The 57,671-nt window shown below is 70.5% G+C and carries 32 protein-coding genes and 1 pseudogene; 12 read left to right on the forward strand and 21 right to left on the reverse strand.

The features are described 5' to 3' along the window. A partial coding sequence (locus ACSC1Q_RS38380; protein WP_436763699.1) for a winged helix-turn-helix transcriptional regulator occupies positions 1–124 on the forward strand: 124 nt, incomplete at its 5' end. Between the two features lie 85 nt (positions 125–209). Here ACSC1Q_RS38380 and ACSC1Q_RS38385 read toward each other — a convergent pair. The 4 genes from ACSC1Q_RS38385 to ACSC1Q_RS38400 form a co-directional block, all read right to left on the reverse strand. After that, a complete protein-coding gene (locus tag ACSC1Q_RS38385) occupies positions 210–863 on the reverse strand; it encodes an NADPH-dependent F420 reductase (protein WP_436763648.1) in 654 nt (217 codons plus the stop codon). A gap of 321 nt (positions 864–1,184) precedes the next feature. Further along, positions 1,185–1,469, reverse strand: coding sequence for a hypothetical protein (locus ACSC1Q_RS38390; RefSeq protein ID WP_436763649.1), 285 nt, complete (start codon positions 1,467–1,469; stop codon positions 1,185–1,187). 3 nt (positions 1,470–1,472) lie between these two features. Beyond that, positions 1,473–2,069 (reverse strand): transposase family protein, encoded by a 597-nt coding sequence (locus ACSC1Q_RS38395; protein WP_436763650.1) that lies wholly within the window; start codon positions 2,067–2,069, stop codon positions 1,473–1,475. A gap of 206 nt (positions 2,070–2,275) precedes the next feature. Beyond that, positions 2,276–8,692 carry a PKD domain-containing protein gene (locus ACSC1Q_RS38400; RefSeq protein ID WP_436763651.1) on the reverse strand — a complete coding sequence of 2,139 codons (6,417 nt, stop codon included), beginning with the start codon at positions 8,690–8,692 and terminating at the stop codon, positions 2,276–2,278. A 678-nt stretch (positions 8,693–9,370) separates the two neighbouring features. On the opposite strand from ACSC1Q_RS38400, the gene ACSC1Q_RS38405 reads away from it, so the two are divergent. Next, the gene (locus tag ACSC1Q_RS38405) at positions 9,371–12,715 is read left to right on the forward strand and encodes an ATP-binding protein (protein WP_436763652.1); all 3,345 of its coding nucleotides are present in this window, start codon (positions 9,371–9,373) and stop codon (positions 12,713–12,715) included. Here ACSC1Q_RS38405 and ACSC1Q_RS38410 read toward each other — a convergent pair. Beyond that, positions 12,681–18,062: a type I polyketide synthase gene (locus tag ACSC1Q_RS38410; RefSeq protein WP_436763653.1), complete on the reverse strand. Its 5,382-nt coding sequence runs from the start codon at positions 18,060–18,062 to the stop codon at positions 12,681–12,683. The genes ACSC1Q_RS38405 and ACSC1Q_RS38410 overlap by 35 nt on opposite strands. 619 nt (positions 18,063–18,681) lie before the next feature. On the opposite strand from ACSC1Q_RS38410, the gene ACSC1Q_RS38415 reads away from it, so the two are divergent. Next, positions 18,682–22,011, forward strand: a complete 3,330-nt coding sequence (locus tag ACSC1Q_RS38415; protein WP_436763654.1) for an ATP-binding protein — start codon at positions 18,682–18,684, stop codon at positions 22,009–22,011. 206 nt (positions 22,012–22,217) lie between these two features. Here ACSC1Q_RS38415 and ACSC1Q_RS38420 read toward each other — a convergent pair whose 3' ends face one another. The 4 genes and pseudogenes from ACSC1Q_RS38420 to ACSC1Q_RS38435 form a co-directional block, all read right to left on the reverse strand. After that, positions 22,218–28,769, reverse strand: a complete 6,552-nt coding sequence (locus tag ACSC1Q_RS38420; RefSeq protein WP_436763655.1) for a PKD domain-containing protein — start codon at positions 28,767–28,769, stop codon at positions 22,218–22,220. Positions 28,770–29,384: 615 nt separating this feature from the next. Beyond that, positions 29,385–30,613: pseudogene (locus ACSC1Q_RS38425) on the reverse strand (IS256 family transposase); the annotation flags it as partial. Positions 30,614–31,222: 609 nt separating this feature from the next. Continuing rightward, positions 31,223–31,348, reverse strand: coding sequence for an MFS transporter small subunit (locus tag ACSC1Q_RS38430; RefSeq protein WP_436763656.1), 126 nt, complete (start codon positions 31,346–31,348; stop codon positions 31,223–31,225). Continuing rightward, entirely contained in the window at positions 31,348–32,769 is a 1,422-nt protein-coding gene (locus tag ACSC1Q_RS38435; RefSeq protein WP_436763657.1) for an L-lactate MFS transporter, read from the reverse strand. Before ACSC1Q_RS38435 ends, ACSC1Q_RS38430 begins: the two co-directional genes overlap by 1 nt. A 462-nt stretch (positions 32,770–33,231) precedes the next feature. Between ACSC1Q_RS38435 and ACSC1Q_RS38440 the strand changes: the two genes are divergently transcribed. After that, positions 33,232–33,627, forward strand: coding sequence for a VOC family protein (locus tag ACSC1Q_RS38440; protein WP_436763658.1), 396 nt, complete (start codon positions 33,232–33,234; stop codon positions 33,625–33,627). A gap of 143 nt (positions 33,628–33,770) precedes the next feature. On the opposite strand, the gene ACSC1Q_RS38445 is transcribed toward ACSC1Q_RS38440, so the two are convergent. Continuing rightward, positions 33,771–34,646 carry an alpha/beta fold hydrolase gene (locus ACSC1Q_RS38445; RefSeq protein ID WP_436763659.1) on the reverse strand — a complete coding sequence of 292 codons (876 nt, stop codon included), beginning with the start codon at positions 34,644–34,646 and terminating at the stop codon, positions 33,771–33,773. 117 nt (positions 34,647–34,763) lie between these two features. Here ACSC1Q_RS38445 and ACSC1Q_RS38450 point away from each other — a divergent pair, with 117 nt between their 5' ends. Together ACSC1Q_RS38450 and ACSC1Q_RS38455 are read left to right on the forward strand one after the other, a co-directional pair. Continuing rightward, complete coding sequence (locus ACSC1Q_RS38450) at positions 34,764–35,822, forward strand: sigma-70 family RNA polymerase sigma factor (RefSeq protein ID WP_436763660.1); 1,059 nt, start codon at positions 34,764–34,766, stop codon at positions 35,820–35,822. A 281-nt stretch (positions 35,823–36,103) separates the two neighbouring features. Beyond that, positions 36,104–36,850, forward strand: a complete 747-nt coding sequence (locus ACSC1Q_RS38455) for a hypothetical protein (RefSeq protein ID WP_436763661.1) — start codon at positions 36,104–36,106, stop codon at positions 36,848–36,850. A 172-nt stretch (positions 36,851–37,022) separates the two neighbouring features. Here the strand turns inward: ACSC1Q_RS38455 and ACSC1Q_RS38460 are convergent, their stop codons facing one another. Both ACSC1Q_RS38460 and ACSC1Q_RS38465 read right to left on the reverse strand, forming a co-directional pair. Further along, positions 37,023–38,831 carry an ABC transporter transmembrane domain-containing protein gene (locus tag ACSC1Q_RS38460; RefSeq protein WP_436763662.1) on the reverse strand — a complete coding sequence of 603 codons (1,809 nt, stop codon included), beginning with the start codon at positions 38,829–38,831 and terminating at the stop codon, positions 37,023–37,025. Further along, entirely contained in the window at positions 38,828–40,765 is a 1,938-nt protein-coding gene (locus tag ACSC1Q_RS38465; RefSeq protein WP_436763663.1) for an ABC transporter ATP-binding protein, read from the reverse strand. The genes ACSC1Q_RS38460 and ACSC1Q_RS38465 overlap by 4 nt, the downstream gene beginning before the upstream one ends. Positions 40,766–40,784: 19 nt before the next feature. On the opposite strand from ACSC1Q_RS38465, the gene ACSC1Q_RS38470 reads away from it, so the two are divergent. After that, on the forward strand, positions 40,785–41,132 hold the full coding sequence (locus ACSC1Q_RS38470) for a DUF4288 domain-containing protein (RefSeq protein ID WP_436763664.1): 348 nt from the start codon (positions 40,785–40,787) through the stop codon (positions 41,130–41,132). Positions 41,133–41,242: 110 nt separating this feature from the next. Here ACSC1Q_RS38470 and ACSC1Q_RS38475 read toward each other — a convergent pair whose 3' ends face one another. The 3 genes from ACSC1Q_RS38475 to ACSC1Q_RS38485 form a co-directional block, all read right to left on the reverse strand. Further along, positions 41,243–44,494 (reverse strand): S41 family peptidase, encoded by a 3,252-nt coding sequence (locus ACSC1Q_RS38475; protein WP_436763665.1) that lies wholly within the window; start codon positions 44,492–44,494, stop codon positions 41,243–41,245. A gap of 55 nt (positions 44,495–44,549) precedes the next feature. Further along, positions 44,550–44,744, reverse strand: a complete 195-nt coding sequence (locus ACSC1Q_RS38480) for a hypothetical protein (RefSeq protein WP_436763666.1) — start codon at positions 44,742–44,744, stop codon at positions 44,550–44,552. Between the two features lie 133 nt (positions 44,745–44,877). Then, positions 44,878–45,744, reverse strand: coding sequence for a helix-turn-helix transcriptional regulator (locus ACSC1Q_RS38485; protein ID WP_436763667.1), 867 nt, complete (start codon positions 45,742–45,744; stop codon positions 44,878–44,880). 185 nt (positions 45,745–45,929) lie between these two features. On the opposite strand from ACSC1Q_RS38485, the gene ACSC1Q_RS38490 reads away from it, so the two are divergent. After that, positions 45,930–46,931, forward strand: a complete 1,002-nt coding sequence (locus ACSC1Q_RS38490; protein WP_436763668.1) for an aldo/keto reductase — start codon at positions 45,930–45,932, stop codon at positions 46,929–46,931. A 240-nt stretch (positions 46,932–47,171) separates the two neighbouring features. Here ACSC1Q_RS38490 and ACSC1Q_RS38495 read toward each other — a convergent pair whose 3' ends face one another. Continuing rightward, positions 47,172–47,645, reverse strand: a complete 474-nt coding sequence (locus ACSC1Q_RS38495; protein WP_436763669.1) for a hypothetical protein — start codon at positions 47,643–47,645, stop codon at positions 47,172–47,174. Positions 47,646–47,961: 316 nt separating this feature from the next. On the opposite strand from ACSC1Q_RS38495, the gene ACSC1Q_RS38500 reads away from it, so the two are divergent. Beyond that, positions 47,962–48,252, forward strand: coding sequence for a DUF3040 domain-containing protein (locus ACSC1Q_RS38500; protein WP_436763670.1), 291 nt, complete (start codon positions 47,962–47,964; stop codon positions 48,250–48,252). 114 nt (positions 48,253–48,366) lie between these two features. On the opposite strand, the gene ACSC1Q_RS38505 is transcribed toward ACSC1Q_RS38500, so the two are convergent. The 3 genes from ACSC1Q_RS38505 to ACSC1Q_RS38515 all read right to left on the reverse strand — a co-directional run bounded on the left by ACSC1Q_RS38505 (position 48,367) and on the right by ACSC1Q_RS38515 (position 51,933). Next, the gene (locus tag ACSC1Q_RS38505; protein ID WP_436763671.1) at positions 48,367–49,152 is read right to left on the reverse strand and encodes a F0F1 ATP synthase subunit A; all 786 of its coding nucleotides are present in this window, start codon (positions 49,150–49,152) and stop codon (positions 48,367–48,369) included. 417 nt (positions 49,153–49,569) lie between these two features. After that, positions 49,570–51,210, reverse strand: a complete 1,641-nt coding sequence (locus tag ACSC1Q_RS38510; protein WP_436763672.1) for a penicillin-binding transpeptidase domain-containing protein — start codon at positions 51,208–51,210, stop codon at positions 49,570–49,572. 72 nt (positions 51,211–51,282) lie between these two features. After that, a complete protein-coding gene (locus ACSC1Q_RS38515) occupies positions 51,283–51,933 on the reverse strand; it encodes a lysophospholipid acyltransferase family protein (protein ID WP_436763673.1) in 651 nt (216 codons plus the stop codon). A gap of 979 nt (positions 51,934–52,912) precedes the next feature. On the opposite strand from ACSC1Q_RS38515, the gene ACSC1Q_RS38520 reads away from it, so the two are divergent. The 3 genes from ACSC1Q_RS38520 (at position 52,913) to ACSC1Q_RS38530 (ending at position 56,553) form a co-directional block, all read left to right on the forward strand. After that, positions 52,913–54,376, forward strand: a complete 1,464-nt coding sequence (locus tag ACSC1Q_RS38520; RefSeq protein WP_436763700.1) for a sugar ABC transporter ATP-binding protein — start codon at positions 52,913–52,915, stop codon at positions 54,374–54,376. A gap of 97 nt (positions 54,377–54,473) precedes the next feature. Further along, positions 54,474–55,496 carry an ABC transporter permease gene (locus tag ACSC1Q_RS38525; protein ID WP_436763674.1) on the forward strand — a complete coding sequence of 341 codons (1,023 nt, stop codon included), beginning with the start codon at positions 54,474–54,476 and terminating at the stop codon, positions 55,494–55,496. Next, on the forward strand, positions 55,486–56,553 hold the full coding sequence (locus ACSC1Q_RS38530) for an ABC transporter permease (protein WP_436763675.1): 1,068 nt from the start codon (positions 55,486–55,488) through the stop codon (positions 56,551–56,553). The genes ACSC1Q_RS38525 and ACSC1Q_RS38530 overlap by 11 nt, the downstream gene beginning before the upstream one ends. On the opposite strand, the gene ACSC1Q_RS38535 is transcribed toward ACSC1Q_RS38530, so the two are convergent. Continuing rightward, positions 56,527–57,228, reverse strand: coding sequence for a hypothetical protein (locus ACSC1Q_RS38535; protein ID WP_436763676.1), 702 nt, complete (start codon positions 57,226–57,228; stop codon positions 56,527–56,529). The two genes, ACSC1Q_RS38530 and ACSC1Q_RS38535, sit on opposite strands and share 27 nt — an antisense overlap. A 4-nt stretch (positions 57,229–57,232) precedes the next feature. Further along, a complete protein-coding gene (locus tag ACSC1Q_RS38540) occupies positions 57,233–57,613 on the reverse strand; it encodes a DUF302 domain-containing protein (protein ID WP_436763677.1) in 381 nt (126 codons plus the stop codon). Between the last annotated feature and the right edge of the window lie 58 nt (positions 57,614–57,671).

Genomic DNA, 57,671 nt, shown 5'->3' on the forward strand with positions numbered 1-57,671 from the left:
GCGAGTCGAGTACACCCTCACCGAGCCGGGCCAGGCCCTGCGCGCGACGGTCGATCTCATCTGCGGCTGGACCCACCACTACTTCGGCCACGTCGAGACCGCCCGCCGGCGCTTCGACGCCTGACAGCGCGGGCAGGTCGCCCCGCGCGAACGGCGGTGCGCCCGAGATCGCGGGCGGTCCAGGACGCATGATCGCCGGCCGCCGGACATCACCTCAAGGTGACCCGTCGTGCCCTGGCGAGGTTGGTGATCAGTTCGTCGCGGGTTTGATGCTGGAGTGCGTCCCAGGCGGGTTGGCCCGGAGCGCTGCGCCACGCTTCGCGCAGCGGGCTGTTGTCGACCGTGTCGAACCCGAACCGGTCATACAGTCGCGTCACGAGTTCCACGGCCTCGGGGAAGTCGCTGGAGACCGGCAGCGCCAGACGGCCGCGGGTGCCCGCCGCTGTGCCCGCGGTGGTGATGCGGGGAGCTTGGATGTGGGTGAAGGCCTGAACGACCTTGGATCGCCGGAGGTGTTCCTGGCGGAGCTCGTAGACCGTCTTCTCACCCGAGTCGATGACCGGGATGTGGCCGTCGCGCCAGATCATGTAGTTGTTCGTGTCGAGCACGATCTTGCCTGCCAGTTCCTCGGCGGGCATGTCGTTGACCACCTTGAGAGGGACGGCCACGACGGCGAACTCGCCGGCGGCCGCGGCGCCCGCGGCGGTCGCGGCACGCGCGGACGGGCCGAGTTCGCCGATGAGGTCTTTCAGGGTCTCGGGTCCTCGTGAGTTGGCGATGACGACGTGGTGGCCGTGCGCGATCGCCACGCGTGCGATCTGGCTGCCGACCTCACCCGCGCCGATGATGCCGATCACTGTCATGGGTTCGCTGCCTCAATCCGTGTTGGGTGGAAGCCGGGTGGGGGTACCGCGGGTCAGAGCCGGTTCAGGCCGCCGTCGGCGTAGAGACTTCTTCGGTGACGAAGCCGCTCTGCTCAGAGGCGAGGCTCGGAGGCGAGGAAAGGCGCGCGGGCGGCGTTCTCCTCCGGACGTCCGAGCCTGCCCGGCGGTACACGCGCGGCCGGCTGCCGAGTGAAGGGCGTCTTCGTTGAGATGAACACGTACGTGTCCTCGGCCGGCCGCCGTACGGCACCGGCCGGGCCGATGCCGGCGTCACCTCCGGTGGCCAGAGCGGTCCTGCCCTCAAGCGGTCCCACGTGAAGCACCCCCCTCTATTTCTGCAGCGATCGATACAGAAATAGAGGGTACCATGTTCTGCATCGATCGCTGCAGAAGGGTTGGGCTGCGGGGGTGGAGACCAGACGGCGCCGCCCGACCGGCCGACTGCGGGGAGCTGTGGGCGACCACGCTCTTCTCCACCGCGGCGGCCAGGCCATGCCACAGATGCCACCGGTCGCTGACCTGCACCGCATCCGGTGCGCCCTGGCGGATGGCTTCGGCATAGGCGGCCGAGCCGTCACGGCACACGACCTAGGCGCCGGGATGCTCACGCAACCATGCGATCAATGTGGCGGCCTTGCGATCGGGCAGCACATCGATGCGGCGGTGAGTGACCGCGTCGATGAGCAAGGTCGCGTAACGGTTGCCGCGCCGCAACGCGAAGTCGTCCACGCTCAGCACCGCGGGCACCGGCCCGGCTGGGGCGGGAACGCTCATCAACAAGCGCAGCACGGTGGTCCGCGAGACCTTCACCGCCAGCCGGGACAGCACAGCCGCCCCGGCGCGACCGGCCAGCACTACCGCCAGGTCCACAATCAGCGCGGCCAGCCCCACGGTGCGGCGAGCATAACGGGCTGCCACCTGCGGGACCTGCTCGCGGAACGTCTGCCGCACGCAGCCGCGGGCCTCGCACACCAGTCGGCGTACGCGCAGGTCGACGACCACCGTGCGGCTACCGACCGGCACATCCGCCAGACGCCGGGTGTGGTAGGCGTGCACTCGACGGGTCAAGATCCCACACGCAGGGCACGGTGTCACCACTGATCGTGTCCGGGCTTGCACCCGCACAACCTGCTGTTCCGCGGTGACCTGATCGAGGACCACATCGGCTAACTGCGGGAACAGCACTCTCAAGATCTTCGAAGCACACCAAGATCACCCTGCCAGCCCACACGCTCTGTCACCACCGCATTCGTGCCAGAGCCGACAGCGGATCCTGCTCTCCTAGCAACGCTCCGCCACCACCGCATTCGTGCCAGAGCCGAAAACCGTACAGTCCCGAGAGCCAGGGCGGACCTCACCCCGGGAAGGGGTGAGGTCCGGGTGGTCCGATGTCAGCCGCTGATGCGGACGACGCCGATCACGATCGATTCCAAGCCGGTGCGCTGGTTGTCATAGATCAGCTCGCCGTTTTCGCGCCACACCTTCAGCCGGAGCCGGTCGGCGCGGTCCAACGGCTTGCCGGAGTCGACGGCCGTGACCTCGAAGGTGACCTTCGTGACGGTGTTGACGCGTCCGGTTCCTCGCAGGATCGCTCCGCCGTCGGCGGCGGCGAGCACCGTGTAGGAGGTGTCGCGCAGCGAGAATCCGGGGGCGTCGTAGGTCAGTACCCCGGTGGGCGCACCGGTCCTGCGCAGGTAGCGGGCGACCAGGGTGAAGGCCGCCATGCCCGCCTTGGCGCAGCCGGTGTTCAGCTGGCAGGACCCGGCGGGTGAAGGCGTCAGCCCGGCGCCGACCACCGAGGTGGCCGGGTCGTAGACGATTATGGAGGCTTTCTGGTCGCCGATGGTGTCGGTGGTGGTGGCGGTGGTGTCGTCGTCGGTCACGGTGACTGAGATGGGGTAGCGGCCGGCTTTGGTGAATACGTGTGAGCGGGTGGCTGTGCCGTGGCCGTTGTGTTCGGTCAGTGTCGCGGGTAGTTGTTGTCCGTTGACGGTCCAGGTGGCGGTGTGGGTGTCGGCGGTTCCGGGGTCGGTGAAGGAGGCTTTCAGGGTGATCGGGGTGTCGATGGAGACGATCGTGTCGAGGGGGGGGTCGGTGAGTGAGACCTGGGGGGCGGCGTTGGTGATGGTCAGGGGCAGTGTGGTGGTGGCGGTGGCGCCCTTGTCGTCGGTGACCGTCACGGTGATGGTGCGCTCACCGTTGTCGGTGGCCGTGTGTTTGAGGTCTAGTTTCTTGCCGTCGAGGGGGAGCGGCACGGGTCCGGAGCCGTCGCCGTAGTCGGCGCTGGCGTTCCAGGTGGTGGAGTCGGGGTCGGTGAAGGAGGCGGTGGCCTGCCAGGTGGTTCCCTCGGTGATGTGGTCGGGTCCGGTGAGTTTCACCGTGGGCGCTTGGTTCGGGGTTGGGGTGGTGGTGATGGTGGTGGTGAATGTGGCGGAGGTTTGCAGGCCGCCGTCGTCGCGGACGGTCACGATGACGGGGTAGGTTCCCGCGTTTGTCCAGCGGTGTTGCAGGGTGATCTGCCGGTTGGTCACGGTCACCGGTGCCGGTCCGGAGCCGTCGCCGTAGTCGGCGCTGGCGTTCCAGGTGGTGGAGTCGGGGTCGGTGAAGGAGATGGTGCGCTGGAGGTTTTCTCCGATGCTCAGCTCGATGTCGGCTCCCACGCTCAGCGTGGGTGCGGTGTTGGGGGTGGGCTCTTCGATGACGTAGTCGATGTATCGTTCTGCGGTGTCGCCTTTGCTGTCGGTCACCAGGACCGCGAGGACTCCTTCGCGGGCTTCGGTGAAGATCTTGCTGGCGGTGACGATGCCGCCGCCTTCGTGCTGGGTCACCTCGGCTGGGACCGGTGGTTCGCTCCATTCCACTTGCGCGGTGTGGGTGTCGGCGCGGTCGGCGTCGGTGAAGTGGATCCGTAAGGAGAGCGGTTGTCCCACTGTGGCGCGCAGGGGCGCTGTGGGTTCTTCCAGGACGGGTCGCGCGTTGGCCTGGGAGCCGTGGCCGGTCAGGGTCACGGTGTGGGCGGGCCCGGTGCCGTCGGTGGTGAAGGTTAGTTTCCCGTTCGCCTCACCCACCCGGGTGGGGACGAACCGTGCGGAAACGACGCACGTGGCGTTCGGAGCGAGTTTCACCGGGCAGTTGTTGGTCTGCTCGAATGGTCCTTCGGTCTGGATCACCGTGATGGGCATGTCCTTGTTTCCGCGGTTGGTCAGGGTCACCTTGCCCTCGTAGCTGCTCGCGCCGACTCGTACGGGGTCGGGCCAGTTGATTGCGGTGGTGCTCAGTGCGTGACGGACCGTCGCGGTGATCTCCGCCGTGTTGTCGGCGGGCTCGGGGTCGGCCACCTCGAAGCTGGAGACAACGGCCCGCGAGATGAGTTCGGTGCCCTCGGCGGTGGCCGCCGGGATGGTGGCGTTCACCTCGACGGTGGCCGTCGCCCCCGAGGGCAGCGAGCCGATCTTGACCTGGTCGCTGATTCCCAGCTCGACGCACATACCACGTGAGGTCTCACACGTCGTCGGCCCGGCGGCCTGGGGGACGTTCACGTCGATCAGGACGCCGATCGCGGTGTCCGGGCCGTGATTGGTGACGGTGCTCGTCCAGGTGACGGTCGAGCCCGGTCCGGGCTCGACCGCGGAGACCGTGTGGGTGAGTTCGAGATCGGCCCGTGCGGTGGAGGGAGTGAGGAGGAACGAGCGCTCCCGCTCCTCGTACCCTTCGTTACCGTGGTCACGGATGACACCCTTGGCCAGGATCTGGCCGGAGGAGTTGACGTCGAGCAGCGCGCTCAGGTCCATACACGGCCTGCCCGCGCCCGGCTTGGCCTTGCAGGACGGCAGGGGAAGCAGGTCCCGCAGGTCGTAGCGGTGGCCGTCCAGCCACAGCGTCGGCGTGGTGAGGCTGGGCGCGCCACTGAAGCCACCCACCAGGCCGTAGTTGTTGACGACGATCGCCTGGCCCTCACCCAGGTCGGTGCGACGGCCGTCCTTCCAGGTGTAGGCGTGGTGGGTGACCTCACTGCCGGTGTTGCACAGTCCCTCGCCGACCACCAGGCCGGTGGCATTCACGTCGTGGGCGAGGCCGCCGTCGAGCCGGCAGGCCGGGATCACCAGCGGCGTTGTCACCCCGTCGCGGTAGACGGCCGGGTGCCAGCCGGTGGGTGTACCCAAGGCGTCCCAGTTCGTCACGTGGGCACCGGCGACGATGCCCGCGTCGTTGATCTGACCGGTCGTGTCGGCCGTGCCCAGCGAGAACTGTGGCGTGTCGGGCAGCCGCCTGGCGCTTCCCTGGTCCCACATCACGTACTTGTCGTTCGTCACGCCGAACACCTGACCGCTGTCGTTCAGGTCCACGGCGCTGCCGGTGGATTCCGGCTGTAGTTGCGTGAGCGCCTCTCCGCGGTAGACCAGGGCGCGCGACGTGAGGTTGCCGTCCACCTTCCGGTACGCCCAGCCGGAGACGTCGCCGGCCTCGTTGATGCCCGTGGCCCCCGCCTCGCAGCGAGTGGTCTTGCCGCTCCCGTCGGTTTCGGTGCATTCCAGGCCGCCCAGGTCGGTGAACGCGCCGTCCTGCCAGCGTACGGCCCGGAGCTTCTGGTCCTTGTCCTTGGCGGTGGCGGCGACCTGACCGCGATCGTTGAGCGCGACCGCCTGTGTCGCCGACGCGAGACCGCCGGGCAGCCCGCCGATCTCGGTCACCGTGTAAGAGCCGAAACGCGCCACCACCGTGTGAGCGCGGTTCATGATGAGCCTCAGCGCACCGGCGGGCCGTTCCTCACCGTCAAGGGTCCATCCGAGCGGGATACGACCTGCGTCGGCGTCGGCGGTCACCGTCACCTCGGCCCCGGCCCGATAGGTGTCCTGCGCGGGTGACGCGCTCACCGAGCCGCCCGGCCGGGCCGAGAGGGTCAGCGCGTACTCGCGGGTGTCGATCTGCTTGATCTGGACGGTTTCACGGGCGGTCCGTGTTCCCTTGGGGGTGTCGGCCCTGACCGCGATGCCGTAGGCGCCGTCGGCCAGCGGGTCGCTCACGGCGCCGTACACGCCGTCACCGTCACCGCCGTCACCGCTGTTCCCGTCGTCTCGGAGGGTCAGTTCGTGGTGGGTGGCGTCCTGCGCGGTCAGCACGGCCCGCACGGCCGCCCCGGTGACCGGCTGCCCGGCGTCGGTGACGACGGCCTTCACCTGGGTGCGGCCGTCCTGCGACGACTGGCCGGCCGTGGCCGTCACCGTCACCGGGTTACCGGCCACCCAGGCGGCCAGGGCGGCCTCGACCGTCTCCGTGCCGGAGTTGGTGATCTCCAGTTTCCACCGGCCCGTCAGGGGCTTGGAAACGCTCAGCCCCTGGATGGGCTGCTTGGCACCGTCGCTGCCGGCGGCGTACTGCGCCGCCACCCGCCCGGCCGGGTCGCGCAGCGCCAGTCCCACCGTCGGCGGGAGTACCCCGGTGACGCCGAACCCCGTACCCGGGGGAACGTCCAGCGGTACTGTCGCCGTCTTGCCCGCCTCCACCGAGGCTGAGGGCGCGGCGAATGCCGAGACCGCGCCGGCGGCACCGGCGGCGCTGTCGTCCGCTGCGGCCTTGGCATCGGAGCTCTCGCCGGACCGCGCCGTCGCGGCCTTTCCGCCGGGCTCCGCCGCCGCGCCTTTGGCCAGCGGCTCCACACCGCCCGGGTTGCCGGTATTGACCAGCACTGACGCCAGCCGTGGATAGGCATAGGAAAGGAAGTCGCCCTGCGATTCGGTCATGTCCGTGTGAAGGGTGCGGGTGTAAGGGATGTCGGTGTAGGTGAACTGCGCGCTCGACTCGGGAACGATCGAGTCGCCGTCCTCCTCGACGATGCCGTCCTCGAACGTGAAGCAGGGCACGCCATTGCCCACGCCCACGAGGTTGGAGACCGTCACGCCCTTGAGGTCGGTGACCGCCGGGTTGAAGACCTCACGCATGTACGGGACGCTCAGCTGCAGCGTGGCCGGCCACAGGGGAACGGGAAGGCCTTGCAGTGCCGACAGGTCCATGAGCATGTCCGCGCAGGGAGATCCCCTGTTGGGGGTGCCCATCTGCATCATCCGGCTCACTACCGGTTTGCCGTCCGGTGAGTCCGGCATCTCCGAATGGACGTACTGCCGGGTGATCAGCCCACCCATGGAGTGGGCGATGACGTCGACGTGGAACGCGCCCGTCTTCCTGCGCACACCCTCGATGTAGAGGGCCTCCTGCTCGGCGTTCTCCTTGATGCTCAGGGTGGCGGCGAGCGGGTTCGACAGGCTGCCGGTGCTGAGTGTGCCCGGTACCTGGCCGTCGCCGACCGCGTACCCCTTCAAGGTGCCGGTCCTCGTGCTGAGAAAGGATTTGTACTCGTCCCATGCCTGCTGGTCGCTCTTGTAGCCGTGCACCAGCACCACGGGTTTCGGCCGCATGCTCAAGCGGTGCCCGGCGCTGTGCCGGGTGACGCCGCCGACGACGATCTCCGCCTTCACGGTGCGGACGTCCGCCGGAAGACCGGCCTTTTCCCAGAAGGCACCCGTGGTGTCCCAGACGACCTGCTCCTTGACCGTCTCGTGCGGAGGGAGAGTCACATCGATCTTCCCGCCGGGTATCGGGGTGCGCTTACCGGAAGAGGCCTCATAGCTCAGCCGAAGCTCAGCGGCGATGGGACGGTCGGCAGGATTGGACATCGAGACGGAGGCGCGGACCGGGTTGCCGTCGGTCACGCCCTCGGATGGCGGGGCGTCCCAGTCATCGGAGGGGTAGGTCTTCGTCTCGACGGTCATCGAAGAGATGGCGGGGTTGAGGGATCCCAGATCGAGCACGTAGGCACGCCATTGATTTCCCTGCTCCTGACCACTCACATATGCTATACCGGCGATCTGGCCGGACTCGTTGACGTCCCAGGCCATTTGAAGATCCCAGTTTGTGTATTCCGCAGGCTTCAAATCGTTCAGATAGGTTCCGACGCCGTCCAGGTAAACGGCGGCCTTGTCCCAATAGCTTTTACGGACCGGATCACGCCAGCTCATCACTCCAATGGCGACGCCCGCGTTGTTGATCGCTCGCACCTGGCCGCCGTAAGGGGTCGTCATCGGCCGGGGCGTGCCACCCGGCTCCCAGACAAGGGGGGTGTAACCGCCGCCCTCGTCCACCCCGTAGCCGGCCGCCTGTCCCTTGTCGTTGACGTCGTAGGCATAGGTCCTGTCACCTTTGTACTGCAGGCGGTCCCGGTTGACATCGAGGATCTCGCCGGGGCGCGTGCGAAAGGCGCGAAGGACCCTGTCATCCGGATCAGGGCTCATATCGGCGGTCCCCGCGGCCGAACCGGATTCGTTCAGCGAGTTGATCGCTATTTCCTGGTCTTTGAACGCCGAAATCCTCAGCAGGGAACCGTCGGGGTCGCGTACCCAGTCTCCGCCCGCCGTCTGCCCCTTGTTGTTGATAGTCCTGCCCGTGGGCAGGGGAAACACGTTCGTCGGGCGGCCGCCTTCGCTTTCCTTCCAGAGAAAGGACCACTCGTCGCCCAGGTCTTGCTTCTCGAAGTGGCCGACGACCTCGCCATTGTCATTGACCGCGTCCGCCCAGCTGAAGTTGGCGTCGGAGGGGTGAAGGCTGACGGTCGATCCGCCGGAGAACAGGGCGGCGCCGTGGCTGCTTCCGGCGACCTGACCTTTCTCGTTGATGCCCACCTTGGAGAGGGTGTCCGCGCGTCCGAGATCGGTGAGCGTGACCTGGCCCGTTTCGTCTTTCGGGGGCGGTGCCGGCGTGGGGGCGGCGATCGCGGACGAGGGGAGGACCAGGGAGGTGACCACCGCGACGAGCACGGGAAGTGCTGTCCGCCGTGCAAGGGCGCGGCTGAGTGACCAGGTCAAGGAGATTCTCCGAAGTTGAGGCCGTGCACCGGACACGGCGCCGGAATACCGGACGGCACTTGGTCCCGAGGCCGGACGGACCGCGACTGTCGCCGTGGGGGCGACCTCGCCCCGACCTTGCTGAAACTTGTCCCGGAACGAAGCAACTGCCGTCGTATAGTGGCTAATGTCGCTTGTGGGTCACTTGGGATTACTTGTCACATTTTGCGGGAGATGACGCCGGGGTCGCAGGGGTGCCACGGATGAGCGAACGCCCGGCGTGCCGCCACGGAACCGGCGGAACTCGCCGCCCTTGCGGCCTTCGCGCCCGCCTGAGGCCGGGGACGAAGGCGGCCCTCCCCGGCACCCCATGCCGGACTCACCCGCGGCCGACAGGCCGGAAGCCTGGATGATCTCCCGGGGAGGGAGGGGCGCGGGATCCCGAACGCGACGCCGCATTTTCCCTCATTGACAAGCCGACTTGGCCCGGCCTTGAATCAGCTTGGCAAGGATGCGTGCTGTAGGATATCGCGTGCCTATTGGCGGCTTTAGGAAAATTCATTCCGAAAGTATCACCAGTGGCATTCATCCTATGTGCGTTGAGTCTTCTGCCGCAGCGACGCGCACGTCGTGCGGACCATGGGTGGTGGAGTGGAGTTTCGGGTTCTCGGCTCCGTCGAGGGTTACGACGACGGAGTCCGGCTCGCGCTCGGTGGCCCGCGCCCGCGCAAGGTGCTGGCCCGGTTGCTGCTCGCGGGCGGGGCGGTCGTCTCGGCGGACACGCTGATCGACGATCTGTACGGCGGAGCGCCCCCGGCCAGCGCCCTGGCCAGCCTGCAGTCGTACGTGTCGAACCTGCGCCGGATCATCGAGCCCGGCCGCGGTCCCCGTACCTCTCCCCGGCTGCTCCTGGGACAGTCGTCCGGCTACCTGCTCGCCACCACCGACGTCGACGCGGTGCGGTTCACCGAGCTGGTCACCGGCGGGGAATTCCGCCCGCCCGCCGAGGCGCTCGCCTCCTTCGACCGGGCGCTACGGCTCTGGCGCGGCCTGCCCTACGGCGAGTTCGCGGACGAGCCGTGGGCGGTCACGGAGGTCAACCGCCTGCACGGGCTGCGGCTGATCGCGGTCGAGCGTCGCTCCCAGGCACTCCTGGACCTCGGCCGCCCGCAGACGGTGGTCTCCGACCTGGAGGGCGAGGCGCTCGCGCACCCCCTGCGCGAGCGCCTGTGGTATCTGCTCGCCCTGGCCCTGTACCGCACCGGGCGCCAGGCCGACGCGCTGGCCACATTGCGCCGGGCCAGGAGCCTGCTCACCGAGCAACTCGGCCTCGGTCCCGGCCTCGATCTGAGGGAGCTGGAGCAGGACATCCTCCGGCACGCCGAACCGCTCGCACCCCCCGCCGCGCTCACCGTCGCCGCACCGCCGCCCCCTGCCCCGCCAGGAGGTCTGCTCGGCAGGGAGCGGCAGCTCTCGGAGCTGGGAGCGCTGCCGGCACGCGGCGGCGTGACCGTCGCCGCGGTGAGCGGTGAGCCGGGCATCGGCAAGACCCGGCTGCTGGAGGCGTTCGGCGACCACTGCGCCGACCTCGGCCACCTCGTGCTCTGGGGCCGCTGCCACGACAGCGAGGGAGCGCCCGCCCTGTGGCCGTGGCCGCAGGTGTTCACCGCGCTGGAGCGGCACTGCCCTCCCCCCGACCGGCTCGCCCTGACCGGGCTTCTCGACGACGAGACGCCCGGCGGTTCCGGCGGTGCGACACCGCTGCGCCGCCACCAGGCCATCGCCCGGTGGCTGGCCACGGCCGCGCTCGCCCAGCCCCTCGTCATCATCCTCGACGACCTGCACCGGGCGGACCCGGCGTCGCTCGAACTGCTGCGCGACCTGATCGCGCTCATCGGCGGCCTGCCGGAGACCGTCACGCTCACGCTGGTCACCGCCTTCCGCGACACGGCGAGCACTAGGGGGACGTTCGGCGGCAACGCGTCCGGCCTCTCCGTCGAGGACCTGCTGGGCAAGCTCACCGGCTACGACCCGCTCCGGCTCCGGCTCGCCGGTCTGGACGACGACGCCGTGCGCGCCATCGCGGCGGACATGGGCGCCGAGCTGGACAGGCGCGCGGCCCGCCGGCTGACCGAACGCACCGGCGGCAACCCCTTCTTCGTCCGCGAGACCGTCCGCCTGCTCGCCGAAGGCCGGACGCTCGACGACCTGCCCGACGCCGTCGCCGACCTGATCGGCCGGCGCATCACCGCCCTGGCGGCGCGAGCGGGCGAGGTCCTCGGGGTCGCCGCGGTGATCGGCGGGGACTTCGACCCCGCCGTCGTCGCCGAGGTCTGCCGGGCGGAGGTGTACGAGGTGTACGACCTGCTGGACCAGGCCGCGCGGGCCGGGCTCGTCGCCGCCCGCGCCGGGCGGATGGTCTTCGTCCACGACCTCGTCCGCGAGACCCTGATCCAGAACATCCCCCCTATGCGCAGGGCCGTCATCCACCGCGACGTCATGACCACCCTGTCCACCCGCCCGAACGTCAACGTCGCCCTCATCGCCCACCACGCCGTCGAGGCGGGCCCCACCGCCTACGCGGAGGCGGTCCGCTGGGCCCGCGCCGCGGCCGAACAGGCCGCTTCCCGCCAGGCCTACCGGGAAGCTGCCATGTGGTGGGGCCGGGCGATCGACGCGCACGGCGACTCGGTGGGCGATCTCGCCGGCCACGTCGAACTCCTGCTGCTGCACGCCCACGCCCTGACCGAGACCGGAGACCCGATCGGCGCGCGGCGGGTCAGGGCGAAGGCCGTGCGCGCCGCGGACCGCGCCGGGGCGGGCCCCGAGCTGACGGCCCGGGCGCTCACGGCACTCGACGCCCCCGCGATCTGGCCTTTCCGCGATCCGTACGAGGTGGTGGAACGTCAGCTCGTCCACCGCTTCGACGCCACGCTGCGCGCGCTTCCCGCAACGGACGGCCCCGAGCGGGCCCGCCTGCTGGGCGGCCTGGCTCAGGAGCTCTGCGAGGGCACCGACGACCCGCGCCGCCGTTCCCTTTCCGCCGAGGCCGTCGAGATGGCCCGCCGCCTGCGCGATCCCCACCTGCTGATGCGGACGCTCAACGCCCGGCATCTGGCGCTGCCCCAGCCCCTGTGCGTCCCCGAGCTCCTCGAGATCACCGACGAGCTGGACGAGCTGGCGACACGCATGCGGGAACCGGGGTTCATGCTGCTCGCCCAGATGATGTACACGCATCTCAGGCTGGAGACGTTCGACCTCGCGGGCGCGGAACGGGCCGCCGCGCGGTGCGACGTCCTGCTGGAACGGCTGCCGCTGCCCTTGCCCCGGTTCCAGCACACCCTCTGGCGGGCCTGCCGCCTCGTCCTGAAACACCGGTTCGACGAGGCCGAGGCGTTGTACGAGGAGGCCGGGGGTCAGGCCGAGCGGATCGGCGTGTGGCACGCGAGCGGCATCGTGGCCATGGGCCGCCTCTCCCTGAACTACCAGCGCGGCACGATGGCGGAGACCGGGCCCCTCATCGACGCCATCGCCGGCGTCCACCCCTGCATGGACCACGACGCCCGCGTGCTGCGGCTGTGCGCGCGGGGCGACGTCGAGGAGGCCGGGAGGCTGGCGGGGAAGGGGAGGCGGCCCCCTCCCCGCGACGGGTCGTGGCTGAGCGCGACCTGTCTGCGGGCGGCGGCCCAGGCGGCGGCCGGATGCGTGTCCGCCTGCCAGGTGAGCTACTCCGCCCTGCTTCCTTACGGCGGCCGCCTCCCCACCCTCTCCGGAGTGATCTCCATGGGGCCCGTTGACTGGTTCCTCTCCCTGCTCGCCTCCGCGACGGGAGATCACGAGGCCGCCTCCCGGCACCTCACGACGCTCGCCCGGCAGGCGGGACAGAGCGGGCTCACGGCATGGCGCGACCGTGCCATGGCCGCCGCCGCGGCGCTGCCGCCCCCGCTCAGGAGCGCCACGCTCAGGGATGCTCGGAAGCGGTGGGGAAATCCCTGATGTGCGCGAGGACCACGCCCGCGAGATCACCAATCGAGCGGCCCTGCAGGAAGACCGCGGCCGGCAGGGTGACGTCGAGGTCGAGCGTGAGACGGTTGCGCAACTGGACCGACATCAGGGAATCGACGCCCAGACGATGCAGGCGCTGTGACGGATCGACCTTCTGCCGGGGCAGCTGGACGATGGCGGCGATGTGGGCGCACAGGTAGGAGGCGATGAGCTGCCTCGCGCTGTCGGCGTCGTGCGCGGCGAGCATGCCCCGCGTCAGCCGGGACCCGTCGTCGTCCCGGGCGGTGTCCTCCTTGGCGAGTTCGCGGAAGAGGGAGGAGGAGCGCAGGGAGGGGAAGTAGCGCGTCCACATGACGGGGTCGAAGGACATGACGCCCACCTGGGCCGGTGGGTCGGCGAGCAGGCGTTCAAGAGCCCCCAGGGCGTCTTCGGCGGTGAACCCGGCGAGGCCGCGCCCGTCGAGGCGGAGGTCCTTGGCGGCCTTGACGACCAGTCCCGTGTCGGCCCACTGCCCCCAGTTGACGGTAAGCGCGGGCAGGCCGTTCGCCCGCCGGTGCTGGGCCAGGCCGTCGAGATAGGCGTTGGCGGTGGAGTAGTTGCCCTGGGCCGCCGAACCGATCAGCGAGGCCGCGGAGGAGTAGAGGAGGAAGAAGTCCAGGGGCAGGGTGAGGGTGAGCTCGTGCAGGTTCCAGGACCCCTCGACCTTGGGGGGCATCGGGGTGAAGAAGCGGGTGCGGTCGAGCTGGGCCAGCGTACCGTCGTCGATGACGACGGCCGAGTTGACGACCCCGCGCAGGGGCGGCATGCGCCGGGCGATCTCCTCCAGGAGGCCGGCCAGCTCCGCGCGGGAGGTGATGTCCGCCGCGGCGAGGTGGAGCTGCGCGCCGGAGGCCCTCATCGCGGCGATCCGGTCCGCGGCCTCGGGCGGCGCGCCGGTCCGGCCCACGAGGACGAGATGACGCGCGCCGCGCCGGACGAGCCACTCGGCGGTGAACAGCCCCACCCCGCCGAAGCCGCCCGCGATCAGATAGGTCGCGTCGGAGTGGACGGCGAGCGGACGGGCGGCGGGGAGAGGCTGGTGCCGGAGCCGGGCGGCGTACCTGTGGCCCGTTCTGAGGGCGATCTCGGTCTCGGTCCCGTCGGACATGATCTCGGCGCGGAGCGCGTCGAGGACGGCCTGGCCGGGATCGGAGGGAAGGTCGGCCAGCGAGCAGCGCAGCTCGGGATGCTCGTAGGGGATCACGCGGCCGATTCCCCACACGGCCGTCCGCTCGGGGACGACATCCTCGGTCCCGTCCGGGGCCTGGGCCGCGGTGGTGACCAGCCAGAGGCGGGGGACGGACTGTCCGCCGTGGGTGACGAGGGCCCTGACCAGGCCCAGGACGTCGAAGCAGCCCTCCAGGTCTCCGGTCTTCCCACCGGAGACCTTCCCGCCCGGCAGGTGCACGACCGCCTTCGGCGGCCACAGCCCGATCTCCGCCTGTTCCTTGACGAACCTGTCCCAGTCGTCCTCCGACGCGGGATCCAGCCGGTAGTGGCCAGGACCGAGTTCCCGGTAGCCCTCACCCGGCTGGACCAGGACCGGTCGCCCCCTGTCCCCGGCGAGGGTGTCGCACAGCCGGGAGCCGAGCGGTGAGCCGGAGACGACCAGCCAGTTCGCCCGCTCCGCCGACGGGCGGGCGAGCGGTTCCAGCTCCGTCCACTCCACACCGTGCAGCAGCCGCCGCGCCTTCTGCTCGGCGATCTCGGGAAGGTCCCCGGCCAGTTTCCTGAGCCGGAAACCCTCGACGGTCGCGAGGTGGCGCCCCGTCTCGTCGCCGATCAGGACGTCGAACTCGACCAGATCGCCGTCAAGCGGCGCGGATGTCCGTACGGCGCGGGCCTGCAGGCGACGGCCCGCCTCCGGCTCGGCGTGCACGCGGCAGCGCGCGGTACGCACCGGCAGGTAGGTGTCCTGTGCGGCGCCGGTGGCGCCGAGCATGGTCATCACCGGCTGCAGGGCCGAGTCCAGCAGCGCCGGGTGGAAGACGTGGCGCTCCAGAGCAGCGGTGATGCTTTCGTGTACGGCGATCTCGGCGGTCACGGCCTCGCCTGTCCGGTGCAGGGCGACCACGCCCGCGAAGGGCCCGCTCTGCTCGATGCCCCGGCCCCGCAGCGCCGCGTAGTGCTCCTCGACGTCCATCGGCTCGGAGGAGGGGGGAAGGCCGGGCAGGTACGCCACACCGTCCGGCGTACCTGAAAGAACCGGGCACACCCGCGCGGTCGCGACGCGCGTCCACTCGGCGGAAGCGCCGGAGACCTCGCCGTCGGCGGTGAAGCACGCCCAGCGGCGGCCTCCGTCTTCCGCGGGCGCCTCCAGCCGCACCTGCAGGCGCCGGGGGGCCTCGGAGGTGAGGAACAACGCCCGTTCGAGCAGGAGGCCCTCCACCTGGAAGGGAGCTCCGGCGAACGCCTCCCGGCCCGAGGCGAGGGCGAGTTCGTGGTAGGCCGTGCCGGAGAGCATCGGCATCCCGTGCACGCGGTGGTCGCCGAGGTAGGGCAGCCGGTCGAGATCGAGGTCGGTGTCCCACACCAGGTGGTCGTCGGGCGCCAGGCGCAGGGCCGTGCCGATGATCGGGTGGCCGGTGCCGTCGTGCCCGGCCCGACCCCGCCTGGTGTCCGCCTTGCGGTGGTGCTTCCAGTACCGCTCGTGCTGCCAGGGATAGGACGGCAGGGCGACGTGGTGCGGCCCGTAGGGTTGTACGAGGGAGAAGTCCACGTCGCGGCCGGTGACGTACAGTTCGGCCACCGCGTCGGCGAAGGCGGCGCGGCCGGGCGCCTCACGGGTGAGCGCGGTGACCACGACCCCGTCCCGGCCGGTGTGGCGCAGGTTCTCCCGCACCGGGCGGGCCAGCAGCGGGTTGGGGCTGAACTCGACGAAGGTGTCGAACCCCTCCGTCGCCAGATACTGGACCGCGTCGGCGAACAGGACGGGCATGCGCAGGTTGTCCACCCAGTACGCCGCGTCCATGTCCTCACCGGACAGGAGTCGGCCGGTGACGGTGGAGCACAGCGGGACCTCGCCCTCCCGCGGGCGCAGGGGCGCGAGGAGGTCCAGCAGCGGCTCGCGCAGCGGGTCCATCTGCGGGCTGTGCGAGGCGACGTCCACCCGCACCAGCCTGCCGAAGACCCCCTGCGCCTCCAGGTCGCGCAGGAGGACGTCCACCACCTCCGGATCACCCGCGAGCACGCACGAGGTGGGGGCGTTGCTCACCCCCACGACGACCCGGCCGCCGTAGGCCGCCACCAGCTCCTCGGCCCGTTCGGCCGCAAGCTCGACCACCGCCATCGCGCCCCGGCCGCTGACCGTCCGGATCAACCGGCTGCGGCCGCAGATGATCCGCGCGGCGTCGTCGAGGTCGAGCACCCCGGCCACGTGGGTGGCGGCCACCTCTCCCATGGAGTGCCCGATCACCGCGTCGGGTTCGAACCCCCGGGAGCGCCACAGACGCGCGAGCGCCACCTGCACCGCGAAGATCACCGGCTGTACGACGTCGATCTCGGCGAGCCGGGAGGTCTCCGCGCCCGCGGTGAGCTCGGCGGTCAGCGACCAGCCGACATAGGGGCGCATGGCCTCCTCGCACTCGGCGATCGCCTTCGCGAAGACCGGTTCCCCTTCGAGCAGGTCGCGGCCCATCCCGGCCCACTGCGCCCCTTGGCCGGGAAACACCCAGGCGGTCTTGTGCCGCGTTTCGGGCCCGCCGGTGTCGCCGCTGCGCACGCCGTCCGGGTGGCCGTCCGCCGCGAAGGCGCCGAGCTTGGCGATGGCGTCCTGTGAGGTGTCGGCGACCACCGCCAGCCTCCAGTCATGGTGGCTGCGCCGCACACCCGCGGCGGCGCCCACCTGCGCCAGCGACGCCGGCCCGGTGCGCAGCAGGTCGCGGTAGCGCTCGGCGAGCGCGGTCAGCGCCGACGGGGTACGCGCGGAGATCGGCAGCAGCACCGGGCCTGCCGCGGCCTGCGCGAGCGGTCCGGCCTCCGCCGGGGAGGGCGGCTCCTCGACGACGATGTGGGCGTTGGTTCCGGTGATGCCGAAACTGCTCACCCCGGCCCTGCGCGGCCCGGCTCCCGCCGGCCAGGGCTGCCCCCGGTCGCAAACCCGCACCCGGATGTCGTCCCAGGGGATCGCGGGGTTGGGGGTGGTGAAGTTCAGGCTCGCCGGGAGCCAGCCGTGCTTGACGCACAGCACGGCCTTGATGAGGCCGGTGACGCCGGCCGCGCCCTCGGTGTGGCCGATGTTGGTCTTCACCGACCCCACCAGCAGGGGCCGGTCCACCGGCCGCCCCCGGCCGAGGACCTCGTCGAGCGCGGTGATCTCCACGGGGTCCCCGGCGCTCGTACCGGTCCCGTGCGCCTCGACGTAGGCGACGCTGGCCGGGTCCACCCCGGCGTCGCGGTAGGCGGCCACCAGCCCCGCCCGCTGCCCGGCGACCTGGGGGGCCATGAAGCCCTCCCCGTGCCCGTCGTTGCTGGCGGCTCCGCCGCGGATCACCGCGTGCACCCTGTCGCCGTCGGCGAGCGCCCGCGAGAGGGTCTTCAGCACCACGATCCCGGTGCCCTCGCTGCGCACGTAGCCGTTGGCGCGGGCGTCGAACGCCTTGCACTGGCCGTCCGGGGCCATCATCGACCCCTGGGAGAAGCCGACCGCGTGGTCGGGGTTGAGGACGACGTTCACGCCACCGGCGAAGGCGAGGTCGCACGAGCCGCCGCGCAGCGACTGCACCGCGAGCTGGATCGCGACCAGGGATGAGGAGCAGGCGGCGTCGAGGGCGACGCTCATCCCCGACAGGTTCAGGGCGTAGGAGATCCGGCCGGCGTTGCCACCTCGGGTGCTGCCCGTGACCGTGTGCACGTCCAGTTCGCCGACGACTCCGGCCTGGCGGTCCCAGTAGTCACTGGTGATGACGCCCATGAAGACTGCACCGGTCAGGCCGGGCATCCGTTCGAGGGCGAGACCGGCGTCCTCGAACGCCTCCCAGGCGACCTCCATCACCATGCGGTGCTGCGGGTCCATGGCGGCCGCCTCGCGCGGCGAGATGCCGAAGAAGCCGGAATCGAACTCGTCGATGCCCGAGACGAAACCGCCGTACCGGGACGACAGCTTCCCCGGCGTGCCGGGCAGGGGGTGGTAGACCTCCTCGACCGGGAACCGGTCCGCGGGAATCTCGGAGATCGTGTTGTCTCCGCAGCGCAGCAGTTCCCACAGTTCCTGCGGGGAACGGGCGCCGGGCAGCCGGCAGGCCATACCGACCACGGCGATCGGTTCGGACGCGGGCGGGTTTTCGCCGGTCGAAGTCATGCTGGGGTTTCCTTTTACAGATCTCTGCGCGGAAGGCGGGGATCACCTGTCGGCGTACGTGGAACACGACACGACCGCGGCGGAAACAAGACGGAAACAAACGAACGGAAGTGGTGGATCGGCCTTCCTGTCACCAGGAGGCGGGTTTTCCTCTCGATCCGTTCCGGGGTCGGTTATGACATTGCCCGTTGATATTTGTCGATGACTTGTGGTTTCTTGTCGCCTGCTTGAGGGCCCCTGATTCGCGCTGGAATGCCTGGTGCCGGGCCCGGCCCAGCGCACGATACTTTCCGCAGGTGGGGCGCCGACCCGGATGTTCCCGCGCCGGATCTCCCGGCCCTCGCTCCCGGATCGGCCGCGCGGGGCCCGGGAAAGCACGTGCGGCCGCGTTTATCGTCGGACCGCCGCCTCGACAAGTGATTCAAAGTGATTCAAGGGGCCACCAGTGCCACAAGTGCCCGGCCACTCGTCTCTCCACGGCCAGGTGGGGCGGTCATGGACCAGGTCGCTCACCGGCACCGAGAATCCCAAGCGTTAAGCAAGCGGGACTCATTATCTTCTCCGCCATGCAGAAAGACACATCGCACCGCGTCGGCGGACAGGCCCATCGGCGGCACGGATGAGGTTCCGGATTCTCGGCGCGATAGAGGCCCACGACGACGAGGGCGTTCCGGTGGACCTGCGCGGACCACGCCAGCGGGCCGTGCTGGCCCGGCTGCTGGTGGCGCGGGGGGCGGTGGTCCCCACCGACACGCTCATCGACGACCTGTACGACGGCTCTCCACCGGCCAGCGCGCTGTCGACGTTGCAGTCGTACGTGTCCAACCTGCGCAAGGTCATCGAGCCCGGGCGCACCCGGCGCGCCCCCGCGCGGTTGCTCGTCGGGCGGCCTCCCGGCTACCTGCTCGCCACCACCGACGTCGACGCGATCCTCTTCACGGATCTGGTCGACCAGTCGGAGTTCCAGCGGCCCGCCGAAAGGCTCACCCTGCTCAACAGGGCGCTGCGGCTGTGGCACGACACGCCCTACGGGGAGTTCTCCGAGGAGAAGTGGGCCGTCGCCGAGGTCGCCAGGCTCCGCGAGCTTCGCCTGGTCGCCGTCGAACGACGCGCCCAGGCGTTGCTGGACCTCGGCCGCCCCCGGCCGGTGATCGACGATCTGGAGACGGAGGTGCTCGCCCACCCGCTGCGCGAACGGCTGTGGTGCCTGCTGGCCCTGGCCCTGCATCGCACCGGCCACCGGGCCGGGGCACTGGCGGTGCTGCGGCACGCCGGGGACGTACTCATCGGCGAACTCGGCCTCATCCCCGGCCCCGAGCTACGGGCCCTGAAGGAGGACATCCTCCAGGAGGCCGGACCGCCGGAGCCCGCGCCCGCCGCCGGAGGGCACCCCTCCCGGGCGCCGTCCCCGCCGCGGCCGGCCGTACCCGGCAGGGAGCGGCAGTTCGCCGAGCTGAAATCCCTGCTCGCCGCGGGCGGTGTGACCCTCGCCGCCGTGAGCGGCGAGCCGGGCATCGGCAAGACCTTTCTGCTGGAGGCGCTTCGCGACGACTGCGCCGACCTCGGCCATCTCGTGCTGTGGGGGCGCTGCCACGACACCGAGGGGGTACCGCCCCTGTGGCCGTGGCTCCAGGTGCTCCGCGCGCTCGCCCTGCACTGCCCCCCGCCCGACCCGGGCGCCCTGGCGGGCCTCCTCGACGACGAGGAGCCCACCGGATCGACCGAGGGGGCGCTCCTGCGCCGGAACCAGGCCGTCGTCCAGTGGCTGGTCACGGCCGCCCGCGAGCAACCCCTGGTCATCGTCCTGGACGACCTGCACTGGGCCGATCCGGACTCGCTGGAGGTGCTGAGACGCGTGGTCACGCTCATCGACCGGGCGGGGGAGGGGGCCGCGCTGACGATCCTCATCGCGTTCCGTGACGCGGCGTTCCGCCCCGCGCCGTTTCACGAAGGCGCGCCCGGCGGCGACGACACTCGCGGCCTGCCGGTGAACGAACTGCTGGCCCATCTCGCCCGCTACGACCTGCGCCGCATCCGCCTGAACGGCCTTGGAACCGAGGAGGTGCGGGCCATCGCCGCCGCCATGGGAACCGAGGTGGACCCGCTCACCGCCCGGCGGCTGACCGAACGTGCCGGCGGCAACCCGTACTTCGTCCGCGAAAGCGTGCGCCTGCTGGCCGAGGGCCGCGCGCTGGACACCGTGCCCGACGCGGTCGCCGACGTGGTCGGCCAGCGGTTGAAGGCGCTCGGCCCGCGAACCGGCGAGGTCCTCGCGATCGCCGCCGTGATCGGCCGCGACTTCGACCCCGCCGTCGTCGCCGAAGTCGCCGGGAGCCAGATCTACGACCTGCTGGACCAGGCCGCCCAGGCCGGGCTGATCGTCTCCCAGGCCGGCCGGATGGCCTTCGCCCACGACCTGGTCCGCGAAACCCTCGTCCAGGACATCCCGCCCCTGCGCAGGTCCGCGATCCACCGTGACGTGATGGCCGCCCTGTCGTGCCGGCCCGGCACCGACGTAACCGTCATCGCCCACCACGCTGTCGAAGCCGGACCCGCCGCCTACGAGGAGGCCGTACGGTGGGCGCGAGCCGCCGCGGAACAGGCACGCCTGCGCCTGGCCTACGAGGAGGCGGCCATGTGGTGGACCCGGGCGGTCACCGCGCACAGCGCCTGCGCCGGCGCTCCGATCGACCACGCTGAACTCCTCCTGCGGCAGGTACGCGCCCTGCTCGAATCGGGCGACGCGATCGGTGCCCGCCAGGCCCGCGCCGAAGCCGTCCGCGCCACCGACCGCGCCGGGGCCGGCCCCGAACTGACCGCGCGGGCCCTCACGGTTTTCGACGCGCCCTCCGTCTGGACCCTGCGCAACCCCTACGAGGCGGTGGAACTCCAGCTCGTACACCGCTTCGAAACGGCGTTGCGCGAGCTGCCCGATGCCGACAGCCCAGAGCGGGCCCGGTTGCTGGGTGGGCTGGCCCAGGAGTTGTACGACGGAAGCGGCGACTCCCACGGCGACACCCTGTCGGCCGAGGCGATCGAGATGGCCCGCCGGCTGGGCGACCCGCACCTGCTGCTCAGGATGCTCAACGCGCGATACCTGTCGCTCGCCACCCTTCCGGTGAACGTCCCCCAGCTGCTGGAGATCGCCGGTGAGATGCTCGACGTGGCCGTGCGCGCCGGGGAACCCGGCTTCGAACTCCTCGCGCAGATGATCTTCAGTCACCACCGGCTGGAGATGTTCGACGTGCCCGGCGCCGACCGGGCCGCCGCCCGCTGCGACGCCATCCTGGAACGGCTCCCGCTGCCCTGGCCCCGCTTCCAGCACCTCATGTGGCGGGCCAACCGGCTCACCCTGGACGGCCTGTTCGACGAGGCGGAGACCCTCTACGACGAGGCCGGGCGCCAGGCGGCGAAGATCGGCATGTGGTACGCGGGCGGGGTGGTGACCACCGGGCGCCTCCTGCTGCACTACCAGCGGGGCACCCTGGCCGAGGCCGGGCCGCTCATCGACGCGATCGCCGGGATCCACTCCTCCACCGACCACGACCTGCGGGTCCTGCAACTGTGCGCGCAGGGCCGCGCCGAGGAGGCACGCGAGCTGGTGTCCGGCGGCTGGCCCCCCAGGGTGCCGGACTGGTCGTGGCTGACCATGACCTGCCTGCAGGGGGCGGCCCAGGCGGCCCTCGGCGACGTCACGGCCTGCCGGGCGAGTTACGCCGAGCTCCTGCCCCACAGCGGGTGGGTGGCGGTGGGCTCCGCCGTGGCCACGATCGGACCCGTCGACTGGTTCCTGGCCCGGCTCGCCTCGGCCGTGGGCGACCACGACGCCGCCTCGCTGCACCTCGCCACCCTGGCGCGGCTGGCGGACCGGAACGGGCTCACCCGGTGGCACGACCGCGCCACGGCCGAAGCCGCGGCACTGTCCGCGCGCCCGGACGGCCGTCCCTGAGGGAAGACCGCCCGGAGTCCCGAAGGTCGGCCATTTCATGACTGGTCAGTATTTCCGACGTACGGCAAGGCCATGGAAGGCACTTTCGTCCCGCCTCCCCGGGGTGCTCCCATACCGGCTCAGGCCGCTCTCCGAGAGGAGAGCGGCCTGAGCCGGGTGGTGGGCCTTCGCCTGGATCGGCGAGGGCCCGCGAACCTCCTGACGTGTCAGTCGCTGATCCGGATGTTGCCGAGCACGCTCGTGATCACGTTGGTCCGCCCGTTGTCGTAGACCAGTTCGCCGTTTTCGCGCCACACCTTCAGCCGGAGCCGGTCGGAGCGGCCGTCCGGCGTGCCGGAGTCGGTGGCCGTGATCTCGAACCTGACGTCGACGGTGTCGTTGACCCGTCCGGTTCCGCGCAGGGTCGCCGTGCGGTTCGCCGCGGCGAGCACCGTGTAGGAGGTGTCACGCAGCGAGAATCCGGGGACGTCGTAGCTCAGCTCGCCCGTCGGCACGTCGCCTTGGGGCGAATAGCCGGCGGTAAGGGCGAAGACCGCCGCGCTTGTCTGGCCACAGGCGGTGTTCAGCTGGCAGGAGCCGGCCGGGGAGGCCGCCTGGCCAGAGCCGACGATCGTGTTGAGCGGGTCGTAGACGATTATGGAGGCTTTCTGGTCGCCGATGGTGTCGGTGGTGGTGGCGGTGGTGTCGTCGTCGGTCACGGTGACTGAGATGGGGTAGCGGCCGGCTTTGGTGAATACGTGTGAGCGGGTGGCTGTGCCGTGGCCGTTGTGTTCGGTCAGTGTCGCGGGTAGTTGTTGTCCGTTGACGGTCCAGGTGGCGGTGTGGGTGTCGGCGGTTCCGGGGTCGGTGAAGGAGGCTTTCAGGGTGATCGGGGTGTCGATGGAGACGATCGTGTCGAGGGGGGGGTCGGTGAGTGAGACCTGGGGGGCGGCGTTGGTGATGGTCAGGGGCAGTGTGGTGGTGGCGGTGGCGCCCTTGTCGTCGGTGACCGTCACGGTGATGGTGCGCTCACCGTTGTCGGTGGCCGTGTGTTTGAGGTCTAGTTTCTTGCCGTCGAGGGGGAGCGGCACGGGTCCGGAGCCGTCGCCGTAGTCGGCGCTGGCGTTCCAGGTGGTGGAGTCGGGGTCGGTGAAGGAGGCGGTGGCCTGCCAGGTGGTTCCCTCGGTGATGTGGTCGGGTCCGGTGAGTTTCACCGTGGGCGCTTGGTTCGGGGTTGGGGTGGTGGTGATGGTGGTGGTGAATGTGGCGGAGGTTTGCAGGCCGCCGTCGTCGCGGACGGTCACGATGACGGGGTAGGTTCCCGCGTTTGTCCAGCGGTGTTGCAGGGTGATCTGCCGGTTGGTCACGGTCACCGGTGCCGGTCCGGAGCCGTCGCCGTAGTCGGCGCTGGCGTTCCAGGTGGTGGAGTCGGGGTCGGTGAAGGAGATGGTGCGCTGGAGGTTTTCTCCGATGCTCAGCTCGATGTCGGCTCCCACGCTCAGCGTGGGTGCGGTGTTGGGGGTGGGCTCTTCGATGACGTAGTCGATGTATCGTTCTGCGGTGTCGCCTTTGCTGTCGGTCACCAGGACCGCGAGGACTCCTTCGCGGGCTTCGGTGAAGATCTTGCTGGCGGTGACGATGCCGCCGCCTTCGTGCTGGGTCACCTCGGCTGGGACCGGTGGTTCGCTCCATTCCACTTGCGCGGTGTGGGTGTCGGCGCGGTCGGCGTCGGTGAAGTGGATCCGTAAGGAGAGCGGTTGTCCCACTGTGGCGCGCAGGGGCGCTGTGGGTTCTTCCAGGACGGGTCGCGCGTTGGCCTGGGAGCCGTGGCCGGTCAGGGTCACGGTGTGGGCGGGCCCGGTGCCGTCGGTGGTGAAGGTTAGTTTCCCGTTCGCCTCACCCACCCGGGTGGGGACGAACCGTGCGGAAACGACGCACGTGGCGTTCGGAGCGAGTTTCACCGGGCAGTTGTTGGTCTGCTCGAATGGTCCTTCGGTCTGGATCACCGTGATGGGCATGTCCTTGTTTCCGCGGTTGGTCAGGGTCACCTTGCCCTCGTAGCTGCTCGCGCCGACTCGTACGGGGTCGGGCCAGTTGATTGCGGTGGTGCTCAGTGCGTGACGGACCGTCGCGGTGATCTCCGCCGTGTTGTCGGCGGGCTCGGGGTCGGCCACCTCGAAGCTGGTCGCCGTGGCCTGGGCCTTGAGTTCGGTGCCCTCGGCGGTGGCCGCCGGGATGGTGGCGTTCACCTCGACGGTGGCGCTCCAGCCCGGCTTCAACACCTTGGCCGTGTTGCGGAACCCGCCCTTGATCGCGGTGCAGATGCCCCGCCAGGTGTCACAGGCCGCGCCGGTGAGGGTCTGGGGGACGAGCACGTCCATCCTGACGTCGGTGGCGGTGTCGTCACCCTTGTTGGTCACCGTGGCGGTCCAGGTGACCTTCGTCCCCGGGCCGGGCTCGGTGGCCGACACCGCGGTGGTGACCTCCAGATCGGCCCGCGCCTCGGTGGGGCTCAGCAGGAACTGTCGGTTGTCCTGGGTGAATCCGGTGCCGTCGGCCGAGCGGTCGCGCACGGCACCGCGCACCAGGATCTGACCCAAGGAGTTGATGTCCAGCACATCTCCGGTGATCACGCACGGCCGCGTCGTCTGCCGTATGTCCCGCGGGCAGTACGGCCGCGACAGCACCCCCATCAGCGGGTACTTCGTGCCGTCCACCCACATCAACGGCGGCTTGTGGACGTTGATGACATCGCTCTGCTCCGTACCGACGATCACGTCGTTGTCGTTGACCGCGTTCGCCTCACCCTCACCCAGATCGGTCGCCCCGCCGTCCTTCCACACGTACGCGCGCTTGGTCGTCGTACCTTCGTAGCGGCCGCAGCGCATCGTGCCGACCACCAGGCCGGTGTTGTTCAGGTCCGAGGCCCTGCCGCCCGTCTCCAGGCACCCCTGGACCGTGCCGGGAAGCCTGGTGAGCACCCCGTCCTCATACATCATCGGACCGGTATCACGGGCACTACCGTCGTCGTCGCGGCTCAGTGCGTAGCCGCCCGCGACCGTGCCGCTGCCGTTCATCCGTATCGGACGATACGAATTGAACTCCCGGTTGTAGCTGAGACCGGCCCCGGCGTAGTCGGCAGGCATCCTGACCTCGGTGCCCCGGTCCCACAGCACGCCGTGGGAACCGCTCCAGCCGAGCACCTGGCCGTTGACGTTCACCGCGGCGGCGCCCGAGTTCGCCCCGGCGTCACCCGCCACCACATCGGTCAGCGAGCCGTCACCGCGCCAGATGACGGCGCGCGGGGAGTTCTGTCCCCCGGCCGAGGCCACCGCCCAGCCGGCCACGTCCCCGGCCTCGTTGATGTTGCCGGCGCCGGTCTCACATTTGACCTGGCCGTCGGTGCAGGCCGGGCCACCCAGATCGGTGACGACCCCGTCCTGCCAGCGCACCGCGTGCAACTTGCCGTCCTTGTCGGTCACCGTGGCCGAGACCTGGCCGCGGTCGTTCAACGCGTCGGCCTCGGTCCCGGAGACGTCCCCACCGGGCAGCGTGCCGATCTCGGTCACCTTGTAGGTGCCGAACCGCGCCTCCACCGTGTGCGCCTGGTCCATGGTCAGCGTCAGCGCACCGGCGCCCCGCTCCTTACCGTCGATTACCCAGCCGATCGGGACACGCCCGGCCTCGGGGGTGGCGCTCACCTTCACCTTCGTCCCGGCCCGGTAGGTGGCCTGCGACGGCGACGCCGCCACCGAACCCCCCGGCCTGGCCGACAGCGTCAGCGCGAACTCCCGGGTATCGGGCCGCTTGACCTCGACCACCTCAAGCGCGTTGCGCATGCCCTTGGCCGTGTCGGCCTTCACCACGACCGAGTACACGCTGTCGGCCAGCGGTTCGGAGGTGGCACCGTACACGCCGTCGTTCGCGGCACCGTCACCGCTGTTGCCGTCATCGGCCAGCGACAGCTCGATCCGCGCGTTGTCCTTTCCGGTCACGATCGCCCGCACCGGTACCCCGGTCACCGGCTGACCGGCATCGGTGACGGTGCCCGTCACCGTGAGGCGGCCGTCCTGTGACGGCTTCTCCACCGTGGCCGCCACCTTCACCGGGTTACCGGCGATCCAGGCACCCAGATCGGCGGTGACCGGCCCGGCCGCCGTGTTGGTGATCTCCAGTTTCCAGACCCCGGCCTGCGGGCCGGTGACACCCAACCCCTGAACCGGCTGCCTGGCCTCATCGCTGCCCGCCGCGTACTGCGCGGCGGGCTTCCCGGCCGGATCGCGCAGCAGCAGGCCGACGGTCGGCGGCAGCGTACCCGTCACACCGAAAGCGGTGCCCTGCGGGACGTCCACCGGCACGATCACCGTCTTGCCCGCCTCCACCGCCGTCGACGACGTGGCGAACATGGAAACCGTGTCACCGTCGTCGGCCGCGGCAGCCTTGGCGTCGCCGTCGGGCACGGCCTTCTCGGGCGCCGCGTCGGTGATCTCCTCGGTCAGACCGGGCAGACTCGGGCCACCGGCGATCCCCGGGCCCGCCGCCAGCCGCGGCTTGATGTAATTCTTGAAATCCCACGCCGAGTCGGTCATCGACATGTGTACCGTCCCGGTCCTGGGGATATCGGGATAGAAGCGCGCACTCCACAGCGGAACGATCAGATCACCTTGGTTGGGATCCTCCTCGGGATTCGCGAGAGGGGGGGCGCAGATCAGGGGCCTGCCCACGCCCGCCAGGTTGGAGGGGATCACACCCCTGAGATTCATGTGGTTGTCGTTGAACTCACCGTGCACGAACGACATGGTGACCTGCTCGGTGGCCGGCGAGTACGGAATGGGTGCTTTGGTCGCGGCCGCGAGCAGTATGGCCAAATCCGCACACGGAGTCCCCCGGTTCGGGGTACCCATCTGCATCATCCGGTTCACCACCGGCTTGTGATCCGGCGAGCCCGCCATCTTCGGCATCTCATCCTGGATCATCTGCCGGCTGACCAGGCCCCCCATCGAGTGGGCGATCAGGTCGACGTGCCACGCGCCCGTCCGCTTGCGCACTTCCTCGGTGTACTTTGCCAGCTCCCGGGCGTTCTCGGCGAGCGTCTTGGTCCTCGCGAACGGCGTCAGAAGGGAGCCCAGGTCAAGGGTGCCGCCATCGGGGCCGAACTGACCGTCACCGACCGCGAACGACCCGATGTAGGGGTGCAGACCCCTCAGAATCGCATGGGTGGACCCCCAGGCGAGCTGCGCGTCGGATTTCCAGCCGTGCACCAGAACCACCGGCTTCGGCCGGGTGAGGATGCTCCCCGACTCGGCGAAATCCTGCCTGACGTCACCGACGTAGAGCCGCGCCTTCACGTACCGGGCCAGGTTCGCCTCGCCCCTCTCCCAGGCGACCCCCGCGCTGTCCCAGTTCACCCGTACGTTGACGGTCTCCTTCGGAGCGAGCGAGAGCTCGACCGGATCCACCTTGGGCAACGGCGTGTAGTCCACGGACTCGCCCGGCTTCGGCGCCTGGTACAGCTTGAGCTGCGCGGAAACGGGCAGGGTACCGGGATTGGTCACCGAGACCGTGATACGCGCGGGGTCTCCGTCGGTCACTGCCGCGGCCGTGCCCCACTGCTCGGACGGATACCTCTTCGTTTCAAGGGAAACCGAGTCGATGACGGGCCGATCCCCCAGGTCGAGCAGGAAGGCATGGTCCTCGGCCGCACCCGCGGGCCGGCCGACACCGGCGATCTGGCCGACGTCGTTGATGGCGTTGGCCTTCGTCAGGGTCCAGCCCGAATCCGGCGGCAACAGGGAGTTCAGATCGGTTCCCACGCCGTTTCGATACAGGGCGGCACGCTCGTAGTACCTGCTCTCGTCGGTGTACATCACCCCCACACCGACTCCGGCCTCGTTGATCGCCTCCACCCTGCCGCCGTAAGGGGTCTGCTGTTGGCGGGATTTCCCCTCCTTGTCCCAGATGATGGGAGTGTCACCGGAGTCCCCGCTCGGGTGCCCGTCCACCTGACCGGCGACCTGGCCCTTGTCGTTGACGTCGTTGGCCCGGGTCTGGGAGGCGCCGGGGACCTCCAGCTCGTCACGGGTGAGGTCAAGGGGCTCGCCTGGCCTGGTCCGGAAGGCATGCAGTGTGGTGGGCGCACCGGGGTTCATGTCGGCCCAGCCGACGGCCGAACCGGAGTTGCTCAGCGCGCTGGGCTCCAGATACTGGTCTTTGAACGCCGGCAGGCTCAGTTGGGAACCGTCGGGGTCGTACACATATCTGCCGTCCGTGGTTTGACCGCGGTCGTTGGTGGCGATTATCCATTTCCCCAGGGGAGTTATTTTTCCTTTTTTGACGAGATAGGACTTCGCCACGGCCTCGTTGTTGGTGTGGACGAGCACCGTCCCGTCTTCGTTGATCTCGTAGGGGTCGCTCATGCCAACGGTGGAGTCGAGGCCGAGGAGCGCGTGAATATCCGTGATGGATCCATTGGAGAACAGTTTGGCTTGAGAGTGGACCACATCGCCGTAGACCTTCCCGATCCCGAAGGTGACTTCGCCGCTGTTGTTGATGTCGCTGACGTAGCCACCGTTGCCGCCACCGGGGCGACCTTCGGCCCCGATGGGGCCGAGATCGGTGATCTTGACTTTGGGAGCGATGGCCGCCGCTTCGCTTGTCCGAGACGACGCTGGCGTGGGCGCGGCGATGGCGGACGTGGGCAGGATGAGGGAGCCGAGCACCGCGGCGAGCGCGGGAAGCGCTGTTCGCCGTGTGAGAGTGCGGCCGGGTAACCAGGTCAAGGAAGATTCTCCGAGGTCGAGGCCGTGCGTCGGGCACGGCGCGAAAATGTCGAGCGGGACGTGTTCGTGAGAACGGGGCTCTTGGTCGCGCGTGACCACGGCTGGCGCCGGAATGTCCGGTACCGAGGCTGGTGGTCCTCAGGCCGTGTCCACGGATTTCCGCAAAGTTGAGCCCGCCCGGCTCCTTCGCCCTGTTTCGCGTGTCCGCGGGACGAGGATCGTGTTGGGCAGCCGACCTCCGCGAAGAGGGCGACGGTGTGGCCTTCGCGAGATCCGTCAGATCATCGGCTGCGCATTCGCGTCTTCCCGCGGGTGCGCGGAGCCCGGCAGGGACGAGGTCGTCCTCCTGTGCAAGGCGACGTGTTCCTGCCGTTTCAGGGCATCAGCATAAATGCCTTACGTAGATTTACTATCGCCCTACTTTTTTGTTGATTCATCTAGAAATATCTAGACGGGGGGATTTTTAAATCATGGTGGCGCGTCACCCTTGTGGGCCACTTGAGGCCACTTGTAGCTGGTTTCAGACGCGTCATTCGGCGACGGTGAGGTCACGTCCAGCGAAGTGGTGTATGAGTTGACCTTCGCGTGATCCTGTTTCTGCAGGTAAGCGGTAAGTGTCTGCGGGATCGGGTTCTGCTGCGGTGTGTCGCCGGTGATGACGCGCATCCGGGTCTTGGCCAGAACGTCCAGGCCCATGTAGCGGCGGGCCTCGGTCCACTCATCACTCTGCTCGGCCGAAACCGCACCGACAAGACGGACGATCGAGGGCCGGTCGGGGAAGATGCCCACCACGTCGGTGCGGCGGATCTCCTTGTTCAACCGCTCCTGAGGATTGTTCGACCACACCTGCCGCCAGACCTCCCGAGGGAAGATGGCGAAGGTCAGGAGTTCGTCGCGGGCGGCGTCCAGGTGCTCGCACGCGGCTGGATACTCGGCCTCCAAAGCGTTGATCACCCAGGTGTGCTGGGCGCGTACCTGTTCGGCGGTGGGCTGGTCGAAGATGGTGCGCACCAAGGTCGCCACCCACGGCTGCGCCGATTTGGGCACCGTGGTCGGCAGGTTGCGCAGGTAGTGCGTGCGACAGCGCTGCCAGGACGCGCCGGGCGGTGTCGCGCCGACCGCTGTCACCAGCCCGGTGTGGGCGTCGGAGATGACCAGCTGCACCCCGCCCAGGCCACGAGCGACCAGGCCGCGCAGAAACGTCAGCCAGCCGGCGCCGTCCTCGGCCGAGGTGACCTCCAGACCGAGGATCTCCCGGTTGCCGTTGGCGTTGACCGCGGTGGCGACCAGGACGTGCACGTTGATGATCCGCCCGCCTTCGCGGACCTTCTGGGTGAGGGCGTCCAGCCACACGAACGCATACGGCCCCGTATCCAGCGCCCGGTTGCGAAAGGCCTCGACCTGAGCATCCAGGACCTTGGCCATCTCGCTGACCTGACTCTTGGAGATGTGCTTGATGCCCAGCTGCTCCACCAGCTTGTCCACCCGCCGGATGGAGACGCCGAGCAGGTAGCTGGTGGCCACCACGCTGATCAGCGCCTGCTCGGCCCGGCGCCTGCGCTCCAGCAGCCAGTCGGGAAAGTAGGAGCCCGAGCGCAGCCTGGGGATGGCGAGCTCCACGGTACCGGCGCGGGTGTCCCATTCGCGGATTCGGTTATCCGTTGCGCCGGTTACTACGTTCCTCGCTGCGGGCGCCGTACTCGGCGCCCGCAGCGGCCATCGGCCTCGGCCGACATCAACGTCTCGGCCATGGTCCTCACCATGGATCGCAACAGATCCGGATCATCCTGCCGGATCTGCTCCGCCAGCCAGCTCGCGGGGTCCACGCTGTCGGGTACGGCCATCGCCCTGTTCTCCTTCGATCTTGGTTTAGCAACCTGAAGGATCACGCGATGGCCGTCCTCATTTCACGGCGCCACGCCCACTACCTGCGAAAACTCGTATACCACCTCCGTGGACGCAACCGGTTCCGGTTCCCGGCCCGAACGCGTGCGCTCCGCAATGATCGAGCTGACGGGCTGCCTGAGTCCGCACGTGTCCACACCGCAGGGCGGTCACACGCGGCTGGTCTGGTTGAGCCCTGACCGGGGGGACGGCGCGCCTGCGGGTGGTCACCTGGACCTGCCGGTGCCTGGCCACCTTGTACGAGCTGTGCCAGGCCGGAGGACAGGGCTTCATCCGGCGCACGCTCCAGTTGGAGGGCAGTCCGGAAGTTCACGAGATCTATCGATGGCCGATCCGGCAGGCCGGCGATATATGGAGGGCGTTGCTCTCCGGGGAGGCCCGGTAGGCGGACGCGGCGGCACAGGGGGCTTCGGTTGGTTGTGTCGTCGCGTCACGGGGGGACATGATGCTCAAGCAGCTTGTCCAACTCCTTGGCGGGATGAACGACCGGGACCAGAAAGCGAATGGTGGCCCAGTAAGAGCTCGCGCCGTATGACCGGCGGTGGGGATCAGCCGAAGAGCTGGGTGAGTTTCTGGAACAGCTCGTAGACGCCGTAGGCGAAGGGGAGGCCGACCCAGGTCCAGGCCAGGATCATCAGGGGGGTGTTCCCTGCCGGGGAGCGGTCGTCCGCCATCACGCGTCGCCTCCTCTTTCGTGCTGGACGGTTTCGTGCTGGATGGCTTCATGGTGAGCCGGTTTTTCGTGGTGGACGGGATTCACCGGGCGGATCAGCTCGTTGGCCAGGAAGCCGATCGCGAGCAGCCCGATCATGATGTAGAGGGAAGTCGTGTAGAGCTCCGGCCCCGACCGGCCCGCCGCCTTCTGCGCGTCGGCGATGGCGTTGACGATCAGCGGCCCGAGGATGCCCGCGGTGGACCAGGCCGTCAGCAGCCGGCCGTGGATGGCCCCCACCTGGTACGTCCCGAACAGGTCCTTCAGGTAGGCCGGGACGGTGGCGAACCCTCCCCCGTAGAAGGACAGGATGCCGAGCGCGCAGAGGATGAACAGGAACTTGTGGGAGTCCCCGGCCAGGGCGATCGCCAGGTAGAAGAGGGCGCCCACGCCGAGATAGACGCGGTACATGTTCTTGCGGCCGATCAGGTCCGAGGTCGAGGACCACACGAAGCGCCCCGCCATGTTCGCCAGGGACAGCAGGGCCACGAAGCCCGCCGCCGCGGCGGTCGTGACCGGCACGCTGGTGTTCGCGAAGAAATCCTTGATCATCGGCGCGGCCTTCTCCAGGATGCCGATGCCCGCGGTGACGTTGAAGCACAGCACGACCCACAGGAGCCAGAACTGCGGCGTGCGGATCGCGTTGCGCGCGGAGACGTCGGCGGCGGTGACCAGCGGGCGGGCGGCGGCCTTCGCCGGTTCCCAGCCCCGTGGCCGCCAGCCCTCCGGCGGGACCCTGATCAGGAGCACGCCCATCGACATGAAGACCGCGTAGACCAGGCCGTGCACCAGGAAGGTCGTGGCTATCCCGCCGGTGCCCGTGCCGAACGTCTCCAGCATCTGGTTGGACCACGGCGAGGCGATGAGGGCCCCTCCGCCGAATCCCATGATGGCGATGCCCGTGGCCATGCCCGGCCGGTCGGGGAACCACTTGATCAGCGTGGACACCGGTGAGATGTAGCCGATGCCGAGACCGATCCCGCCCACGAAGCCGTATCCCAGGACGACCAGCCAGTACTGCCCGGTCGCCACGCCGAGCGCGGAGATCAGGAAGCCCAGGGAGAAGCAGACCATGGAGACGGACATCGCCCAGCGCGGGCCGTTGCGCTCGACCAGCGTCCCCCCGAACGCGGCCGACAGGCCGAGCATGACGATGCCCACCTGGAAGGGCAGGGCGCTGGCCGTGCCGGAAAGGTCAAGGGCCGATTCCAGGGGCGGCTTGAAGACGCTCCACGCGTACGCCTGGCCGATGGCGAGGTGCACGGAGAGCGCTGCCGGGGGGATCAGCCAGCGGCTCCAGGTCGGTGGCGCCACCGTACGAGCACGGCTGAAGAAGCCAGAGGAGACGGTAAATATGGGGGTTTTTACCTGTTCTTCTGACATGCAGATAACCGTATTCCGTCACCAGTCCTTCGTCGAGAGTGGCTGATGGGGCAATTGAAACGATTTGCTGGGGTGTCGCCCGGTGTTCCGACCACCGTGTTCCGGCTCGCTCGCGGTCTGGCGGGGATCGCGGCGCCGGTGACCGGGCGAAAGGTGGTCGAAGGAAGGGCGGCCGGGGAAGGCGGCCAGGTGAAGGCGGCGCCCCCGGGCCGGCGGTAGACGTGATCTCGTCGGCTGCGGTAGACGTGACCTCACCGGCTCCCGGGCCGTTCGGCCGGGTGGAGACATTACGGATCTCGCCCGCCACTGCATAGTGTTTGACTTATATAAGCTGTCCCTGAAATATTTGTCGAGCACACGTTCGAGGTTTCCGGTGAGCCCGATGCCGGAGCCGCCGACGAGCGGGCCGTCCCCGTGACCGGGGGCGCCCTCGTCCTCCACCCCCTGCCAGGAGTTCATCCGATGTCGCAGAAGATCACTACTTTCCTGATGTTCGAGGGCAACGCCGAGGAGGCCGTCACCTTCTACATGTCGCTGTTCGACGACTCCGAGATCCTCGCTATCACCCGCTACGGCCCCGAGGGGCCCGGCACGGAGGGCGGCGTGCAGCACGCCACGTTCACGCTGGCGGGCGGGGAGTACATGGCCATCGACAGCAACGTGCAGCACGCCTTCGGCTTCACCCCTTCGATCTCGCTGTACGTGCAGTGCGAGTCGGAGGCGGAGATCGAGCGCCTGTACGTGGCCCTGTCGGAGAACGGCGAGCCGCTGATGCCGCTCGGCTCCTACGGCTTCAGCAAGCGCTTCGGCTGGACCAACGACCGCTTCGGCGTCTCCTGGCAGCTGAACCTCGCCTGAACCTCGCATGATCCCCGCCTCCGCCGCCGTAACGGATCCCCGCCCCCGCCGGCGGGATCCGTCACACGCGAGCACGCGGCCGTACGTCCCCGTACGCCCCCGTGCGCTTCATCCGTCCTCGTACGCGCTCACGGCGTCATCGCTCAGTTCTCCCGTGAGACCCCGTTCTCCCGTGAGACCCCGTTCTCCCGCAGGACCTCGCGCAGCCGGGGGGCGAAACCGGCGGGGTCGTCGGCGAAGGCGATGTGGCCGCCGGGGAAGTACGTCGGCTTCGTGCCGAGCGCCGCGGCGAGCGCGGTCGACGTGTGGTCGCAGAGCTGACCGGCCGACTCCTCCCCGATACCGACCACGACGGAGCCCGGCCCGGCGCGCAGGGCGGCGATGTCGGGCTCCCAGTGGGTGGTCCCGCGCATCTCGTGCAGGAACCAGAAACGCTCGTCCGCCGCCTGCTGCGGATCGGGCGCGGCCGGCGCCTCCGCGTGACCGCTCGCGGACTCCTCGAACTCGGGCAGCGGGATGTTGGCGTTAATCATGAACTTGACCCAGGCGCCCGCGACGTCGCCGGAGGCGTAGGTGGCGATGATGTCCTCGACCGCGGCGTCGTGCGCCTCGGGGTCGTCGAGCAGGCGGCTCACCGGGGGCTCGTGCGCGATCACGGTGCGTACCTGCTCGGGGTGGGCGACGGCGAGCGCGAGCGCGGTGACGGCGCCGCCGCTGGAACCGAAGACCGCGGCCGGACCCGCGCCGAGATGGGTCAAGAGCCGGGAGAGATCGTCGGCGCGCATCTGCGGGGTCGAGTCCCGGCCGGGTTCGTCGAGGGAACTGCGGTTGACGCCCCGGGGATCGGTGGTGAGCACGGTGTGGCCGTCGGCGAGCAGGTCGGCCAGCGGCGCGAAGTGCTCGGCGTGCATCGGGGCGCCGACGAGCACCACGAGAGGCCCCTGCCCCCGTACCTCGTAGTAGAGCGTGGCGTCGGGGACCTTGAGGTGATCGGCGGTGACGCTCGGCGTCGGGTTCATTTCAGTCTCCTGGAACAGTCTGGAACAGTGTGGAAAGGTGCTGTGGTACTCGGTCGAAGGGAAGACTGCCGGTGTGAGGCAGAATCGTCGTTCGTGACGGAGATTTCTTCGCGGTCCGTGAGCAGGGCGACGGAAGGCACCGGGGACGCCGACCCGGTCCGGGCGCGTGATGGCGACGACGATCTGGACCGGGCGCGTGGCGGGGACGATGCCGCGTTCACCCGTCTCGTGGAGCCGTTGCGTCGGGAGCTGCACGCCCACTGCTACCGCATGCTCGGCTCCACCCACGACGCCGACGACGCCCTGCAGGACGCCCTGCTGCGGGCCTGGCGGGGAATCGCGCGCTTCGAGGGCCGCAGCTCGTTGCGCTCGTGGCTCTACACCGTGGCCACCCGCACCTGCCTGGACATCGTCACCACCCGGGGCAGGCGGGCGCTGCCCGTCGACCTCGGCCCCTCCAGCGACCACGCCGTGTTCGGCGACGCCCCACTGAACGACGTCGCCTGGCTGGGCCCCTACCCAGACGCGGGCCTCACCGGCGACCCGGCCGGTCCGGGCGCGCGCTACGAGCAGCGTGAAGCCGTCGAGCTCGCCTTCGTCGCGGCCCTGCAGCACCTGCCGGGCAACCAGCGGGCCGCGCTGCTGCTGTTCGAGGTCCTCGGCTTCTCCGCCGCCGAGATCGCCACCACGATGGACACCACCACCACGTCGGTGAACAGCGCCCTGGCGCGAGCGCGCAAGGTCGTCGCGGACAAGGTCTTCCCCCGCACCCAGCAGCCGACGCTGCGGAAGATCGGCGACGCCCGCGTACGGGAGATCGTCGCCGGTTACTCCTCCGCGCTGGAACGCGGGGACGCCGACACCCTGGTCGCGCTGCTGACCGAGGACGTCACCTGGTCGATGCCGCCGATGGCGCACTGGTACCGTGGCCTGGAGGCCGTCACCGACTTCGCCGTGCGGGTCCCGCTGACCAGCTGCGGAAGCTGGCGGCACCTCCCGGTCACCGCGAACGGCCAGCCCGCGGTGGGCTCCTACCTCTGGGACGAGGACGCCGCCGCCCATCTCGCCTGGTCGATCGACGTGTTCACCCTGCGGGACGACCTGATCGCCGAGATCACCTCGTTCGTCGGCCTCGGCCACTTCGCCCCCCTCGGCCTCCCGACCTCACTGCCCTGAGCCGCCCCGCGTTGCTTTGAGCCGCCCTGATCCGGGGGCGCAACGATACTCACGCCCGGGTACGGCCCCGGCAGGTGGGTGGCCACCCGCCTGACGCCACTCGCCGACGCCACCTGCCGACGCCGTCCGCCGGCGCGGCCCGAGAACCGGTCGTGTCCTGCTTCGGGCACGGTATGGTCATTGACTCTGACAGGCGGGCGGACGAGGGCGTGACAGGCGGCACCGGAGACCGGTCACGTCGGAAAGGTGTTCCCCGACGAACCGGCGACCGGAGTGACCTGATGGATCGACACCGTCGGCGGACCCTCCGAAGAAGAGGGGGATGGCTGCTCGCCCTGGTCGGCGCGCTGGTCGTCGCCGCGCTGGTGGGGGTCGCGGTGGCCTTCCCGTCGGTCGCCGCCACGACCTGTCCGGGCTGTTACGGAATGGAACGGATCAAGCCGGGACTGTACGTCGAGCCGGACCTGCCGGTGGCACGGCAGCGGCAGGTGGCGGAGGCGGTCGACGCGGCCACCCGGCGGGTGGAGGACTTCTACGGCGGGCGCGAGAGCTCTCCCGGCGTTCTGGCCTGCGTGACCGACGCGTGCTACCGAGGGATCGGCGGGGGCGGGGAACGCGGGGTCGCGGTGCTGAGCCGCACGGTGATGCTGTCGCCGCGCGGTATCGACCCGGTGATCGCCTCGCACGAGATGTCGCACGTCGAGCTGCACACCAGGCTCGGATCGCGGCGGGTCCCGCAGTGGTTCGACGAGGGACTCGCCGTCCTGGTCTCCGGCGACCCGCGCTACCTGGCCCCCGAGACGGCCGGTGACCGGTGCCTGGTGGACTCGAAGGAGGCGCTGCCCGGGACGCTTGAGGACTGGCTGCGTGTCGCCGGCGCCGACCAGCGGCTCTACGCCAAGGCCGCGTGCAGGGTGAGCCGCTGGGCCGAGGCGAACGGCGGGCGAGGGGCCGTGCTCGAACTGATCGAGCACGTGGCGGGCGGCGGTGAGTTCCCGGCGGCCGGATCGGCCCGCATGCCTTCCTGACCGCGCGAAGGGACGGCCGCGTCTGCCGCGCCCTCCGGCCGCCGAACTGAGCGAAGGGACACGGCGGCGACCGCGCCCCCGGCCGCCACGCCACTTCGCGCCCGATGCGCCGGTCTCTGATCGCTTCCCGGTTTTCGATCGCTCCTCGGTCTCCTCCGTTCGCCCTTCTGTCTCAGTCAGGTCGCTCCCCGGCCTCGGCGACGCGTTCCTCGCTCCACAGCCGCCGCATCTCCGGGCAGCTCTCCAGCAGCTCGCCGAGCGGGCCCTGCCCGGCGATCCGGCCGCGGTCGAGGACGACGACCTGGTCGGCCCGCTCCAGCGCCGCCTGCCGGTGGGAGACCACCAGCAGCGTTCCCGGACCGCGCCCGTCACGGGCGGCGTCGGCGATCCGGTCCCACAGCAGCCTCTCGGTCTCCACGTCCAGGGCCGACGACAGGTCGTCGACGACGAGCAGGTCCGGTGCCCTGACCAGTGCCCGCGCCGCGGTCGCCCGCTGCGCCTGGCCACCGGACAGCCGTACGCCACGGGGGCCGACGACCGTGTCCAAGCCCTCCGGCATCCCGGCCAGGTCCTTCTCGAACGCCGCCAGCTCCAGCGCCAGGCCGAGCCGGGCGTCGTCCGCGGACCGGCCCAGGAGCAGGTTCTCCCGCAGCGACTCGGAGAACAACCGGGGGACCTGGCTCGCGTACGCCGCGCGGCCGGGGACCATGAACGTCCCCGGGTCGTCGACGGGCCCGCCGTTCCAGGTGATCGTCCCGGAGTCCAGGGGCACCAGGCCGAGCAGGGCGCGTACCAGGGTCGTCTTGCCCGAGCCGACGGCACCGGTGATCACCGTGAACGACCCCCGCGCCACCCGCAGGTCGACCGCCCGCACGCCGCGCCCGCTCCCGCCGTGACGCACGGTCAGCCCGCGCGCCTCGACGACCTGGAGCGTGTCGCCGTGATCCGGCGGCGTCGTGGCGGGAGGCGGCTCCCGATGGAACCAGACGTCGCCGCCGCGCGACAGGTCGTCGGCGTCCTCGTACGGCGCCATCAGCCGGGTGAGCCGTTCGGTGGCGACCGCGCCCTGGGGCAGGCGGTGGAGGATCGCGCCGATGGTGCGCGGCAGAGCCGTCAGCCAGCCGACATAGGTGGTGAACAGCGCGAGGTCGCCCACCGTGAAGTCGCCGCGGCGCATCGCCGACGCGCACAGGAGCAGCACGAGGCCGATGCCGACCTCGACGGTCGCGCCCGTCGTGGCGTCCAGCAGGTCGGTCGCGAGCCGGTCCTTGACGGCGGCGTCGCGCCGCCCGCGGTTGTGCTCGCGCAGCCGCTCCAGCACGGCGTCCTCGGCCCCGGCGGTCTTGATCGCCAGCACGCCGCCGAAGGTCTCGCCGATGTGGGCCGTGACGGCCGCGCCGAGCACTCTGGCACGGTGGTGCAGCCGCCGGATCACCTCGTTCAGCAGCCTGCTCAGCACGCCTACCGCGATCATCGGCACCACCAGCACCAGGGTGACGACGGGGTCGACGGAGGCCATGATCACCAGGGCGGCGCCGCCGAAGAGAGCCGAACCGGCGAGCGGGACGCTCTCGTCGGTGAGGTTGACCAGGTCGCTCACGTCGTCGCGGAAGCGGGCGACCGCCTCGCCCGGCGAGTGCGGCAGCCGGGTCGAGGCGGGCCCGCGCGCGGTGAGGATCGAGCGCAACGCGTTGGCCCGCAGGAGGGTCGCGGCGGCGCACCACCAGTGGACCCCGTAGGACCACGCGACGACGAGCACCAGGCCGCGGACCGCCTCCACGCCCACGAACGCCGCGCACAGCCACAGCGACTGCTCCAGGCTCGCGGCGCGCTGCCCGCTGATCTGGTCGAAGAGCCGCTGCAGCACCAGCCCGCCGGCGAGCGGGATGACGCTGACCGGCATCCACAGCAGGGCACCGATCAGGTAGCGGCGCAGGTCGAAGCGGACGAGCCGGGTGGCCACCAGCGTCACGGGCCTCATCGGACCACCCCCGCGACGTCCAGCATCCGGGCGAACCGGCTTCGCGGATCCGCGACGAGGTCCTCGCGGTAGCCGTACTCGACGACCCTGCCCCGGTCGATGACGGCGATCTTGTCCACCCGGGACAGGGAGGAGAGCCGGTGCGCGATGAGCACGCCGGTCCTGCCGGTGAGCAGCCGGTCGACGCTCTCCTCGACGCGCCGCTCGGTGGCTGGATCGAGCCGGCTGGACGCCTCGTCCAGCACGACGAGCCCGGGGTCGGCCAGGAACGCCCGCGCGAACGCGAGCAGCTGCGCCTCCCCGGCCGAGACGCCGCTCCCCGGGCTGTCGCCCGGACCACCTCCCGGATCCCTTCCCGAACCGCCGCCCAGCTCGGTGTCGAGCCCGTCGGGCAGGGCGGCGAACCAGTCGCCGAGGCCGACACCGGCGAGGACGGCGCGCAGCCGGTCGTCGTCGGCGAGTGGCCTGAAGAGGGTGAGGTTGTCCCTGACGCTGGCGGCGAAGAGCCGCACGTCCTGGGTGACCACGCACATCCGTTCGCGTATCGACGCGGGGTCGACGTCGCGCAGGTCCAGCCCGCCGACCCGCACGGTGCCCTCGGTCGGGTCGTACAGGCGCAGCACCATCCGGGCGACGGTCGTCTTGCCGCTGCCCGTACGGCCCACCAGGCCGAGCGTCTCGCCCGGCGCCAGAGTGATCGTGACGTCCGACAGGACCGGCTCGTCGTCGTCGGCGTACGCGAAACCCACACCTTCGAGGCACAGGGCGAGCGGCCCGGACGCGGGCAGCGGCAGCGGGTCGGCGGGCGCGGGGAGCGTGCGCCGCTCGGCCAGCAGGTCGCCGATGCGCGCGATGCCGGCCAGCGCCGACTGGTACTGCCTCAGCTGGTCGATCAATCGCTCGAACGGCGCGCGCACCATCCGCGTGTACTGGAAGAGCAGCACGGCGGTGCCGACCGTGAGCGTCCCGGACTCCCGGGTCCACGCGGCGAGGCCGAGCACGATCGCCGTACCGGCCGCGAACGCCACCGTCGTGCCCGCGAGGATGACGGTCCCGATCCGCGCGTCGCGGAACTCCGCGTGGTACACGGTCGCGGAGGCCCGGTGGAAGCGGTTCACCGCGTGCGCTCCGGCGCCGTTGGCACGGATGTCCTCCACACCGGCGAGCCGTTCCTCAAGGCCGCCGAAGAGCGCCGCCAGCTCCACCCGCGAGCGGGTGGCCGACGGCACGGCGAGCCGCTGCGCGCGGGCCATGCAGAACCCCACCAGCGCGCAGTACGCCAGCAGCACGCCGCCGAGGCGCGCGTCGACGGTGAACACGACGACGAGCACCCCGGCGAGGAGCAGGAGGCCGGCGACGATGTCCAGCAGGAAGGCGACGACGAACTCGGCCACCGCGACCACGTCGCCGTCGACCCGTTCGATCATCTCGCCGGGCGTCCGGCGGCCGTGGTAGGCCATGTCGAGGCCGAGCGCGTGCTCGGCGAGCCTCTCCCTGAGACGGTTCGTGCCGTCCCAGGCGAGACGGCTCGCCAGCCAGGCGGTGACCATGCGGGCGGCCTGCCCGGCGACGGCGAGCGCGAGGTAGCCGACGGCGATCAGCGTGAGGTGCCGGGTGCCCGCCCCGCCGATCGCGTCGTCGACGAAGCGGCGGGTGATCTGGGGCGCCGTCAGCGGCAGCGCCGTCGCGGCGGCGATGGCGGCGGCGAGGGCCAGGGCGGAGCGGAGCCCTGGGCGAAGGTGACGCAGGACGGCACGCCGGGCGGAGTCGCGGGCGAGGATGCCACGGGCGGCACGCCGGACGGAGTCGCGGGCGGAACTCCGGGCGGAGGCGCCGGTCCCGCCGGTGACCCGGGCGGCGCGGAGCAGCCTTTCGGCGAGGCCCCTTCTAGCGGCGTCTCCACGCGCCGGAGTGCGCGGGGTAGGTGTTCTCACTAAGCGTCATGTCCTTTGGATGGGTGGAAATTACCTTCTGGGGGGACATGAACGCTTCGCGCATTTGCTTCTCCTCGATCGATCGGTCGTCGCCGGAAGTCCAGCAGACGGCCGGCCACGAGGGCAACCGATTTGTTGCCCGCCCGGCCGTGACGAGGAGACGTCTTACAAGAACGAGTACGGAGAGACCGTGAACTGGAATTTCCTGGGAATAGCGGATGTGCGCGGCACCCTGTATGGCACCCTGGATGAGAACACGAGTCTCTACTCAAGAAGCTTTGACGATCTGGCCCGTTACAAGGAGGTCTTTTCCATCTCGTCCCTCGGGAACGAAAAAGACCCACCAGAACGCTCGGGAGAACGCTGAAACGGATCCCGGGCAAAGGGCGCGCACGGTTCTCACCGTGCGCGCGGGCCGTCGCCCCGGCCGCTTGAGGCGCCGGTACGTGTCATGTCAGAAGACCGGTACGTGTCATGTCAGAGGAGAGGCCGGCGGGGCGGCAGGCGCGGCACCACGAGCCGGGGTCTGGCCGCCGCGTTGGGGGTGTGCGGCGGCTGGAGGACCAGGCGTTCCTTGGCGGCCTCGATCGCCCGGTCCAGCTGGGTGTCCACCCCCGCCGCGTAGTCCTGCGGGGTGATGTCGACCTCGATGTCGGGGTCGGTGCCGTAGTTCTCCACCCGCCAGCCCACGTCGTCGAAGGCGAAGGAGAACTCCGGCTGGGTGGTGACCGTGCCGTCGGCCAGGTGGTGCCGGGGCCAGATGCCGATCACCCCGCCCCAGGTGCGCTTGCCGATCAGGGGACCCAGGCGCAGCAGCTTGAAGGTGTGGCTGAAGATGTCGCCGTCCGAGCCGGCCCACTCGTTGGTGATGGCCACCATCGGGCCGCGCGGCGACTCGTCGGGGTAGGGCTCGGGCACGCCCCAGCGCGGGAAGTCGTAGCCCAGGCGGCGCCGGGCCAGCTTCTCCAGCAGCAGCGCCGACACGTGGCCGCCGCCGTTGAAGCGGACGTCCACCACGAGGGCCTCGCGGTCGTACTCGGCGAGGAAGCCCCGGTGGAACTCGGCGTAGCCCTCCGGGCCCATGTCCGGGATGTGCAGGTAGCCGATCCGGCCGCCGCCGAGCTCGTGGCAGCGGGCCCGGTTGGACTCCACCCAGTCGCGGTAGCGGCCCGGCTGCTCGTCGCCGATGGCCCGCACGGTGACGGTCCGCCTGTCGTCCCCGCGCCGGACCGTCAGCTGCACCTCCTGGTCGGCCTGGTTGACCAGCAGCTCGTCCGGGCTCGCGTCCGCGCCGACGGGCTGGCCGTTCACGGCCAGCACCGCGTCACCCGGCCGTACGTCCACCCCGAGGCGGTTGAGCGGCGAGGTCGCCTCCGGATTCCACCGGTCGCCGCCGACGATCCTCGCGATCCGGTAGACGCCGTCCGCGAAGGCCCAGTCGACGCCCAGCTTGCCCTGCCGGTAGTGCGGCCGGGACCGGTAGGCGCCGCCGCTCTCGTACGCGTGCGAGGTGCCCAGCTCGCCGAGCAGCTCCCACAGCAGGTCCGAGAACTCGCCCCGGGTGGTGACCCGGTCGACCAGCGGCAGGTAGCGCCGGTAGACGCCGTTCCAGTCGAGCCCGGCCATGTCCTCGGTCCAGAAGTTCTCCCGCTGCAGCCGCCAGGCCTCCCTGAACATCTGCCGCCACTCCGCCTCCGGCCGGATGGACACCTTCACCCTGGACAGGTCCACCCACCCGCTCGTACGGCCGGGCGCGTCGTCGTCCTCGGGCTCCTCGCCCGCCTTGACCATCCGCAGCCGCTTGCCCGACTGGTAGAGCAGCGTGGTCCCGTCGCGGCCGAGCGCGAACTCCGACACGTCCCCTACCAGGGTCTCCTGCTTCTGCTTGGCGAAGTCGTAGACGTGCAGGGTGCCGTCGGAGGAGTCGGCGTAGTCGTCGCCCAGGCTGCCCTCGACGGGGAAGGTCAGGTAGACGGCCTTGCCCTTGATCCCGGCGACGGCGTCGTAGCGTCCCTCGGGGACGGGGAAGACGACGACCCGGTCCTGGATGCCGTCCAGGTCGATGACCACCTCGGGCGGTCCGTCGTCCTCGCCCTCGTTCTCGCCGTCGTCACCGTCACCGTTACCGCCGTCGTCGTCATCGTCATCGTCGTCCCCGAGGGGCCGGGGCACGGGGACGAAGGGCGAGGGGACGTCGGCGCGGAGCGCGATCGCGTAGGGGCGGGAGCCCAGGGGGAAGCCCAGGTCGAAGTGGAGCTCGTCGTAGACCGGGTTGAAGACGCGCCGGCCGATGAAGTACAGGTAGTCGCCGCCCGGGTCGAAGGCCGGGCGGGCGTCCCACAGCACCGGCCGGGTGGCGAGGAACGTCTCGCCCGTCTCGACCCGGCACAGCTTCACCGCCGTCGTCTGCGCGGTGTCGCGGCAGGCGTACGCCAGCCAGCGGCCGTCGGGGGACCAGGCCAGGTCCTCGATCGCGCCGAACCTGCTGGAGTCGATCACCCGGCCCCGCGCCCGCCCCTCCTCGCCCGTACGGCCGGAAACCTCGTTCAGAGGCGCGAGGTCGACCAGGATCAGCTCGTTGCGGTGGTTGGCCACCGCGACCAGGTCGGCCGTGGGGGAGACCTCCAGCTCGATGGCGCGGCCGGTGTCGAGGTGGTCGAGCCTGGCGGGCTCGGTGCCGCCGTCGGCGGTGAGCACCGTCAGCACCTCGCGGTCGCCCTCGTCGCTGGCCGCGGCCACCAGCCGCTCACCGTCGTTGAGCCAGCTCAGCAGCCGGTACCGCACCCCGTACAGCGCCCCGTGCTGGCGCACCGGACCCTCCCAGGCGGCGAAGGAGAACGCCTTGCCCCGGGTGGTGACGGCCAGGCCGACGCCGTCGGGGCTGAGGGTCGCGCTCTCCAGGAAGTCCTCGGCCGGGGCGAAACGGCGGTTGCGCTGGGTGCGCGAGCTGCGCAGCCGCACCTCGATCGGGCGCGACTCCCCGTCCTCCACCAGGTACAGCCGGGCCCCGGCGTGGTAGACCAGCCTGCGGCCGTCGCCCGACAGGTTGCGGGCGTAGTAGTCGGCGTGGTCGGAGTGCCTGCGCAGGTCACCGCCGTCCGCGTCGCAGGAGTAGACGTTGCCGACCCCCTCGTGGTCGGAGATGAAGTAGACCCGGTCGCCGGTCCAGCAGGGCGACGCGAGGTTGCCGGGCAGCGCGGTGAGCCGCCGGAACCGCCCGTCCTCGCCGGTCTCGATCCACAGGTCGCCCATGGTGCCGCCCCGGTAGCGCTTCCAGCGGGCGGGGTCGGCGGTGTTGCGGCCTAGCACGATCCGCGGGCCGTACGAGATGGTGTTGGCCGGGCCGTACGGCAGGCGCTCGGGCACCCCGCCGGGCTCCACCCGGTGCAGCCAGTTGCGGCCGTCGAAGGGCTGGCCCTGGTCGCTGGCGTAGACGACGCCGCCGCGGGGGTCCCAGCCGGTGACGCTGGAGCGCGCCCCGTGGTAGGTCACCCGCTGTGCCGCGCCGCCGTCGGCGGGCATCACGTAGACCTCCTCCGGCCCCTCCTCGCGGCCGACGAAGGCGAGCAGGTCACCGTCGGGGGAGAAGCGCGGGTATCCCGCCTCGGCCACCCCGGCGGTGAGCCGGAAGGCCCGCCCGCCTCCGGCGGTGACCATCCACAGGTCGTCCTCGGCGGCGAAGACGACAATGTCCCCGAAGATCGTGGGAAATCGCAGGTAGGCGGGCATCGTGTCACTCCATGATCGGGTGACCGGGTCTCAGCCCGGTCACCCGATCATGATTTCACGCCCTCGGCGACTGGATGGGCCGCCCGCCCTGGTGGGCGGGTCCCGTCTCCGGCACCCTGGCTTCGGGCTGGCCGGACTGTTTCTTCGCTTCCTTGGCCGATCGTGTCGCCTTGATCGCGGCCTTCTTGCTCTTCCCCGAGGCCTTCGCGGCCTTGTTCTTGGAATCCTTGGTGTCCTTGGAGTCCGTCATCGTTTCCCCCGTTGTGCTTGATGGACGATGCCGTTGATTAGGCATTCAAAGAGGTTTAATACCCTTTGCTGGCTTCAGTCATCCACGATCCGTGGCGCGTTGGACACGGAGTGTGACGGGTGGCGCGATGGGCCTACCGGGTGTTGGTGGGCGCGCCGAAACCCTGCGCCCCGACCACCGAGAGCAGCTCCAGCTGCTGCGCGCCCTCGCTGCCCACCGGGGCGGTGAAGATGAGCAGCCGCTGCGCCTCGTTCTCCGCCACGAGGATCTGGCAGTCGAGCTCGATGACGCCGAGCAGGGGATGGACGATCCGCTTGTGGTCGCTCCTGCGCACGGCGACCTCGTGCGCGTCCCACAGCGCCGCGAACTCCGCGCTGGACGAGCGCAGGGCGGAGACCATGGCGTCCGCCCGGGGATCCCGGCCGCGGCGCACGACCGCGGAACGCAGGTCGGCGACGAGCACCCGGCTCTGCTGGTCGTGGTCGGCGGGCGGGTAGAGGGCCCTGGCCGAGCTGTCGGCGAACCACCGCCAGACGAAGCTGCGCGCCGGGCCGGTGAAGCAGGTGTGGTCTCCCAGCAGCGCGACCGCGAGACGGTTCTGGCTGAGGACCTCGCCGAGGTCGGTGATCACCTGGGCCGGGGTGTCGTCGAGGCGGTCCAGGATCCGGAGCAGCCCGGGGCTGACGTGGTCGGACGGCGCGTGCCTGGGCGGGGCGACGTGCCCGGCCAGGCGGAACAGGTGGTCGCGTTCGTCGGTCGTCAGCCGCAGCGCCCGCGCCAGCGAGGTCACGATCTGCTGGGACGGTTGCGGCCCCCGCCGCTGTTCCAGCCGGTTGTAGTAGTCGGTCGACATCTGCGCGAGCGCCGCGACCTCCTCCCTGCGCAGGCCGGGCGCCCGCCTGCGCACACCCATGGGCAGGCCGACGTCACCCGGCCGCAGGGCCTCGCGACGGCGGCGCAGGAAGTCGGCCAGCTGCTCCTTGTCCATGGCCTTGTCCATGGGGACAGTGTGCCCGCGCCCGCGTCGCGCATCCAGGGAGCGCCGATCCCCTGATGGCCGGTCCCGGGACGAACCGTCTCTTCTGCCGCCCCGGCCGGGGCGGCACGCTCTGAACACGGCGCCGGCCAGTCGGTGCCCGGAACAGGACGCCGGCCAGTCGGTGCCCGGAACGACAAGGAAGAACAATGCAGACTCGCACACTCGGCAGGACCGGCCCCACCGTCTCCGCGATCGGCCTGGGCGCCATGGGAATGTCGGACCTGTACGGCCCGGCGGACGAGACCGAGGGCGTCGCCACCATCCACGCCGCCGTCGACGCCGGGGTGAACCTGATCGACACGGCCGACTTCTACGGTTCTGGCCACAACGAGCTCCTCATCGGCAGGGCGCTTAAGGAGCGTTCCCGCGAGGACGTCGTGATCAGCGTCAAATTCGGCGCGCGGCGCGATCCGGCCGGGGGCTTCACGCTCGCGGGGGCCGACGTCGGCGCGGCGGCCGTCAAGGACCGCCTGGCCTACACCCTGCGCAGGCTGGGCACCGACCACATCGACGTCTACCGTCCCGCCCGCGTCACCCCGGACATCCCCGTCGAGGAGACCGTCGGGGCCATCGCCGAGATGGTCGAGGCCGGGTACGTCCGCCACATCGGCCTGTCGGAGGTCGGTGCCGAGACCCTGCGCCGGGCGGCGGCCACGCACCCCATCAGCGACCTGCAGATCGAGTACTCGCTGCTGTCGCGCGGGATCGAGGGGGCCATCCTGCCCACCGCCCGCGAGCTGGGCATCGGCGTCACCGCGTACGGCGTGCTCTCGCGCGGCCTGCTGTCCGGCCACTGGAGCCCGGGGCGCGAGCTCACCGCGCACGACTTCCGGGCCATCAGCCCCCGCTTCCAGGGCGAGAACCTGGCGGCCAACCTCAGGCTCGTGGACGCCCTGCGCGACGTGGCCGCGACCGTCGGAGCCACGGTCGCCCAGATCGCCGTCGCCTGGGTGGCCTCCCGGGGCGACGACATCGTCCCCCTGGTCGGCGCGCGCGACCGCGAGCGGCTGGCCGAGTCCCTCGGCGCGACCGGCGTCACGCTGGGCGCGGACGACCTCGCCCGGATCGAGGAGGCGATCCCGGACGGAGCCGCCTCCGGCGGCCGCTACGCGGACTTCCTCCTCGCGGGCATGGACAGCGAGAGGTAGTTCCCCGCGAGGGGCGCCACCGGGACTTGGAGCCGGTGCGGAACCCGGGCCCGGGCCCGGTGGCGCCCTGTTCCAAACCCGGCCCCGGTGGCGCCCTGTCTCAAACCCGGCCCCGTCCCAAACCCGGCCCCGTCCCAAACCCGGCCCCGCCCCAAACCCGGCCCGGTCCCAGATCCGGTCCTGGGCCTGTCGCCCTCGTGTCGCGCCGCCCTCACCTTCGGGGTCTCCTGCCACGAGGTCTCAGGCTTCGGGACCTCCTGTTGCGGGGGCCTCGCCTTCTGGGGCTCCCGCGAGAGCCCGCGCGGCCGCCGCGTCGCGCTCGCTCATCCCCTCGTAGCCGCTGTGCCGGTGCTGCTCGGCCTGGTCGTCGATCCACCGGCCGTGCGCCTCCCATGCCGCCTGCTTGCTCGTGCCCAGGGCCGCGCCGATCTGTGACCAGGACGCGCCCACGGCCCGCGCGGACCGTACGGCGAGCTGGCGCCCGTAACCCGCCTTGCGCGCGACCACCTCCCCGAGCGCGAGGAGCTCCAGCGTCTCGTCGCGGGTGAGGGATGGCACCTCGGGATCGGCGGGGTCGTTGAGGTCGTCGGGATTCTCTCCGCCGGTGGCGTCGCCCGCCGCCGGAGCAAGGGCGTCGCGCACGCGGAGCTCGTCGTAGCGGGCGGCGGCGGTCAGGAGCGTGAAGTCGCCTTCGAGGCTGTCTGGCGTGAACATGCCCCCAGTTTTTCGTCAAGTTGGCCTGACGTCAAGATGGCTTGACAATGTGTCGCCGTCGAACACGGAGGCCGCTTCCGGCCTCCTGAGGGCGTGACGGAGAGGGGCTGGGGCGGTGGAATGTCGAGATCGCGGAGAAGGCTGGGAATCGCCCGACACCCCGCCGGCGCCGCGCCGGCCCCCGTGCGAGGGCATGATCGCGTGCTCGGATTGCGTCCGTGAAAAGAAGAGGTAAATCGAAGCCCTCGGAAAGGATAACGATCTTCACGATTGGGCAGAACGTCGGCACACGGCTTGCGTTCCGGGGAGGTGATGCATGGCCTGGTCGCAAGACGAGGAGCGCATGCTGCTGCAGATCGAGCGCCACCTCATCGACGAGGATCCACGACTCGCCGCGCGGCTGGAGTCGTTCAACGAGCGTGTCCAGCGCAAAGAGGGCGGCAGCGGCCGAGGGCGTGGCACCAGGAAGGGGCGGGGGCGGTCCTCCAGACGTCTGCGCCGCTCCACGGTCATCATCATGTTCAGCTGGTTGCTGATCGCGACGCTGATCATCACGCTTCTCGTCATGGTCCTGCGTCACGACGCGGCCGCGGCCCTCCCTCTGTGAGCGCCGTCCCCACGTCACCCCGCGACCACTCCCGCGCTCGTCAGGGCGCGGGTGGCGCGGTGCGGGGCGCGTGGAGATCCGGAACGGCCGGGGTGTCCCGGCTCCCGGTGCCGGTCAGTGCTCGGGGTTGAGCGCGTTGCCGATGAACATCGCGGTCAGCAGCGTGAACAGGAACGCCTGCAGGAACTGGACGAACATCTCCAGGGCCGTGATGACGATCGCCATCACCACCCCGGCCACCCCGACCGGCACGCCCAGCACGGTGGGATGCTCGACCAGGAACCAGAAGCCGACCATGCTGAAGAACGCCAGGATGAGATGGCCCGCGAACATGTTGGCGGCCAGCCGCAGCATGTGCGCGAACAGCGAGGTCACGAAGGTGTAGAGCAGCTCCAGCGGGATGACCAGCACGTACGCCAGGGCGGGCAGCCCGCGCGGGATCAGTCCCCGGACATAGCCCGCGACGCCGTGCCGCGTGACGCCGAGATAGATCTTCAGGGCGTAGACGCTCACGGCGATCACCGCGGGGAAGGCCAGGAACGATGAGACGGGGAGCTGGACGAGCGGGACCACGCCCATCAGGTTCCAGATCCACACCAGGAAGAAGACGCTGAGCAGCAGGCCCATCCACCGGTCGGTGTCCTTGCCGAGAAACGGGCGGGCCGCGTGGTCGCGGACGAACACGTAGCCCAGCTCGACCACGTTCTGCGGGCCGCGCGGTACGACCTTGGGATTGGCGAAGGCCGCCCAGCAGACGCCGCAGACCAGGGCCGCGGCCAGGACGGCCATCAGGATCGGTTTGGTCAGCCAGTAAGGCGCGCCCGCCCACAGCGGGGGAAAGTCGAACAGCTCCAGGCCGGGCGCCTGAAACCCGGGCGACGCGGGTGGCGAGGGCGACACGGGTGACACGGGTGACACGGGTGACACGGGTGACACGGGTGACATGGCCGATGTGAGCGTCGCGGTCGATGTGAGTGGTTCGGATGATGAGGTGATCAGGATCGTCATGAGGCGGTCCCAACAGGAGGGGGATACTTTGTGAATGCTTTCACATAGCTCCGCGAGCGCGACAATACCTCGCAGGTAAAGATCGATTCCGAGGCGAAGGGGAAGCGCCCCGGCCCCGGAGGCTCCCGCCACCGCGAGTCACCCCAGGAGGAGCCCCTGCCCTCCCGGGGAGAACGCCGTCAGCCGAGGGCGTTGTCCGGGGCGAGCGCCGTCAGCCGAGAAAGCCGCCGGTCGAGAGCGTTGTCCCGAGAAGGGCATCGTCGGCCGAAAGCACCGTCGGCCGAAGGCGCTTCCGGTCCGAAGGCGCCGTCAGCCGAGGGCGCGCAGGAAGTCGGCGGCGACCGGGGCGGCGACCGCGCCGCCGCCCGAGCCCTCCTCGACGATCACCGCGAAGGCCACCTCGCCGCGGAAGCCGATGAACCAGGCGTGGGTCTTCAGGTCGTCCTGCCCGCCGTACTCGGCGGTCCCGGTCTTGCCGCGGGTCCCCTGGGGCAGGCCCGCGTCCTTGGCGGTGCCCTTGGTGACGACCGCGGACATCATCCGGTGCATGTTCGACATGACGGCCTCGGGGAGGGCCTGCGGCTGCGTCTCCTGCTTGATCGAGGGGACCAGGGTCGGCGGGCGCCAGGTCCCGTCGGCCAGCGCGGCGGCGACCGAGGCCATCATCAGCGGGCTGGCGGTGATCCGCCCCTGGCCGAACGACTCCGCGGCCAGTTCCGCGTCGCTCTCGGCCTTGGGGAAGCTGCCCTTGGCGGCCGTGACGCCGATGTCGAGCGGCTTGTTGAACCCGAACAGCTCCGCGGTGCTCAGCAGCTTGTCGGCGCTCAGCCGCTCCTTGGTCAGCGGGGCGAAGGTGGTGTTGCAGGAGTAGGCGAACGAGTCGGACAGCGACACCGAGCCGTAGGCGGCGTGGTGGGAGTTGCGGATCGGCAGGCCGCCGACCGTGACGTCCTTGGGGCAGGTGACCCGGTCGCCGGGGCTCATCCCCTCGGCCAGCAGCCCCACGGCGGTGATCGCCTTGAAGGTCGAGCCGGGAGGGTAGTTGCCGTCCAGGGCCCGGTTGAAGCCGCCCTCGTTGTTCACCACCGCGAGGATCTCGCCGGACGAGGGCCTGATCGCGACCAGGGCGGCGGTCTTCTTCAGGTCGCGGACGGCCTCGACCGCGGCCCGCTGGACCCGCATGTCCAGGGTGGTCTCCAGGCCCTCGCCGGTCCTGCCCTCGACCGTGCCGAGCGTCTTGACCGTCTTCTTGTCCGGGCCGACGAGCTCGATCTCGGTGTCCGGGGTGCCGGCCAGGCGCTCCTGGAAGGTGTGCTGCAACCCGCTCGTGCCGACCGTGTCACCCACCTTGTAGGGGACGCCCAGTCTCGCGGCGCTCTTCGCGGTGGCCTTCTCCAGAAGGCCGACGAGCTGCAGCACCGAGCCGCCCACCTGGGCGCCGTCTGCGCCGTCGATGCGGTCGCCGTCCGCCGAGGTGATCGCGGCCCGTTCGGGCCACTTCGTCTTCAGCGCGAAGGCGGTGGTCGCGGTGAGGTCGGGGTGCACGGCCCTGGGCGACCACTTGACCCGCCAGTGCCGGTCGACGACCGCGAGGTCGACGTCGCCGGAGTAACTCCACTCGCCGACGTCCTTGAGTTTCAGCGTGGCGGTGTAGGAGGCCCGCCCGGTGCCGTCCCCGGTCTCGCGCACCCCGTCGAGGCGTACCGTCGTGCTCTCCACCGCGAGGGCCTTGCGGATGTTGTCGTACGCCGTGGCGAACGCCGGGTCCGGCGTGCCGAGCTCGGCGCGCATGCCCGCCAGGTCGCCGCTCTGCCAGGCGCCGACGAACCGCTCCGCGGTCTCCTGGGGTGTCCCCCTGGTGTGCAGGTACCACCAGGCGCCGCCCCCGGCGGCCCCCGCCACCAGGACGACGGCTGCCGATGTGATCGCGATCGTCTTGCCCCGTGCCACCCGAACCCCCCAGTTCTCTTTTCCCCAGGGCCGCAGCCTAGCGTGACTAAAGCGACATATACCGACAAATGGTCATTTGGTCTGAGTGCGGCTGGGGGCGTAGCTCGTCACGTACTCCTGGCCGGACAGCTCCTGGATCGCGAACATGATCTCGTCGGTCACACCGCGCCGGTCGCGCGCGCTCGTCTCCGAGCCGCTGAAGGTCATCGGCTTGCCGATGCGTACGCTCACCCGGCCGAGCCTGGGCCTCGTGGCGCCGATCGGCAGCACCTCGCCGGTGCCCTCCATCGCCACCGGGATCACCGGCGCGCCGGTGGCCAGGGCGAGCCAGGCGACGCCGACCTTGCCCCGGTAGAGGCGCCCGTCGGGGGAGCGGGTGCCCTCCGGGTAGATGCCGAACAGCTCGCCGTTCCCGAGCACCTCCGCCGCCGCGTCGAGCATGTCCTGGGCCGAGGTGGGGCTCTGCCGGTCGATGCTGATCTGGCCGGTGGCGCGCATCCACATCGCGGTGACGGGATTGCCGGTGAAGTACTCGGACTTGGCGACGAAGCGCACCTGACGCTTGAGCACCAGCGGCAGGAAGGTCGAGTCGAGGATCGAGAGGTGGTTGGAGGCCATGATGGCCGGACCCGTGACGGGAACGTGCTCGTGCCCGGTGACCGAGGTCGGCCAGAGCAGGTGCAGGATCGGGCCGCCGACAATCTTGGTCAGGCGATAGAGCACGGACTCTCCTCATGAGACGGGTTACCCAACACTAGGTGGTGGCCCGACGGCCGACGGTTGTACGCACCCGCACAAGGAGAGCCCTCAGGTTTGTAGGCCTCCGCCATCGCCACCGCTCTTTTCCGGGACGAGTCCGGTGAAAACCCCCACCGGCCACGGAGGAAAAGAAACGCCCCGCGGGCCTGAGGGGCTCGCGGGGCGTGACGTTTGGTGCCGATGTGGCGGTCGCCTCCTCGGCGAGAGGCACAACACGGCTCCAGCCGAACGGTATTCCGTGAAGGCGGTAATTTGCGGCCCGGGGGACACAAACCACATCGGCACGATCACTCTAACGGACGTCTGCCGCTGGTTATTCCGATTTGAGGTTACCGGCGTGTCCGATGGGGCTCCGCGATCGGGAGATCCGCAGGTCACAGCCCCCGGAGGTACTCTCGGAGAACCGCTGGCCGATGCCACGGGCCACCGGCCCGGCGGGGCCGCCGGGCCTCACGCGCGGGGATGGGGCCGGTCCCGGCGTACGGGGACGGAGCCGCGAGGGTGAGATCGGAAGCGAGGCCCCGACGTGTCCGTGAGACCCCGAGAGGCGCCGGTCCGGACGGGCCGTGAGGCCCCGAGGGGAACAGGCCCTGACGGGCTGGGAGGCGGGCCGGGGCCGGCCGGGATGCCCGTGACCTCCCGGGCCGTCGCAGTCGCCCCGATGCTCGATTCCCGATTAAAACGTGTTACTCGATCTAGGAGAGATCCTCCCCGGGGATGACGCCCGGCCCGGTCCCGCCTCACCTGCGAGATGGCGTAACGCATTGGAAACGAGGCTTTCATCCCCCATTGACAAGGGAGGCGGCCGGGATTAGCGTCCGCTCATTCTACTAAAACGTTTTTAGAGGATGGAAGGGGTGGCACGGTGACCGTACCGGACGAGGGAGAGGCGCCGCTCCGGCCGCCTTCCGGCGAGCCCCCTCCGGTCCTGGCGCTGGCCGGGGTGAGCAAGGCGTTCGGCGCCGTACGGGCGCTGCGCGACGTCTCCCTCGACCTGTACGCGGGAGAGGCGCACGCGCTCGCCGGGGAGAACGGCGCGGGCAAGTCCACCCTGGTGAAGATCCTGGCGGGGGTGCACCGCCCGGACACCGGGCGGGTCCTGCTCGACGGCGAGCCGGTGGAGTTCGGCAACCCCGCCGACGCCCAGCGGGCGGGTGTGGCGGTGATCTACCAGGAGCCCACGATGTTCCCCGACCTGTCGGTCGCCGAGAACATCTTCATCGGCCGCCAGCCCAGGAGCACGCTCGGCCGGATCGACCGCGGGGCCATGCGCGCCCGCGCCGCGGAGCTGTTCGCCGGGCTCGGCGTCGCCCTCGACCCCGAGCAGCCGGCCCGGGGCCTTTCCATCGCCGACCAGCAGCTCGTCGAGATCGCCAAGGCGCTGTCACGGGACGCGCGGGTGCTGATCATGGACGAGCCCACCGCGGCGCTGTCGGGCAACGAGGTGACCCGGTTGTTCAACGTGGTCAGGGCGCTGCGCGAGCAGGGGTGCGCGGTCCTGTTCATCTCGCACCGCCTGGACGAGATCTTCGAACTCTGCCAGCGGGTCACCACGCTGCGCGACGGCGCCTGGATCGCCGGTGAGCCGGTCGCGGGCCTGACCCACGAGCACCTGATCCGCCGGATGGTCGGCCGCGACCTCGACACCCTCTACCCCAAGCAGGAGACCGAGGTCGGCGAGGTGGCGCTCAAGGTCGCGCGGCTCACCCGGGAGGGGGTGTTCACCGACGTCTCCTTCGAGGTGCGGCGCGGCGAGATCGTGGCCCTCGCCGGGCTCGTCGGGGCGGGACGCAGCGAGGTCGCCCGCGCGATCTTCGGCGTGGACCGCTGGGACGCCGGGACCGTCGAGGTGAACGGGAAGCGGCTGCCCGCCGCGTCCCCGACCGCCGCGATGTCCGCGGGCCTCGCCCTCGTCCCCGAGGACCGGCGCCAGCAGGGCCTGGTGATGGACCACTCCATCGAGCGCAACATCGGGATCACCGGCCTGCGGGCGCTGCGCCGCGGCCCGGTGATCTCCCGCGCCGCCGAGCGCGACCGGGCCCGCGACTGGGCGATCCGGCTCCAGCTCAAGTTCAACCGGCTGTCGGACACGGTCAACGTGCTCTCCGGCGGCAACCAGCAGAAGGTCGTGCTGGGCAAGTGGCTCTCCACCGACCCCGACGTGCTCATCATCGACGAGCCCACCCGGGGCATCGACGTGGGCACCAAGGCCGAGGTGCACCGGCTCCTGTCCCAGCTGGCCGCCGACGGCCTCGCCGTACTGATGATCTCCTCCGACCTGCCCGAGGTGCTCGGCATGGCCGACCGGGTCCTGGTCATGCAGGAGGGGCGGCTCGTCGCCGAGATCCCGCGCGAGCGGGCCACAGAGGAGAGTGTCATGTCAGCGGCGACCGGGAGGGCCTCGTGACCGGGCGGAACGAGAGCCCCCGAGGACGGCGGGGCACGGGCGCGACCGGCCGCGCCGGGGGACACGTCCAGGGCGTGCGACCGGCCGAGGAGGGCGCATGAGCGCCGTCACCGCCGGGCGGAGCGCCCGCGGCCTGGTGGACCTGGTGTTCCGGGCCCGTGAGCTGAGCATCGTGGCGGCGCTCGCCATCCTGGTCGCGGTGACCGCGAGCACCAACGGCAACTTCCTGTCGGGGCAGGGCCTCACCGACATCTTCCTCAACGCCTCCATCCTGGTGCTGCTCGCCGTCGGCCAGTCCGTCGTCGTCATCACCCGCAACATCGACCTGTCCGCAGGTTCGGTCGTCGGCCTGGTGGCCTTCACCGTCGGCGACCTCCTCTCCGCCGACCACGGCAGGGGCATCGTCTTCGCGGTCGTGCTGGGCGTCGCGATCGGCGCGCTCTGCGGCATGATCAACGGCCTGCTGGTCAGCTTCGGCCGCGTACCGGCCCTGGTGGTGACCCTCGGCACGCTGTACGTGATCCAGGGCGTCGACCACTACATCGCCCACGGGCGGCAGATCAACGCCGTCGACCTGCCCCCGGCGCTGCTCTCCCTGGGCAACGGCTCGGTGCTCGGGGTGCCGTACCTGCCGATCATCGCCGTCGTGGTGATGCTGGCCGTCGGCTACTACCTGCGCTCCTACGCCTCGGGCCGCGACTTCTACGCCATCGGCTCCAGCCCGGAGGCCGCGAGCCTGGCGGGCGTGCCGGTGCGGCGCCGCGTGATGGGGGCCTACCTCTTCAGCGGCGCGCTCGCGGGCCTGGCCGGGGTGCTCTGGCTGTCGCGGTTCGGCACCGTGGTCGCCGACGCCGCCAACGGCTGGGAGCTCCAGGTGGTCAGCGCCGTCGTGGTCGGCGGGGTCGCGATCACCGGCGGCGTCGGCACCGTGTACGGCGCGGCGCTCGGCGCGCTGCTGCTCACCACCATCACCAGCGCGCTGGTCGTGCTCAAGGTCAACCCGTTCTGGCAGCAGGCCATCACCGGAGCGCTGCTGCTCCTGGCGATCAGCGTCGACCGGCTGCTCGCGCTGCGGGTCGCGCGGGTACTGCGGAGGAGGAACTCCCGACATGGCTCCTGACGTGACGACCGCGAAGCCCGAGGTGGCCACCGTGCCGCCCACCGGCGGGCCGGAACGCGGCTCGCTCGGCCGCCTGCTGCGCTGGGACGTGTTCGTCGGCCTGCTGCTGGTGCTCGTCTTCATCGGAGGCTCGGCCGGATCGCCCGGTTTCGCCAGTGTCGGCAACCTGTCGTTCGCGCTCGGCGACCTGGGGGAGATCGCGCTCATCGCGCTGGCCATGACCATGCTGGTGGTGGCCGCGGAGGTGGACCTGTCGGTGGCCTCGGTGCTCGGCCTGTCCAGCGCGCTGGTCGGCTCGCTCTGGGACGCGGGCTGGGCGATCGAGACGATCATCCCGCTGGTGGTCGTGGTGGGGGCGGTGTGCGGGCTGGTCAACGGCCTCCTGGTGACCCGGCTGGGACTGCCCTCGCTCGCCGTCACCATCGGCACGCTGGCGCTCTACCGCGGCCTCGCCTACGTGGTGCTGGGCGACAGGGCGATCGCGGAGTTCCCGGCGCAGTACACGGAGCTGGTGGTGGGCGACGTGCCGGGCACGCCGATCCCGTACCCGGTGGCGCTGTTCGTGCTGCTGGCCGTGGTCACCGCCGTGGTGCTGCACGCCACCGGCTTCGGCCGCTCGCTGTTCGCGATGGGCGCGCAGGAGGAGGCGGCGCGGTTCGCCGGAATCCGGGTAAAGCGGATCAAGCTGGTCTTGTTCGTGCTCTCGGGCACCGTCGCCGCCTTCGCCGGGGTCATCTTCACCCTGCGGTACGGCAGCGCCCGCGCCGACAACGGCATCGGGCTGGAACTGGCCGTCATCGCCGCGGTGCTCCTCGGCGGCGTCGACTTCGACGGGGGCAGGGGCACCCTCGGCGGCGTGATCGCCGGAGTGCTGCTCATCGGCCTGCTGCGCAACCTGCTCATGCTCAACGACGTGGCGACCGAGATCCAGTCGATCGTCACCGGCCTGCTCCTGATCATCTCGGTGATCACTCCGCGTCTCGTCACCGCGGTGGCGCGGCGCAGGCACGCCAGGGCCGTCCGGGAGGCGTCACCTCAGCAGGCCGACACCTCGTGAGATGACCAGTACGGAGAGGATGAGCGCCGACACCGACTCCACGGCCATCAGGAGCTTCGCCCGTACCGACAGCGGCATGGTGTCGGTGGGGCTGAACGCGGAGGAGTTCGTCACCGACACGTAGAGGTAGTCGGCGAAGCCGGGCGTCCACCCCGACCTCGCCGACGACCGGGCGGCCACCTCGGAGATGGCGTCGTGGTCCTCGTCCTGGGGGAAGCGGAAGTCGGCCACCGGCAGGGTGCCGCCCCTCGCCTGGGTGCGCCGCACGGGTCCTCCCCGGTCGAGCTCCCAGAAGGCCAGCCCGAAGATGATGATGTTGGTCACCCACACCTGTCCGGCGGCGATCAGTAGCTGTTTGCCCTCCCTGACCTCCCCGGACACCAGCTCGATGATGAGCAGGACCAGCGACGCCCCGTTGGTCACCGCGATGACCAGGACGAGGGCGATGGACAGCCGCCTCATCGACCGGTTCTCCCGGACCATCCGCCGGGGGTTGATCGCTATCAGGGGCACCAGGAGCAGCAGTTCCAGCGCGGGGATGACGAACCGCGGGCCGACGATGAGCTTGCCCGGCAGCGCCGCGTACAGCGCCGCGGCGACCACGACCGCGCACGCGGCGGGGAGGCGCGGCTCGCCCGGGTGCCCGCGCCGCTCCGACCGCTGCCGCGCGTTCACGCGGTCAGGCGCCGGTCGCGGCGGAGGCGAGGAGCGCGACCCCGCGCAGCGGCGCCACCTGCTCCTCGGTGAGGCCGTACCGCTCCTGGAGCTCGGCGACGCTGCCGTGGCTGACCAGGGTACGGCCCGACTCGTCCTGCCAGACGAGGATCCTCAGGGGCAGGTCGAGGGCGAGCAGCGGCGCGGCGACCATCAGCGGGGTGCCCGCCGCGGGGTCGCCGAAGATCACCAGCTTGGCGGGCCGCATGCTCAGCCCGGCCTCCGCGGCGGCCACGTCGTGCTCGATGACGGCGAAGAGCGTCAGCCCCCTGCCCGTGATCAGTTCTTCGAGCCGGTCGAGCGTCTCGGCGACGGAGCCGGACGAGACGCGGGTGACGGTGTTCATCGGTGCCTCCGGTGCGAGGAGCCCGGGGTCCGGCTCCGGGCTCGGACCCGGCCCTGAG

Source organism: Streptosporangium heterodermiicola, assembly GCF_051390675.1.
Taxonomy (GTDB): Bacteria; Actinomycetota; Actinomycetes; order Streptosporangiales; family Streptosporangiaceae; genus Streptosporangium.

Bases quoted from the DNA above. Each gene is read 5' to 3' on its own strand.
- ACSC1Q_RS38480 (WP_436763666.1), bottom strand. From the start codon at position 44,744: ATGACGGACTCCAAGGACACCAAGGATTCCAAGAACAAGGCCGCGAAG.
- ACSC1Q_RS38385 (WP_436763648.1), bottom strand. From the start codon at position 863: ATGACAGTGATCGGCATCATCGGCGCGGGTGAGGTCGGCAGCCAGATC.
- ACSC1Q_RS38500 (WP_436763670.1), top strand. From the start codon at position 47,962: ATGGCCTGGTCGCAAGACGAGGAGCGCATGCTGCTGCAGATCGAGCGC.
- ACSC1Q_RS38455 (WP_436763661.1), top strand. From the start codon at position 36,104: ATGGATCGACACCGTCGGCGGACCCTCCGAAGAAGAGGGGGATGGCTG.
- ACSC1Q_RS38430 (WP_436763656.1), bottom strand. From the start codon at position 31,348: ATGGCGGACGACCGCTCCCCGGCAGGGAACACCCCCCTGATGATCCTG.
- ACSC1Q_RS38440 (WP_436763658.1), top strand. From the start codon at position 33,232: ATGTCGCAGAAGATCACTACTTTCCTGATGTTCGAGGGCAACGCCGAG.
- ACSC1Q_RS38410 (WP_436763653.1), bottom strand. From the start codon at position 18,062: ATGACTTCGACCGGCGAAAACCCGCCCGCGTCCGAACCGATCGCCGTG.
- ACSC1Q_RS38540 (WP_436763677.1), bottom strand. From the start codon at position 57,613: ATGAACACCGTCACCCGCGTCTCGTCCGGCTCCGTCGCCGAGACGCTC.
- ACSC1Q_RS38470 (WP_436763664.1), top strand. From the start codon at position 40,785: ATGGGTGGAAATTACCTTCTGGGGGGACATGAACGCTTCGCGCATTTG.
- ACSC1Q_RS38495 (WP_436763669.1), bottom strand. From the start codon at position 47,645: ATGTTCACGCCAGACAGCCTCGAAGGCGACTTCACGCTCCTGACCGCC.
- ACSC1Q_RS38445 (WP_436763659.1), bottom strand. From the start codon at position 34,646: ATGAACCCGACGCCGAGCGTCACCGCCGATCACCTCAAGGTCCCCGAC.
- ACSC1Q_RS38415 (WP_436763654.1), top strand. From the start codon at position 18,682: ATGAGGTTCCGGATTCTCGGCGCGATAGAGGCCCACGACGACGAGGGC.
- ACSC1Q_RS38460 (WP_436763662.1), bottom strand. From the start codon at position 38,831: ATGAGGCCCGTGACGCTGGTGGCCACCCGGCTCGTCCGCTTCGACCTG.
- ACSC1Q_RS38485 (WP_436763667.1), bottom strand. From the start codon at position 45,744: ATGGACAAGGCCATGGACAAGGAGCAGCTGGCCGACTTCCTGCGCCGC.
- ACSC1Q_RS38435 (WP_436763657.1), bottom strand. From the start codon at position 32,769: ATGTCAGAAGAACAGGTAAAAACCCCCATATTTACCGTCTCCTCTGGC.
- ACSC1Q_RS38490 (WP_436763668.1), top strand. From the start codon at position 45,930: ATGCAGACTCGCACACTCGGCAGGACCGGCCCCACCGTCTCCGCGATC.
- ACSC1Q_RS38530 (WP_436763675.1), top strand. From the start codon at position 55,486: ATGGCTCCTGACGTGACGACCGCGAAGCCCGAGGTGGCCACCGTGCCG.
- ACSC1Q_RS38525 (WP_436763674.1), top strand. From the start codon at position 54,474: ATGAGCGCCGTCACCGCCGGGCGGAGCGCCCGCGGCCTGGTGGACCTG.
- ACSC1Q_RS38475 (WP_436763665.1), bottom strand. From the start codon at position 44,494: ATGCCCGCCTACCTGCGATTTCCCACGATCTTCGGGGACATTGTCGTC.